This window comes from Cupriavidus sp. 05N40, assembly GCF_056397305.1.
Map to the genome: position 1 here is coordinate 1 of NZ_JBFTND010000032.1, position 41,569 is coordinate 41,569.

Sequence of the window (41,569 nt, forward strand, 5' to 3'; positions counted from 1 at the left end):
GTCCAGTGCATCGTGTAGTCGGCCTGCAACGGCTGGCCCCTGGGCGGCAACTGGTCCGGCGTCCAGAAGGCGACCATGTTGTCGTTGGTTTCGTCCGGCGAGGGGATTTCCACGAGTTCGACCTTGCCCTTGCCCCAATTGCCCTGCGGTTCGATCCAGGCGCTCGGGCGCAGGTCATAGCGGTCCTTCAGGTCCTCATACGCGGAAAACTCGCGCCCGCGCTGGAGCAGCCCGAAGCCCCTTGGATTGGTCACCTGGAAGGTGCTGATGGCGAGGTTGCGCGGGTTGTTCAGCGGCCGCCACAGCCATTCGCCATTGCCCGCGTGGATGGCGAGACCGTTGGAGTCGTGCAGGGCCGGCCGGAAGTTGTGCGGATCGCGTTGCTGGTTCGGCCCGAACAGGAACATGCTGGTCAATGGCGCCACGCCGAGCTTGGCAACGGCTCCGCGCAGGAAGATACGCGCCTGCACCTTGAGGATCGTGTCCTCGCCCGGGATGAGGTCAAAGCGGTAGGCACCGGTGGCGCGTTGCGAGTCAAGCAGGGCGTAGAACACCAGGTGCTTGTCCTGCGGGTCGGGCCGTGCGATCCAGAACTCGCGGAAGGCCGGAAACTCTTCCGCCACCGGCATCCCGGTGTCGATGGCCAGGCCACGGCTGGACAGGCCGTACACCTGGTTCTTGCCGAGCACCCGGAAATAGCTCGCGCCCAGCACGCTCATGATCTCGTCGAGCTTGCCGGGGCGGTTGATCGGATACAGCACCCGGACTCGTTGATGCGAACCGGGCTGCTGAACTGCATGCCCTGGTGGTAGAAGCCCAGGCGGAACGGCGTGCCCTGGTCCTTCCACTCCATCGCGTCGGCTCGGGGCTGGATCTTGATGTAGTCGGCAAACTGCATCTGGCTGAACACGGGCGGCAGGTTGCTGACCGGCGCGGCATATGGCGTGTTGGCCAGCGTCCTGGCGCGCAGCGTCACGTCATCCAGGGAGAACGCGCAAGCCTGGGCGCCATACAGCAGCGCCCAGGCGGCCATGAGCGCGCCCAAGGCGGCTTGTTTCCTGGTACGTAACGACACGGCGATGGCGGCAAGAACCACGAAAATCTCCAGAAAATGCAACTTAAGTCATGCTGCCGCGGCACGTGCGGCGAAAGCCGCTGGCGTGGGGGCGGTAAACTGCGGGCACAGTGCAGAAAGATAACGTATTTCGCTTTGCACACCTCCGGAACCGGGGGAAGGCCCCAATCGCGGAGTGGCTGCCTGTCGCGCCGCATGGTCCCGTGGACACTTGGATAACTATTGATGAGAATGCTTTCTTCGCTGGTCCTGCTGGCCAGCCTGGCCTGTTCGTCGGCGCTTGCCGGTCCCGCATCGGATTCCCGCGGCGACAAGGACGCATTGATCGCCGATCTCATGAGCCGGATGACGCTCGAGGAAAAGATTGGCCAGATGCGCCTCATCAGCATCGGCGACGACATGCCGCAGCCCCAGTTGCTCAAGGAGATCGCGGCGGGACGGGTTGGCGGCACCTTCAATTCGGTACGGCGCCAGGACAACCGGCCGATGCAGGACGCGGCGGTCAAGCACAGCCGCCTGAAGATTCCCATCTTCTTTGCGTACGACGTGGTGCACGGGCACCGCACCATATTCCCGATCAGCCTGGGCCTCGCGTCGAGCTGGGATATGGAGGTAGTCGAGCAGGCCGCCCGTATCTCGGCCATCGAAGCCAGCGCGGACAGCCTCGACATGACCTTTGCGCCGATGCTCGATATTTCGCGGGATCCGCGCTGGGGGCGCACCTCAGAAGGATTCGGCGAAGATCCCTATCTCGTCTCGCTGTGCGCCCGGGCCAGCGTCAAGGGGTTGCAGGGAACCTCGCCGGCCAACGCCGACAGCGTGATGGCCGTCATCAAGCACTTCGCGCTATACGGGGCCGTGGAAGGCGGGCGCGACTACAACACGGTCGACATGAGCCCGCTGCGCATGTTCCAGGACTATCTGCCGCCGTACCGGGCCGGCATCGACGCCGGCGCCGGCGGAGTCATGATTGCGCTGAACTCGATCAACGGCGTGCCGGCCACCTCCAACAGGTGGCTGCTGCGGGACCTGTTGCGCAAGAACTGGGGGTTCAAGGGCATCACGGTGAGCGACCACGGGGCAATCGACGAACTGCCGCTGCATGGCGTGGCAAAGGACGGGCGCGAGGCCGCCAGGCTCGCCATCCAGGCCGGCGTCGATATGAGCATGCACGACTCGGCCTACCTGGGGTACCTGCCCGGGCTGGTGAAATCGGGCGAAGTCGCCATGCGCGACGTCGACGATGCGGTGCGCGAGGTGCTAGGCGCCAAGTACGACATGGGCCTGTTCCAGGACCCTTACCGGCGCATCGGTGTCGCGCAACAGGACCCGCCGGACGTCGACGCGGAGAGCCGCCTGCACCGGGCGGCGGCACGCGCCGCCGGGCGCAAGTCGCTGGTGCTGCTCGAGAACCGCGGTGGCACGCTGCCCCTGAAGAAGACCGCCACGGTTGCGGTCGTCGGGCCGCTGGCGGACGCGCCCATCGACATCATGGGGAGCTGGTCGGCGGCAGGCAAGTCCCAGCAATCGGTCACGCTGCTGCAAGGCATGCGCGATGCCGTTGGCGACAAGGGCCGCGTGGTCTATGCCCGCGGCGCGAACGTGACCGACGACGCCGAGGTGGTCGGGTACCTGAACTTCATGAACTGGGACAAGCCGGAGATCGTGCAGGACAAGCGTTCGCCGGGCGACATGATTGCCGAGGCCGTGGCGGCAGCGCGAAGCGCCGATGTGATCGTGGTGGCGGTGGGCGAGTCGCGCGGCATGTCGCACGAGGCGTCGAGCCGCACGAGCCTGTCGTTGCCGGGAAGCCAGGAAATCCTGCTCAAGGCGCTCAGGACGACCGGCAAGCCGCTGGTGGTGGTGCTGATGAACGGCCGCCCGCTGGATCTCAACTGGGAAAAGGCGAATGCCGACGCGCTGCTCGAAACCTGGTACGCCGGCACCGAGGGCGGCCACGCCATCGCCGACGTGCTGTTCGGCGACTACAATCCGGCGGGCAAGCTGCCCATTTCCTTCCCGCGCTCGCTCGGGCAGATTCCGACCTACTACAACCATCCGCGCATCGGGCGCCCGTTCGTGCAAGGCAAGCCAAGGAACTACACCTCCCAATATTTCGAGGAGCCGTCCGGCCCGCTGTACCCGTTCGGCTACGGCCTGAGTTATACGGAATTCAGCATGTCCGACGTCWCGCTGTCGAGCCGGACCATGCCACGCAATGGCCGGATCGAGGCCAGCGTGACCGTGAAGAACACCGGGCAGCGCGACGGCGAGGCAGTTGTCCAGCTTTATGTCCAGGATGTCGCGGCCTCCGTGGTCAGGCCGGTGAAGGAGTTGAAGGACTTCCGCAAGCTTGCGCTAAAGGCGGGTGAGGAGCGCGTGGTGCAATTCACCATCGATGAAGAGAAGCTGAAGTTCTTCAACGCGGCACTCGAGTATGTCGTCGAGCCGGGTGATTTCAATGTCCAGATCGGGCTCGACTCGCAAGCGGTGCGGGAACAGCGCTTCGCGCTCCAGTAGCATGCTGGTCCGCCTTGGCGGATCGCCTTCGGGCCTGCGGGACGCCGGTTCCCGCAGGGCAGGGCTTGAGGGATGTCCGCTCTGGCGTGTGGATTCAACCGGTTGAATCCGCACGGCGAAGCGGACGCTCGCGGCGCTTGCCTCAGGAAGGCGATGCCGGTGCGACCGTGGCCCCCTGGATTCCGTGGTGCCGCAACGCGGAAGCCACMATTCCCGAAGCTTTCATCTCTTCGATAAAATCCGCCAGGAAGGTGGCGGCTCGTTCACCGCGCGCCTTCGGAACACCCATGGCCTGGCGGATCACCATGAATCGCTCGCCCAGGAGACGCAACCCGGACAGCCCGGCAATGTCTGCCTCGAGCTGTTGCTTGACGCCGGCGGCCACGTCGAGGTTTTGTTCAAGGAAGGTCTTGACCACGGTGGGCGATGTTGGCGAGCGCACAATCTGCGCGTGCTGCAGTTCACGTGTCAGGTACAGGTCGTACGCACTGCCTTTGCCCACCACCACTTGCGTGCCGGCGCGGTCGACATCGGCATTGGTCCGCACCTCGGAATCATCGCGCACGAGGTAATAGCCCTCGATCAGGACATAGGGAGCAGTGAACGCAATGGCGGCGCCGCGCTTCGGATCGATGGCAAAGAAGCCCACGTCGGCCTGTTGATTCGACACGATATCGACAGACTTCCCCGCGGCGTCGACGACGACAAGCTCCAGCGGCACGCCAAGGCGCTCTGCGAGCGCATGCGCCAGGTCCACCGATACCCCGCCGGCACTCCCGTCGCCAGCACGGTGCGCGAGGATCGGATTGCCGAGATTGATCGAAGCACGCAATACCCCGGTGGGCGCGAAGGCGTCGAGCAGTTGCTTGTCTGCAGTCATGTTGTTCCAGTCGTGAAACTAAGGTTCGAGAATTTCGCTGATCCGGGCCAGCGCGGCAAGGGTGTGGTCAAGGTGTTCGCGCATGGCCTGGGACGCCTCCACGTTGCGTTCCCGCTCCAGCAACTCCAGCAGGTGCAAATGCTGCCTTGCATGCTCCTCATACCGTTCTCGATCACGCATCGAGCGGTAGGACAGGAGCCGGCGCACGCGATTGACGCGCCGGATCGCGTCAATGAAGAACGGGTTGCCCGAGGCCTCGACAAGCGATTCGTGAAAGCGGACGCCACGCTCATGCAGCTGGTCAGCCGTGTCCGTCTCGATGCCGCCGTTGAGCAGGTGGAGTTCTGCCGTGCGCAGCCTTTCGATGGTGCGCGCATCGAGTCGATAGCCAGGTTCGAGCAAGGCGGCCGGTTCGAGCGCCAGCCGCATCCGGTACGACTGGAGCAGCGAGTCAGGCGTGGTCAGCATCGTGGAGAACTCCCAGCCGTAGCCCGGCTTGCGTTCTCCCCAGCCCTCCTGTGCGATGCGTTTGAATACCGTGTTGAGCTGCGTGCTGGTCAGCCCGTAGCGCGTCCTGATGGCTTGCTCCGAGACTTCCGTGGGCAGTGAGCCTTTCAGCAGGTCTTCCGCAATCTGGAAATAGGCGGCACCGACGACGTCGGGCTCCGCCAGGCCCAGTTGCGAAGCAAGCTCCGTAGCCGGCGTGCTTACCGGCTGTGCGAGAAAGAATCCCCGGTTCTTCTCGCGCGTGAGAATGCCTTTCTCGTGCAGCAGCGCAAGCGCTTCGTTGACGGGAGAGCGCGAGACGCGCAGCTTGTCGGCCAGCATTTGTGCCGGAAGGTGAGCGCCGGCAGGCAGCCGCTCCGCCTGGATCAGTTCGACGATCTGCGTCGCGATGGATCTGTCGTGATTCATGATGTCCGAGCCGCCGGGGGAGGGGCAATCATGCCGTGGCAATGGCACCCCCCTGTTGTTCCAGCGTCTTGTGCAAGATCGATGGGATGACGCCACCGCGCCGCAGCAGATCGACTTCAAGCCGGGTTTCCACGGCAGCGGTGGCTTCGAATTCATCCACCATCCCGTCCCGGCGCACAATGCTGACCGGCACCTTGCAGCGTGGCGAGAGGTCTTGCGCAGGCGCGCCGATATGGACCTTGTCCCCAGGCTGGATTGCCAGTGCTTGCGGATCGACGCCCGAAGGCATGCGCAACGGCAGGATGCCCATGCCGATCAGGTTGGAGCGGTGGATTCTCTCGAAGCTTACCGCAATCACTGCCCGGATTCCCAAAAGGCGCTGGCCCTTGGCGGCCCAGTCGCGCGATGAGCCGGTGCCGTAACGTTCCCCGGCAATCAGCACCACCGACTCGCCATCCTGACGGTAACGCTGCGCCACCTCGAAGATCGGCAGGACGTCGCCGCTGGGCACGTGCACGGTATGCGCGGTCGGCGCATCCGGTCGCAGCAGGTTGACCAGCGTCTTGTTGTAGAACGCCGCGCGCATCATGACTTCCCAGTTGCCCCGGCGCGATGCGAAGACGTTCAGGTCGTTCCGGTCATCGCCACGGCTGACCAGAAAGTCGGCCACGAAGCTGTCTTTCGGGATCGCGCTGGCCGGGGAGATATGGTCCGTGGTGATGTCGTCACCGAGCACCAGCAGCGGCCATGCGTCGTAGTCACCGAGCTGGGAGCCCTGGTCGAGCGCGGCAAACGGAGGGCGCCGCAATGCCGTCGATCGTGCGTCCCACGGGTAGCGCGGCGCATCGGCCGATGGCAAGGCTGCCCATGCCGGATTACGCGACGCCATGGCGAACGCGCGCCCGTAGTCGGCAGGGTCGGTACCGTTTGCCAGCAGGGCCGCCACCTCCTCCCGCGTGGGCCACAGGTCCTTGAGGAATACGGAGGTGCCATCGGCTGCGATTTGTACCGGGTCCCGGCTCAGGTCGCGCTCGGCGTCGCCAGCCAGCGCGAACGCCACCACGAGCGGTGGCGACATGATGAAGCCCAGGTTCAGGTCGGGATGAATGCGGCCCGGGAAATTGCGGTTGCCCGACAGCATGGCCACCGGCCACGCCGATCCATTTGCGAGCACGTCGCGGATCCCGGGCGTCAGCGGGCCCGAATTTCCAATGCAGGTGGTGCAGCCGAAGCCGACGATGTCGAAACCCACGGCCGACAGATCGTCGGTCAGGCCGCTGCGTTCCAGGTAGGCAGCCGCGGCGGGCGATCCGGGGGCCAGCGAGGTCTTGATCCAGGGCGCCACCGACAGACCCAGCTTGCGCGCCTTGCGCGCCACCAGGCCGGCGGCCATCAGCAAGGCCGGATCTGAGGTGTTGGTGCAACTCGTGATGGCAGCGATGGCCACCGGGTAGCGGGGCATGTCGGCCTGCCGCTTGCCTTCGAACGGAAACCGCGCCAATGCCGCGGCGGTATCGGTATAGGAGAGCAGGTCCTGCGGCCGCCGGGGGCCGGCAATATGCATGCCGATGCTGGCCAGGTCCACTTCGATCACGCGCGTGTAGCGCGGCGTGGCGTGCGGGTCGAACCACAGTCCGGTGCGTCGCGCGTACTCGCCGGCCAGCGTCACGCTTTGCGCGGGGCGCCCCGTGGCGCGCAGGTAGGCCAGCGTCTGGTCGTCGATCGGGAAGAAGCCGGTGGTGGCCCCGTACTCTGGCGCCATGTTGGCCACCACGGACCGGTCTCCGGCCGTCAGCGTGGCGACACCGGGACCGAAGAACTCGACGAATTCGCCCGACACGCCGATCGCGCGCAGGCGCTGCGTGACCGTCAGCGCAAGGTCGGTGGACAGGACGCCGGGTGCCAGGGCATTGGTGAGTCGCACGCCAATGACATCGGGAATTCGTTGCATGACAGGCATGCCGAACATCACCGTCTGGGCTTCGAGTCCGCCCACCCCCCAGCCCAGTACGCCGATGCCGTTGATCATCGGGGTATGGCTGTCCGTACCGATCAGGGTGTCGGGCACCGCCCAGAGGTTTCCTTCGCGCTGCTGCGTGGCGACCACCGTGGCGAGTTGCTCAAGGTTGATCGTATGCATGATGCCCGTGCCCGGCGGGTGAATGCGCACACCGCGAAGGGCCTTCGATGCCCAGCGCAGGAAGCTGTAGCGCTCGGCATTGCGCTGACTCTCGATCTGCAGGTTCACACCTGCCGCGTCCGGTCGGGCGAACGCCTCGACGGCCAGCGAATGATCGACGGACGAGTCCACCGGCAGCACCGGATTGAGCGCGTTCGGATCCGCACCGGCTTCGGCAAGGGCGTCCCGCATCGCGGCGATGTCGACCAGGGCTGGGGTGCTCGTGGTGTCGTGCATCAAGACCCGGCCCGGCTGGAAGGCGATTTCCGCCTCGCTGGTGCCTGTGTCCAGCCACGCGACGATGGCGGAAATGGCATCTGCGCGCTCTTCGCCATCCATGTTGCGCGCCACGTTCTCCAGCAACAGGCGCAAGACCACGGGTAGCMGTGCCAGCGAGTCGCCCAGCATCGCCGGCAAATCCATGTGGCGATAAGTGAYGCCACCAGCGCAAAACTGGCCTTCGACGGGGAGGTAGGTGTTTTCCATGACTGAATATTGCACATGTTTACGTAAAAATGCAATCAAGCGGAAACCCCAATGACCCGCGGACTACAGGAGACAAGCCCTTGAAATCCCTCCCGCTCCGAGCTGTTCCTGCGCTGAATGCCCAGCGCCGCCGCCTGCTTGGCGGGGCGGTCGGCATGTCGGCTGTTTCAGCCCTTGGCCTGTATGCCAGCGCCGCGGATGCCGCCGCGGATGCCGCCGCGCCGGGGAGCCAGACCACATCCAAAGGAAACAACATGTACGCATACGTAGGATCGAGAACCACCCGTGAGCGCGACGCGCGAGGGGAGGGCATCAGCGTCTTCCGCATCGATTCGCTGACGGGGGCGCTGCAACTGACGCAGCTCGTCAAGGATCTCGTCAATCCGTCGTTCCTGGCCCTGAGCGGTAATGGCGAGCGTCTTTACGCGGTTCATGGCGACCTCAGCGACATCAGCGCCTTCGCGGTGGAAAAGGCCACCGGCAAGCTCGAATTCATCAATCGCCAGAGCACCCACGGCAAGAATCCGGTTCACCTCGCGATCGATCCGACAGGCAAGCACGTGGTGGTGTCGAACCATATCGGCGCAAGCCTCGCCGTCCTGCCGCTGCAAGCCGACGGCTCGCTCGGTGAAATGACGCAACTGGTGAAGCTCGACGGCCCGGTCGGCCCGCATCGCGTTGAGCAGAAGCAGGCCAAGCCGCACTTCAATCCGTTCGACCCGAGCGGCCAGTTTGTCGTGGTGCCCGACAAGGGGCTGGACCGTACCTTCACCTTTCGCTTTGCCGACGGCAAGCTCTCGCCGGCCGCGCCGGGTTTTGTCGAATCCCGCGAAACAGCGGGACCGCGCCACATCGCATTCCACCCCAATGGCCGCTTCGGCTATATCGTCAACGAGCTTGACTCGACTGTCACCACATACGCCTATGACGGAAACACCGGCGCATTGAAGCCGCTGCAAATCGCGTCCACCTTGCCCGATACGTTCACGGGCAACAGCCGTGCGTCGGAGATCGAAGTCGATGCGACGGGCCGCTTCGTCTATGCGTCCAACCGCGGCTACGACAGCATCGCCATCTTCCACATCGACCAGGCCACGGGTCATCTCCGCTTTGTCGATGCAGTAGCGTCGCAAGGCCGCACGCCGCGTTTCTTCGCATCGGCACCGGGCGGCCGCTACATGTACGTGCTGAACGAAGACAGCGACTCGATCGTCGCCATGCACATCGACAAGACCAGTGGCCGGCTCAAGCCAACAGGGTTCAGTGTGCAATCCGGCAGCCCCGTCTGCATGATCTTCTCCGCGTAACCGGCATGTCCCGGCCGCACAGCATTCCAGCAACGTCACCAACGCCGGGCAGTTCGAACGCCGGCGCACTCACCATGCCGAATTCCATCACCCTGGACGACGCGGCCATTGTCAGGAAGATTACCTGGCGGATCATCCCGTTCGTCTTCGTTCTCTACATCATTTCGTATCTGGACCGCGCGAACATCGGATATGCCGCGCTGCAGATGAACAGGGAGCTGGCACTGAGCAGCGAAGCGTTTGGCTTTGTGTCGGGCATCTTCTTCATCGGATACTTTCTCTTCGAGGTACCCAGCAATGTGATGCTCAACAAGTTCGGAGCGCGGCGATGGATTGCACGAATCCTGGTGACGTGGGGCGCGGTGGCGGTAGCCACTGCGTTCGTGCAGACCGCGCAACAACTCTACGTCCTGCGTTTCCTGCTCGGCGTTGCCGAAGCGGGCTTCTTTCCCGGCATCATCGTCTACCTGACGCACTGGTTCCGCGCGAAGGAGCTGGCAACGACGGTCGCCTTGTTCACGGCGGCGATTCCGGTGTCCTACATCATCGGCGCGCCGCTAAGCACGTGGATCATGGACAACGTGCACTGGATGCAGTGGAGCGGATGGCGCTGGATGCTGTTGCTGGAGGGCGCGCCGGCAGTCCTCGGTGGCGTGCTCTGCTACCTGTACCTGACCGATCGGCCGGCCGACGCCAGATGGCTGACCGACGCCGAGAAGCAATGGCTCAACGATGAACTCGAACGCGACAGGCAGGCGCGTCCGCAGGCGGTTCACCTGAGCACGATGAAGGTGATGCGCAACCCCAGGGTGCTGTACCTGGCCTTCATCTACTTTGTCTACCAGTGCGGCAGCCTGGGCGTCGGCTACTGGATGCCGCAGATCATCAAGAGCTTCTCGGCGAACCTGACGCATACACAGATCGGCGTCATCGCGATGGTGCCCTACCTGTTCGCCACCATCGTCATGATTTTCTGGTCGCGCAGTTCCGATCGCAGGAACGAACGGCGGCTGCACTCGGCGTTGCCGCTGGCGGTTGCCGCGGCATCGCTGGTCGGGGCAGGGGTGCTGACGGATCCTTACATGGCCATCGCGCTGATCGGCGTGAGCCTGGCCGGCCTCTACGCGTTCAAGTCGCCCTTCTGGGCGCTGCCTACGTTGTTCCTGACACGCTCCACGGCAGCCGTGTCGATCGCGGTGATCAACTCGATCGGCAACCTCGGGGGATTCGCAGGCCCGTTCGCCATCGGCTATATCAAGGGCCAAAGTCACAGCGCCGCCACGGGCCTGCTGTTCCTCGCCAGCCTGCTGGTGGTTGCCTTCCTGATGGCCTTCTTCATCCGGATCGCGGAGGCCCGCTCCACGGAGGATGTTCCCGCGGCGTCTGCCCAGACGCCGTAGTCCCGCCGCCGGCGGTATGCGAATGGCGTGAAGGATCGGGTACGGCCAGCCGCCATCCGGCCGCGCGCCATAAGCGTTGGTTGTGGCGGTGCTTGAGAGCGAGGCGGCGTCGACGAATCAGGCAGGTTCGATCTCGCTACCAGCTGAAGCACGATGCTGCGCACGCGGCCGCGCCATGCAACGATGCGCGGCCGTGGCAAGAACGAATGCCACCGCAATCAACGCGGCCGCGACGAGACTCAGGTACCGCGCGCCTATCGATCGGAGCACTACACCGCCAAGCACGCCCGAGCAGGCAAGTCCGATATAAGTGGCCGTATTGTTCAGGGCAAGCAGCAGCGGCGCCACATGCGGCGACAGTTGCACGAGACGGTGCTGTTGCGGAACGATAAGCCCCCACCCGCATACCCCCCAGACGATCAGCGCAACGATAGCGCCAAGCGCATGCGCAGAGGTCCACGGCAGCACACAGAAATTGATGATGGCGATCCATAGCATCGCATTGATGATGTTGCGGCTCTGGAATCGGTCCACGAGACGGCCGGACATCAGGTTCCCGACCGTCGCGGCGACGCCCCACAACAGGAACATCCCCGCGAGAATGCGTTCATCGCCGTGCGTCACGGCCTCCAGCACCACGCCCGCATACGTGTAGACCATCAGGAACCCGCCGAACGCGAATAAGGAAGTCAGCAAGGTAAGCGCGATGCGCATGTCGCGCACGGGCGCAAGCCGCTCTCGCAACCTGACGGACGCGGGCAGGGGAACGGAGGGCAGCATCGTCCAGACGCCGATCATCGCCACAATCCCGAGCGCCGTGACGAACCAGAGGGTTGTCCTCCAGCTGCCGAATCCGCCGATAAAAGTCCCTATTGGCGAACCGAGCGCCGTGGCTCCCGTGAGGCCCGCCGTTACCGTGGCCAGCGCGCGGCCGCGTTTTTCAGGTGTGGCAATTGCCGAGGCAACGCCCAATGCAGTTGGAGAAAACAGCGCGGCGCCAAATCCTGCCAGGGCCCGGCTCACCAGGACCCAGTGCAAGTCGGTGGCGAGCGCACTGATCGCGTTGCCGACGACAAAAATCCCAAGCGCCGAAACGAGCAGAAGCTTGCGCGGCAAGTCGCCCGCCACGGCTGCCATCACTGGCGCAGCCACCGCATAGGTCAGCGCGTAGAACGTAACCATGAGGCCAGCCAGGCTGACGGATGTATGCAGCGAGGCCGCCACACCTGGAAGGATACCGGCGACGACAAAGTTGTCGGTACCCATTGCGAACATGCCAAGCGCCAGTATCAGTAGTCGACGATCCATACGAAGGTTCTTTGCGAAACGCGGTTGGGGGACGGCCTGCGAGGCGGCGTGTCGCCGCGGAGTTGGTACGCAGTCCCGGCCTCCGGCCCGGCCGGCTTTTTGACTGCCAGTCGATCATAATCGTCGTTGACCGCGTCTCAAATGTCATATATACGTCCAATTCAGGACGTGAAACAGGGTGCCCCATGCACACGATCGGCTTTGTCGTATTCCCGAACTTCTATCTGATGGGCTTGGCGGCAGTCACCGCGTTCGAGCTGGCAAACGTCGTACTCGAAGAGCGGGCGTACGACGTGACAGTTCTGTCGGAGGGGGGAGGACTGGTGTCGTCGTCGGCAGGCATCCGCGTCGAGTCGCAGCCCTTCGGCGATGCCGCATTCGACACAGTCATGTTCGGCTCTGGCGTCGAGATTGACATCGTTTCCGCGGCATTGACTGCATTCGTCAGGCGCTCGCTGAAGACGTCGAGGCGGATCGCGGCGCCGTGCACAGGCGCCTTCATCCTGGCGCAAGCGGGCGTCCTGGATGGCCGGCGCGCGACCACCCATTGGCGGTTCGCACACGATCTGCAGTGCCGCTTTCCGAAGATCGCTGTCGAGGAGGACCAGATTTTCATCGTGGACGGACCGATCTGGACGTCCGCGGGCATGACGGCGACGATCGACATGGCGCTCGCCATGATTGAAAAGGACCATGGCCAGGACGTCTCGCGCACGGTAGCGCGCAAGCTTGTCATCTATCACCGGCGCGCGGGCGGCCAGTCGCAGTTTTCGACATTGCTTGACCTCGACCCGAAGTCCGACAGGATCCAGAAGGCCATCGACTACGCGAACGCCAATTTGCGTAACGCATTGACGGTCGACGAACTTGCCGATGTCGCCGGGCTAAGCCCGCGCCAGTTCAGCCGGGCATTCAGCGCGGAGACCGGTCAATCGCCCGCCAAGGCCGTCGAGCATCTGCGCGTGGAAGCCGCGAGGCTTTTGCTGGAAAAGGGGCGTCTTTCGCTGGACGTGATCGCGCACGAAGTGGGTCTATCCGACCGGGAGCGCATGAGGCGCGCATTCGTGCGCACCATCGGGCAGCCGCCCCAGGCTGTCCGTCGCTTGAGCAGGGACATTCGTGGATCGGTTCTGCACGCCGACCAGGGAGATGCGTACTGAGCGCAACGACGTGCGAATCGCTGCCAGGCCGGCAAAAGACGCTGGCACAGCGGAGAGGACCACCGTCATCGTGCCGCAGGCGGGAGGTCGTGCTTGCAGTGGCGCGGGCGCATGCCGGGATCGGCACGCGTTCCTACGCCGGCTAGCGGTCAATCGACACTTGCAATGCATGAGCTGGAAAGAGCAGGGAGGCAAACCTCCCTGTCCATCAGCCTAACGTCGCACCCTGGGTCGCGCTGGGAACTTCGCTACCCGGCATGGCATCGGGCAGCTCGTGTTGCGGCCCACCCACTTCAGGCTGGACACGCTTTGCCGAGTGGGATACATGGTCCTCGGATTTTCCGGAGACATACTCGCGCCAGACGAGAGGAAGGATGCCGCCGTGACGCCAGTATTCAACTTCCTCGCCGGTATCGAGCCGGATCGTCAATGGCACGTTGATCGTCGTCCCATTGCTGCGATGGATGATCGCCTCTATGCGGCCGGAGATATCGAGGCGGTCCGCCAGCGCGAGGATATCGATCGTCTCGCTCCCGTCGAGCGCGAGCGATTCCGCCGTGGTGCCTGCCTCGAACTGCAAGGGGAGCACGCCCATGCCGACCAGGTTGGTGCGGTGAATCCGCTCGAAGCTTTCGGCGATCACCGCCTTCACGCCGAGCAATGCAACGCCCTTGGCCGCCCAGTCACGCGATGAGCCGCAACCATAGTTCTTGCCGGCAATGATCGCGAGCGGGACATCTCGCTTCAGGTATTCGGTGGCCGCCTCGTAGACGCGCATCTGCGTGCCGTCCGGCATCAGCCTCGTGACGCCGCCTTCCACGCCCGGCACGATGTGGTTGCGCAAGCGGATATTGGCAAACGTCGCACGCACCGCGAGGTCGTGGTTCCCACGGCGTGTCGTGTAGTTATTGAAGTCGCGCTTCTCGATGCCCTTTGCAAGGAGGAAGTCGGCAGCCGGTGTGCCGATGCTGATCGCGCCAGACGGCGAGATATGGTCGGTAGTCACCGAATCACCAAGGATGACCAGGGGCCGCATGCCCTTGATATCCTGAAGGGGCGCTGCGTCTCGCGACAGGTTGTCGAAGTACGGTGGCCTGCGGACATAGGGCGAGAGTTCATGCCACCGTGCGTCTAGGGAATACCATTATTTGACTGGGTATCAAAAATCCCGTAACTTTAATTGTGTGCATATCAATTTCAGTCGTCGGTGGATTCGGAACCGCTGAGTGACGGATAGCGTTGGGCGGCACATCGTGGGCCAACGCTCGGCCACGATCCAAGATCAATTACGGAGGAGAAATGAAACGGAGCCTGGCCATCGCCGGTGCGCTGCTAGCGACCGGTGCGACCGCGCACGCCCAATCGTCTGTCACGCTGTACGGCGTGGCGGATGCGGGCATCGAATATCTGAACCACGTGCCGAATGCTGCAAAACAGAGTTCGAGCCTCGTGCGCATGACGTCGGGCAACATTGCCGGTAGCCGCTGGGGGATGCGTGGTGTCGAGGACCTTGGTGGCGGTCTGAAGGGGATCTTCCTGCTGGAAGGCGGGATGGTGCTCGATTCCGGGGCGGCGGCACAGGGCGGGCGGCTGTTCGGGCGCCGGGCGTATGTCGGGCTCGATACACCGTACGGGCAGGTCACGATGGGGCGGCATCACAACCTGACATTCGACCTGGTCATCGGCTTCGATCCGATGTTCTTCGCGCCCAAGTATTCGTCGTACTCGCACGATACGTGGCTGGCAGGCCGTACCGATAACGCGGTGAAGTACACCGGCAAGTTCGGCGCGCTGACGGCGTCGGCGCTGTACAGCTTCGGCGTGGACTCCACGATTGCGAACGGTTCGGAAGTGCCGGGCAACAGCAGGGTTGGCCGCGAGATGAGCGCGGGGTTCTCGTACGACATGGGCAGATTCCGCCTGGCCGGCGTCTACGACCAGCTCAACGGTACATCCGCTGCCACCGCGGGGCGAACTGAGCGTCGCTATGTAGCCTCGGCCGCAGGCGACTTCGGTCCGGTGTCAGCGTACTTTGGCTATCGGCGTCTGGTCAGCCAGATCCTGTCGTCAATGACGCGTACCGATCTGTTCTGGACGGGGGTGACCTACAACTTCGGCCAGGCATTCGCCTTGACCGGCGCGGTCTACAAGACCAACGACCGCACATCGGCGAAGGACCCGATGTCGATCGTTCTGTCGGCGGACTATCGTTTCTCGAAGCGCACCGATGCCTATCTGTCGACGTCATATACGCTGAACAAGGGCGGTTCCGCACTGGGCGCAAACGGGTATGACGGCTCGGTGATCGCGGGTGCCAACCAGTTTGGCGCCGTGATCGGTTTGCGGCACAACTTCTGAGCCTTGCGTCAACTGGCGCGCCGGCCAGGTCGCGCCTTGAGGCGTGCCGCATCCGTGGCACGCTCTTTTTTCATGAGTCCGGGCAGCCATTCCAAAATTATTTGACAGCATATCAAATAGATACTAGATTATTGAGACGGTAGCATTTACCAAGGAGACAGCGTGACTGAACAAGACAAGCCGCAGGTGACGGCAGGGATGCGAGGCGCATCGTGGGACGCCCGCCTGATGAACCGCTCATATCAGATGGTGCCCTACGCGCTAGGCACGGCCGACGGCCAACGCACGCTTGGCTTCCTGTTCAGCGTGACCGGCAAGGAGAAGACCGTCGTCTCGCTGATGCATCCGCGCGAGATGGCCATCACGCATTACCTCGTGCCGTTCGTTCTCGATGCGGGCTGCGCCTGCTGGGTGCAGGGGCCGCGTTCGATAGGCAACGACTTGCGCCTGGAACACGAGGTCGCGCTGTTCGATGTGGCCGCCGGCATGACGCACCTGCGCGAACTGGGCTACGAGAAACTCGTGATGCTCGGCAACTCTGGCGGCGCCGGGCTCTACACGTTCTACAACCAGCAGGCGCTGACCCCGCGTGAGACGCGCATCGCCCGCACGCCGGGCGGACGACCGACGAATCTGGGCGAACTGCACATGCCGGAGGTCGATGCCTTCATCCTGGTGTCGCCCCATCCGGGCCAGGGCAAGCTGCTGATGAGCAGCATCGATCCGTCCGTCATCGACGAGAGCGATCCGATGCAGACAGACCCCACGCTCGATCCGTTCGCGAAAGCCAATGGCTTCGATGTGGAAACGGGGAAGGGCAGTTATGCGCCCGCGTTCATCGAACGCTACCAGGCTGCGCAAACCGCCCGCGTGGCACGCATCGACGAGCGCGCAAAGGCGATGCTGCGCGCCAAGCACGAAGCACGAAAGAAGATCAAGGCAGGCAGCGCCACGGAGGCCGATCGCCGCCTGGCCGCCCATGCCCCGATCTTCCAGGTCTGGCGTACCGATGCCGACCTGCGGTCGTGGGACATCGCGCTGGACCCGTCGGACCGCAAGACCGGATCGCTATGGGGCAAGGACCCGTTTATATCGAACTGGGGCAGCGTGGGCTTCGGCCGCACCGTGACGCCGGAATCGTGGCTTTCCACATGGTCCGGCCTGTCGTCGAATGCCGCACTGGACAGGACGCTCGGTGCGCTGCATCAGCCGACACTGTTGCTCGAATACACGGGCGACCAGTGCACCTTTCCCGCCGACATCCGCGCGATCTACGACCAGATCCCGGCGCCGCACAAGCGCCACGTCCGCGTGCGCGGCAACCACCACGGCATGGCCCTCAGCCGTGAGGAGGAAGCGGGGCAGCGTATTGCAGGCCGACTCATCGTCGAGTGGCTCCGCGAAACGATGGTTTGAGCCAGATTGCAGGAACAAAGACAAATACAGAGGTAGACAGATATGCTGCAACCCACCCATTTGCGCCCGTCAGTGCTGCTCGACGGCGTGCGCTACCCCGACGAAAGCCGCCTGCGCCAGTACGTGGCGGAAGGCTATCTGACCGGCGAAACGCTGGTTGGCGCCTTCCGCCAGTCATTTCGCGACAATAAGGATCGCCTGGCCCTGGTCGGCCCCGAGGGGGAATTCACATATCAGGCGCTCGACGAGCAGACCGATCGGCTCGGTGCCGCGTTGCTGGCACTCGGACTCAGGCCGCTTGACCGCGCCATCTTCCAGTGCGGCAACAGCAACGAATTGYTGCTGGCCTTCTTCGGCTGCCTGAAGGCCGGCATTATTCCGTTGTGCTCGCTGCAGGCGTTCCGCAAGCTCGAAATCGGCTATCTGGGCAAGCTGTGCGAAGCGCGGCTGCACTTTGTGCAGGGCGATGATCCCAAGTTCGATGATGTGGCCTTTGCCGAGGAAATGCAGGCCGAGGTGCCGAGCCTCAAGATCATCCTGCAGGCCCGGGGGGTACGCCGTGGCCGCGCTGTGTTGCTGGCCGACCTGATCCGCGACATGCCGCTGGCGCGCGCCCGGGAAGTACTGGCCGATGTGAAGCACGAGCCGTTCCAGGCCGCCGTGTTCCAGTTGTCAGGCGGCACCACCGGCGTGCCCAAGATCATCCCGCGCTTCCAGAACGAGTACCTGTACAACATGCGCGCGGTGGCAACGTGCAACGGCTACACCCGCGAAGACGTGCTGTTCTTCCCAACGCCGTACATGCACAACCTCAATATGGGTTGCTTCTTCGGCCCGTTCCTGCTGAGCGGCGCGAAGGTGACGGTGGCGCCCGATATCTCGGATGACACACTGCAGGCGCTGGTCCGCGACTACGAACCGACCTGGTTTGGCGTGGCCGGGCCGATCCTGAACCGCATCGCGCCGGCACTGCTGCGCGGCACGGCCGCCGACAAGGCGCGGCGCAACTTCATCGCGCCCAAGAACGCCGCCAATCTGACGCGTCTGACGGGCTCGCCTACGCACCATATCTTCGGCATGACCGAAGGCGTGATCATGTTCACGCGGCCGGATGATCCGCAGGAGATCCGCGACCAGTCGATCGGCCACCCGGTGTCCGCCGCCGACGAGGTGCGGATCGTGCACCCGGGCACCGAAGACGTCGTCGCCGACGGCGAGCCAGGCGAAGCGCTGTTTCGCGGCCCCTATACGATCGGTGGCTACTACAAGTCCGAACAGGAAGACGTCGCGCGCTTTACCGCCGACGGCTTCTACCGCTCGGGCGACCTGATGTCGTCAAGCGTGGTCGACGGCAAGCGCTATTACTTCTTCCGTGGCCGCATCAAGGATGTGGTGGATCGTGGCGGCGAGAAGATCAACGCTGAAGAGCTCGAGAACGTCATCAACCAGCATCCCGCGATCCTGGCTTGCGCCGTGGTAGGCATGCCCGACAAGGTCTACGGCGAGCGCGTCTGTGCCTTTGTGCAGCTCAAGCCCGCCGCCGCCGCGGCTGGCTTGACGCTGCCGGCGCTGACCGGATACCTGCAGGACGCCGGGCTGGCCAAGTTCAAGTGGCCGGAGCGCCTGGAAATCATCCCGGAGTTTCCACTCACCGCCTCGGGCAAGCTCAGCAAGGTGCTGCTGCGCGACCACATCGTGCAAGTCCTGCAGGCCGAGGCCGCAACAAGCATTGTTCAGCAAGCCAAGTGACGAAGGAAAGTGACATGACCCAATCCACGCAAGCCGCCCAAGCCAACGTGCCCGCTGTCGCGCTGCACGGCGTCCATCACACCGCCAGGCCTACCTGGAAACTGGCCGAGACGGTGCATTTCTACCGCGACCTGCTTGGCCTGCCGCTGGTCCACGCCATCTCGGCCAAGGGCTGGGGCCCGGACAATCATGCCGATTTCCTGCATTTCTTCTTCGATAGCGGCAACGGCAGCACCATCGCCTTCTTCTATTACATCGGCACCGAACGCCCGGACTGGCTGACGGTTCGCGAGCACTATCAGGATCGTGCCACGCACACGGCATGGCGGGTCCGCGATGAGGCCGAACTGCTGCAATGGCGCCAGCGTGTGGAAGCCGTGGGCATTGCGCTGCGCTACCAGATCCGCCACGAGGTCATCGAGTCCATCTACTTCAACGACCCGAACGGCTATCCGATCGAGATCACCTGGCAGGTGCGTGCGTTCAGCGATGCCGACATGCACGATGCCGCGCTGACCATGGATTCGGCCATCGAACTGGAATGCGCACGCGACAAAGGCGCGGCGTTCGCATCGATCGATCCGGTGTGGCAGCGCAAGGCGGAGCGCATCGAGGCGGTGGCGGACAAGGACAAGGCATCGATCTATGTACTCGACGTGCCCGAGTTTGCGCCGCTGATCGACGTGGCGCGCAAGACCGATGGATACCTGGCCACGGCGCTGGGCAACGGCTATGTGCGCATCGACGGCAATCCGACGCTGCAGTTCCGCCGCAAGGAGCTGGGCTTCAAGCCCGCGGTCTGGTACGGCGCGCTGACCGGCGGGCTGGCGGGCCAGATTCGCCAGTTCGACATGGATGCGCTGGTGATTGCTCCGCGAGGCGCGCAATGAAAGTGACCATCATCGGCGGCGGCCCGTCCGGCCTGTTCCTCGCAATTCTGCTCAAGGAGAGAGTGTCGAATGTTGACATCGACGTGTACGAGCAGAACCCCGAAGACGCCACGTTCGGCTTTGGCGTGGTGCTGGCCGATACGGGGTTGTCGAACCTGCGCTCGGCGTCGCCGATTGTCGTGGATCGGCTAGCCAGGATCATGCGGTTCAATGATCAGCATTCGATCGTGTGCCGCGAGCACCCGATCGTCATGAAGAAACCGGGCGCCGGCGGTGGCGCCATTCCCCGGATCAGCCTGCTGTCCGTCCTGCAGCAGCGTGCGCATGAGCTTGGCGTGCGCGTAACGTACAACAAGCGTATTGCCGATTTCGACGCCATCGATGCCGACCTGGTCGTTGGTGCCGACGGCATCAACTCGCAACTGCGCGCGGCCAATGAAGCCGGCTTCGGCACCACGCGTCGCACCCTGACGAACCACTTCGCCTGGTACGGCGTCGAGAAGCCGTTCCCGAGCCCCGCACTGGTGTTCCGCAAGTTCGAGGCCGGCTACTTCGTCGCGCACTACTACCCATACTCGGATTCGATGAGCACGTTCGTGGCCGAGTGCGACCACCAGACCTGGCTGGACTTCGGCATGGAGGCGATGAGCGCGCAAGCCCGGCAGGCACTGTTCGAGAAGGTGTTCGCGCCGGAACTGGCCGGCTACGGCTTGGTGTCGAACAATTCGGTCTGGCGCCAGTTCCCTGTCATCCTCAATGCGAACTGGCATGTCGGCAAGCAGGTGCTGATCGGCGATGCGCTGACGAGCGCGCACTTTTCAATCGGGTCGGGTACGCGCATCGCCATGGAAGATGCGATGGCGCTGGCCGATGCGATCATGGCCCATTCCGATGACGTCCCCGCCGCTTTGCAGCAGTATGAGGCCGTGCGCAAGCCGGAGAAGGCCAAGCTGATCAGCGCGTCCGAGGCGTCGTACAACTGGTACGAGCGCATCCGTGAATGGATGGATCTGCCGACGCCGCACGAGTTCGTGTTCCGCTTCATGACCCGCACGGGCCGCGTGGATGCTGAGCGGCTGCGCGCCCAGTTTCCGGTCCTGATGGCGGAACTCGCCGCCGGCGGTGTGACAGGCAGCACCATCGTGGGACAGCCATGATCAACGCCACGGAGTACGTGCTGAGCGAGAGCCCATTCGTCGTCAGGCGCAAGGTGCGGTGGGGCGACTGCGATCCGGCTGGTGTGGTCTACACGGGCCGGTTCACGGATTACCTGCTGGGCGCGGTAGGGCTCTACACCGCGTACATGGCCGGCGGTGACGGCAGGCTGGGCGAGGTCCACGGCGTGGGCACGCCATGCAAGGCAATCCGTTTCGAGTTCATCGGCACGCTCTGGCCCGATGACGAGATCGACATCGCCTGCACCGTGGAAGCCATTCGCACGAGATCCTTTGATATCCGCTGCGTGGCGCGCCGCCCCGATGGCGCAGCGGTGTTCGATGCCATGTTCTCGCCGATCTGCGTGCGCCTGGACCGGCGCGAAGGCACGCCGATCCCCGATTCCCTGCGCGCGGATCTGAACCGCTTTTATTCTCCCGCCCCCTGAACGTTCCTGGAATTGCCAATGATGAAGTTTCGAATCGGACAAATTGTGCCGAGCTCCAACATCACGATGGAGCGCGAGGTGCCCGCCATCTTCGCCGCCCGCATGCAGGCGCTGCCGGAGCGGTTCAGCTTCCACGCCAGCCGGGTGCGCATGCACCGCGTGGTGGCCGAGGAGTTGGAGAGGATGAACCGCGACATGGGTCGCTGCGCACTGGAGTTGGCCGATGCGCGCGTCGATGTCATGAGCACGGCGTGCCTGGTGGCCACCATGTGCATGGGCATGGGCTATCACCGGCAGGTGATCGAGGAACTGGGCGGGGCGATTGCCGATGCGCCGTATCGCCCGCAGATCATGACATCGGCCGGTGCGCTGGTCGATGAACTGAAGGATTTTGGCGCGCGCCGCATCGCGCTGATGGCGCCTTACAGCGATGCGCTGACCAGGACGGTAGTCGAATACATCGAGCACGAAGGCATCGAGGTCAGGGATGTGATCAATTTTTCGATCCTCGACAACCTGGAAGTCGGCGAGCGTGATCCGCTGCAGTTGCTGGAAGACGTCAAGCGGCTGGACGTGAAGGGCGTGGATACCGTGGTGCTGTCGGCCTGCGTGCAAATGCCGTCGCTGGCGGCCATCGAGCCCGCGCAACAGGCACTGGGCATTCCCGTGACATCCACTGCCATCTGTACGGCGCGGCAGATGATGCGCAAGCTGGGCATCGCGGCTACGGCGCCGGGCGCGGGCGCCTACCTGGGCAGCCAGACCGGCCTGCGCTGATCGCAACATTCCGACAAAGAGGTAGCCGTCCGTATAAGGCGGCACCGCCAACAAGGAGACTACTCCATGCAACCCGTCCCCAACGCGCCGCCTCGCGTGTCTGTCTGGATCTACGTGGGCGTGATTCTTGGCGCCGCGCTCGGCATGATGGCTGGCTATGCACCGCTGTTCAATGCCACTGCCGGTGTCTTCGTCAGGCCACTTGCCGCGGAGTTCGGCTGGGGGCGGTCTCAGGCATCGCTTTCCTACGCGGCTTCGATGTTTGGGCTGGCGATCGTCAGTCCGATTGTTGGCGCGCTGATGGACCGCTTTGGCATCCGTCGCGTGATCGCATGTTCGGCAATCGTGTTCGGTCTGGCAACGGCGGCGATGGCGCTCCAGAACGGCAGCATGCTGATCTGGGTAGCATTGTCCATTGTGGTGGGCGTCTCGGGCGCCGCTACCTCGGTGCTGGGCTACCTGGCCGTGTTGCCACAATGGTTCGACCGGCGACTAGGCCTGGCCTTGGGCATCGCCATGTGCGGGCTCGGCGTGGGCACGGTCATCCTGCCGATCATCGCGCAGTATCTGGTGACGACAGTTGGCTGGCGTATGGCTTATGTAGGCCTTGCGGCTGGCTCGATCGTGTTGTCGCTGCTGGCGTGCGGATTGCTGCGCGAGCGGCTCCGGGCCGGGCACAAGGTGGGGCGGGTGGCAACGCCCGCGCCGGAGGGTGTGCCACTGGCGGCGGCGCTACGCAGCTATCGGCTGTGGGCAATCTGGTGCGTATTCATCTTGAGTTCGGCGGCAACGCTGTCCCTCGGGCCGCATCTGCCATCGTTGTTCGCGGATCGGGGGTTCGATGCGGCAATGGCGGCGCGCAGTGGGTCGACGGTCGGCATCGGCCTGCTGGCGGGGCGCCTGCTGACTGGCCTGTTGATCGATCGCATTCACGCGCCGCTGGTGGCCAGTGTGTTCTTCGTGGGCGGTGCCATCGGCGTATTCCTGCTGCGCGGCTCGAACGACTACAACACACTGCTGATTGCCACGATGCTGATCGGGCTGACGATCGGCGCGGAAGGCGATCTGATCTCCTATCTTGTCCGCTCGTACTTTGGCCTGACATCGTTCGGCTCGCTGTTCGGGATTGCGTTCTCTGGCTACGGGCTTGGCGCCGTGATCGGCCCGATCGGCCTGGGCGCGTGGTTCGACGCACGCGGGAACTACGATCTGCCGTTGCTGATACTGCCCTGCATATTGCTGGTGGCTGCCGCGCTGGTGCTGTCTCTGGGGCGCTACAGGATGGGCAGCCGACATGGAGCCGTGGCGGCTGCCGCATCGGCCTAGGGCGGGGCAATAGCTGGCAGGACGGGCGAACGCGGATAGAATTGGCATACTACCAATTCCGAAGCGGTCCGCTTCGTCCCTCGATCATGCCTGCCGCACGTAAATCGCCAGCAGTCAAGGCTGCCGCACCGCAACCATCCAGTCCGGCACCTCGCCGTCGCGGGCGTCCGCCCAAGACGGAGTCGCCGATCGGTACCGAGCCGATGCTCAGCCGCGTGACGATCCTGCAGCACGCGATCAAATTGACCAAGACGATGCCTCTGGACCAGATTTCCATGGTCCAGCTCGCGAAGGATTTCGGCGTGGCGCCCGGGCTGATCCACTACTACCTGGGCGGGCGGGACCACCTGGTTTCCGGCGTACTGAACGATTACTACCGCCAGCGGATCCAGCGCGTGGCGCCCTTGACCGGCGACTGGCGGGCGGACGTCGAGCACATCGCGCGGCTCAGCTTCCAGGTGGCAGTGGAGAATCCCGGCGTCAGCAACTATGTGGCGTCGCATAACCGGTATCGCCTGTTCCAGGACGTGCAACCGGGCGAGACCGACTACGGCCTGGAATTCTTCAATCGCATGACATCGGCCATCATGCAGGGCGGCTTCACGGCGGAGCAGGTCGCGCTTGGGTATCATTTCCTGGCGCAATACCTTGTCTCGGCCAGCATGGCCGAAGCCTCGCGGCAATTGCCGGCCTACCACCAGGCATTTATCCAGAACAAGCTCGAATCGGTATCGGCCGAGCAATATCCAGGGGCGCGCTTTGTCAGCAAGGCGTTCTCCCATCTCTCCTCGGACACGGCCTTTGAAGAGGGCCTGCGCATTACGCTCGACGGCATCGAAGCCTGGCCGCGCGACGCAAAACCCGCGAAAAAGAAGAGCGCGCGCGCCGCATAGGCGGGGCCATTCTCGTCACTTCGACCCACGCGCGCTCGTAGTGGTTTCTCCTTATTTGATATGCAGTCAATAAAACTACAATCCTGATTTGACTGTGTATCAAATAAGTGCCGGCGCCGGTGGGGTTGCCGGTACGCCAGACGTTGGAGACATCATGAAGCGCCCCTTTATTACACTGGCCATGCTTGCCGGTTCCATCATTGCGCTGCCTGTCGGCGCGAATGCGTATCCGGACAAGATGGTCCGCATTCTCGTCCCTTCCATTGCGGGCAGCGCGCCGGACATCATCGCGCGGCAAATGGCCGAGCGCCTGGCCGCGTCATGGAAGCAGCAGGTGATCGTGGAGAACAAGCCGGGCGGCAACGGCATCGTTGCCATGAGCGCGCTCAAGCAGGCGCCCGCCGACGGTTACACGCTGGTGCTCTTTCATGCGGCGGCCGCCGTGACCACGCCCGTGATGTACAAGGAAGCGAAATTCGATATCCGGCGCGATACCGAAGTGGCGGCAACGCTGGCCTATACGCCGATGATGTTCGTGGCCGGCCCGGGCACGCACTACAAGACGCTGTCCGATGTGCTCAAGGAGGGCAAGGCCCGTCCGGACGATGTGGTGATCGGCAGCCCCACGCGCGGCTCGGTGCCGCACCTGACGGCCGAGATGATGGGGCAGCTGCAGAAGACGAAGTTCCGGCAGGTCAGCTTCAGCGGCACCACGCAGGCCATCCAGGCCGTTGTGAAAGGCGACATCCCGGTCTATGTCGATGGCATCGCGCCACTGGTGCCGCTCGTGCGCGGGGGACGGCTCAAGGCGCTTGCGGTGACATCGGATGCAAGCCTGCCCGGCCTCGACGGCATTCCCCTGGCCAAGGACGTGGCGCCGGGACTGGTCGCCAAGGGCTGGTTCACGGTATTCGCGCCGAAGGGCACGCCGCTGCCTGTGCTCGATCGGATCAATGCTGCCGTGAACCAGAGCCTGACCCAGCAGCCTTTCATCGACCGACTGAAAGACCTCGGCACCTATCCGATGCCGATGTCGCGCGCGGACGGCGCACGGTTCATCGAATCAGAAAAACTCCGCTGGGAAAAAGTCATTGCCGAAGCGGGTGTCAAGCCTGAGTGATCGGGCCTTCTGACTGATTTGTCCCGGAGCCCCCCGATCTGGCCGGGTGATCGGGGGCCACGACGCAACACACTTAAGACCGCGTGGCCACCTTATGCAAGGCAAACTCCTGAGCAATCGCTAATTCTTGAGGAGGCGCCATAGCGTGGAGCGACCAATACCCAGGCGTTTTGCGGCCAGGGTACGGTTTCCTCCACACGCATTGAGAACCTCCTTCACATTGGCGATGGTCATGCCAGAGAGCGTGGTGTCGGGGGGCTCCGGCATGGCGACCAGTGAATCGTAGTGGTACGCATCACGGTCGAGAAGCGCGGCCAGTTGGCTTCCCGGGACTGCCGCGCCGGCTTCGAGACAAGCCATGGCAACACGCTCGGCGAAGTTCTCAAGCTCGCGGACATTACCTGGCCAGGCGTGTTGTCTGGCGACGACCAGGGCGGCAGGCAGGACAGCGTCAAGCAAGTCTGCAAGTTGCACCCGCCGCATCGCGGCACTTACCAGCGCCGTAGTGAGGGAGTCGCGGTCCTCGGGGCGCTCGCACAGTGGTGGCACCTGGACGCGCAGCACGCTAAGGCGATAGAAGAGATCTTTCCGAAAGGCGCCTTCGCGCACGCGCTCCCACAGGTCCCGATGCGTGGCGGCAACGATCCGGACATTGACCTGCATCGTGTCGGTACCGCCGACTCGCGTCACTTCCCGCTCCTGCAAGACGCGCAGCAGCCGCGTTTGCAATAGCGATGGCATCTCCGCCACCTCGTCGAGGAAGACCGTTCCCTCGTTGGCGGCTTCGAACAGGCCTGCTTTGCCGTTTCGCCGCGCGCCGGTGAAGGCGCCTTCCTCGTAGCCAAAGAGTTCCGTCTCCAGCAGCGTCTCAGGCAATGCGCCGCAATTGACCGCCAGGAACGGGTGCCGCCGTCGGCGGCTGGCGTTATGCAGGCCTTGGGCAAGCAGTTCCTTGCCGACGCCGGTTGGCCCTGTGATGAGGACCGTAGCATCGCTGCGCTCGGCCGCAACTCGGCAACGGGTGATGGTGGCGGCCATGGCTGGCGAGGCGCCTACGATGTCCTCAAGTTTGTACCTGGCTGTTTGCGAGTGCGTGTACCGATGCGTTCGAAGCCGGTTAAAGGCCTTCTCGACGCGTGTCGGCTGGCGCAGGGTCAGTACCGCCCCAACGCGCGCATTCCCTTCGTACAGCGGCGCCCGGTCAACGATTACCGTGCGTCCGTCGATCTCCTCGACGGCGCCGCTGTCATGCTCGCCATCTGACAGGGCGCGTCCTGGGCGCAAGGCAGGGAATGGTAGCGAGAGCGTTTTCCCGGTAGATGGGATGAGGGGACTGCCAAGTAATTTCTCCGCTGCGGGATTGGCCGCGATCAGCCGGCCGGCAGCATCCAGCGCGACAACGCCATCGCCAAGGTGGTAAAGGACGCTGTTCAGCAGCGAATACCGCGAGCGCTCGACTGCCTTCGCGTTCGCCAGGGCGATCGCGTCTTCCAGTGCAAGCCGCACCGAGTCGACCGAATAGAGGAACACCCCCGCCATGCCCGCCGCGGCTGCCGCCTGCATCACTACGCCCGCGCCCACGACCACGCGCGTGTCCAGGCGCCGCAGCTCGTCGATCACGTTGCGGACGTCCGGGGCGGACTCGTACGACCGAAATGCAATTGGCAATGCAAACACTTCCGCAAACTTCGCCATGTCATCACCGGCATCGCGGTGGAGCACCACGGCGATGCGTTCGGAGATTGCCCTGGCCCGGACGATGGCGGCCATCACATCATGGCCGCCGACGCGTACGGAGACCACCGGAATCGACAAGTGGCTGCGCAGGAATTCCGCATTTGCTCCGGCTGAGACCACGACGTCGCACGGCGCCGCTTCCTGCCGACGCTGAATCTCGGCGAGCGCCTCTTCAAAATGGGCGTCGACCACGCTCACTTGCGCGCGCGCGTGAAGCGCCGCACCCACGTCGCGGATGTGCTCCGCGAGTTGGTAGGCGCTTACGCCAATGATCACGGGGCGGCGTGGCTTTGGGGGTTCTTCCATGAGGAGCGTCGGGTGGCGTAACTGGTGGTGCCAGTTTAGCGTTTCATTCGTTCGTTTCAAAGTGAAACGATAGCGTTCCAATGTGAATCTGTTCTTTTGTTGTCCTGGTGACCCGGAGACTAAATTTTCCGTTAATAATCAATCGCTTACGCTACGCCTGGTTTCGCTCCGGCATGTGGCATGGTCATTGCGCTTATGGAGTCACCTACGAACCAGCAGGAAAACCTATGAATCGCAGAGACTTCAACCGCATTGCCTTGACCTTGCTCGGCGCCGCCCCACTAGCGGTGGCGCGCGCCGGCGAGCGCTATCCCGTGAAGCCGATTTCCCTTGTCGTCGCCTACAGCGCCGGCGGAAGCGCGGATTTGCGGGCACGCCAGGTGGGCCGCTTCATGAGCACTGCCCTGGCGCAACCGGTCGTGGTGGAAAACCGGCCCGGCGGCGCGGGAAACATCGGTACGCAATACGTGGCACGGGCGAGGCCCGATGGCTACGTGCTTGGCATCGGCAACCTTGGCCCGTTGAGTGTCAATCCTTCGCTGTTTGCCAACCTCTCGTTCGATCCGGCCAGGGACCTGACAATGATCGCGCTGATTGAGCGCGGCCCGCTGCTGTTGCTGGTGAGGCCGGATTCGCCGTACAGAACGGTGGCCGACTTGATACGGTCCGCCAAGGCCAGCGCCACCGGCCTGTCTTATGGTTCCAGCGGAGCGGGCGGCGCGCATCATCTTTCCGGCGAATTGCTGAAATCCATGACTGGCACCAACCTGGTACATATCCCCTATAAGGGCGGCGCCGGCGCGATGGTCGACCTGTTGGGCGGCCGCCTTGATTTCCTGTTCGAGCCGATGTACTCGGCGCTGCCGGCAACGCGTATGGGCAAGGTGCGCTCTCTAGCGATTACCAGCAAGGGGCGTTCGCCATTGCTGCCGGACGTCCCAGCCTTGAATGAGGCAGGCGTCCCCGGATTTCAGGTGGAGAACTGGCAGGGGCTGGTTGGCCCCGCCGGCTTGCCGACGTCCATGGTCCAGATTCTCAACAAGACCGTCAATCAAGCGCTCGAGGACCGCGAGATTCGACCCCTCCTGTTATCCCAGGGCAATGAGCCAGGCGGGGGGACACCAGAGGCATTTGCAGCCTACGTCAAGGCCGAGAGAAGCCGCTGGCAACAACTGATCCGCTCCAGCGGCATCGAACCGAGCTGACTTACCTGGACATCGCTTTTCTATACATACAACCAACTTCCGAGAACAAAATGAAAGCCATCATGATCGAGAGCTATGGCGGCCCCGAAGTCCTGCAACGCCGGGAAATACCGGCACCGGAGCCCGGCCCCGGCGACATCGTTGTGAAAGTCGCCTACGYCGGCATCAACTTCATGGACGTGCATACGCGCCAGGGCAAATATGCGATGTCGACGACCTACCCAGTGCGGCTCCCATGCACCTTGGGTATGGAAGGAGCCGGCGAGGTGGTCCATGTAGGTAGCGAAGTAAGCCGCTTCGCGCCCGGCGACCGGGTGGCTTGGTGCATCGCATGGGGCAGCTATGCCGAGTACGCTCGGGTGCCGGCGGGGCTCGCGGTCCGGTTGCCCGACGACATCGCCTACGATCAGGCGGCGGCCAGTCTCTTCCAGGGCAGCACCGCCCACTATCTGCTCAACGAGGTGGCCAGGCTGCATGCCGGGCAGGCCTGCCTGGTGCACGCCGCCTCGGGCAACATCGGACAGTTGCTCGTACAGATGGGCAAGGCCGCCGGCGTTACTGTCTTTGCGACGGGCAGCTCGCCGGAAAAGTGTGCCGTGGCGCGTCGCCTCGGCGCCGATCACGCCATGCTCTACGACCACGGCCGATTCGCCGACGCAATACGCGAAGCCACGCGGGGCCATGGTGTTGATGTGGTATTCGACTCGGTCGGGAAAGCGACACTGCGCGACAGCTTCCGCGCCACGCGCAAGCGCGGGCTGGTGATCAACTACGGCAACGTTTCCGGATCGGTGGACGATCTGGACCCCATGGAACTGGGGGAAAGCGGCTCTTTGTTCCTGACCCGGCCTCGATTGGCAGACCATATGTCCGATCCCGAGACGGTACAGCGACGCGCGGATGACATCTTCGCGGCGCTCGCCTCGAAGCAGCTCCATATGCCCATCGCGAAGCGCTATGGCTTTGCCGATGTGGAGCAGGCACATGCGATGATCGAGCAACGGCAGCAGATCGGGAAGTCCGTATTATCGATTGCCGCTTAGAAGCGGCACGGGGAGGGGGGCTCAATGAGCGCCCCCGAAGGACACCAGACTTCGATACACCAGCCGAACGATTCCACGAATCCGTTGCGTTGACCGGTTGAATCCGCGGGTCGATCCGGCCATCCGCGGGTGCGCTGCCGGCTGGCCAGGACCGGCCGGCAAGCGACGCGCGCCTGCTGAGGCCGCTCGGCTCTTGCCACGCAAGTCTTCAACAGTTGGCGGACAGTCCTGCCGCTGCCGCATCTCGCTTCACTGCCACGCACTTGATTTCGACAAGCAGGCCGGGATGCGCAAGCTCTGAGACACCGATGGCGGTCCATGCGCACGTCCCGCGTGGAAACACCTGATTCTTCACCTCGCGGAAGAGCGGCATGTGCTGACGCATCTGCACATGGTACGTCGTCATATCGACAACGTCCTCGAAAGTACAACCGGCCGCTTCCAGCAGTACGCGCAGGTTTTCCCAGCAAGCGAGGAATTGCGCTTCAGGATCGGCAATCACTTCAAGGTCTGCAGTACGCCCGACCTGTCCGGCGCAGTAAACGGTAGAGCCGACCTTGAGCGCGGGCGCGTAGCCAGCGCGCTCGATGATTGGTTGCAGTGTCGGCGGTACGAGAACGTCACGGTCTGTCATCTGGTATTTCTGTCTGGAGAGTGGAGTAACTCGTGGGATCGGCCAGTGCCGCGAAATGGGTTGTCTGGGCTGCTTCCCCGGTGCGATCGACGAAGCCCGGTCTTTGACCGGGCTGCACGCCGCCTTTGTCTGAGCCGCAGATTCCAACGGCGTCCGGATCGTCGAGATGCCCGGGGGGTACTCTCTGGCAATAACTCGGTACCGTCAGTCCAGTTGAATGTTGGCGCGCTTGATCACCTCGGTCCAACGCTTGTTGTCCTCGGCGATCACCTTGTTCAGGTCTTCGCCGGTGCCATAGAACGGCCGCGCCCCCTGGGCTGTGAGCTGGCTGACCATTGCCGGTTCGGTGGCGACGGACCTGACGGTGTCTTGCAGCTTCCTGATGACCTCCGCGCTGGTTCCGGCGGGCGCCATCAGCGCTGACCACGACTCCGTTTCCGCGTCCTTGATGCCAAGTTCACCGAAGGTCGGCACATCGGGGATTGCCGCATTTCTTTGCCGGCTGGCCACGCCGAGCAGCCGGATYTTSCCSGMCTTCRCATACGGYTGCAGGCCYGGAAGATTCGCAAAGAGAATCTGAATCTGGCCCCCAAGGAGATCGGCCGTTGCCGGCCCGGCACCCTTGTATGGCACGTGCGTGAACCTGACGCCCGTGCGCAGCATGAAAAGCTCACCGATCATGTGGTTGACGGACCCTTGGCCTGCCGACCCCATATTGAGTTTTCCAGGATTGGCCTTCGCATACTGGATTAGCTCGGCCATGCTCTTCGCTGGCGTGTTCGCCGAGACGGCCAGCACGTTTGGTACCGTAGCGAAGAGCGCGATCGGCGCAAGGTCCTTCGACGGGGAAAACGTCAGGTTCTTCGATAGCAGCGGCTGGATGACCTGATTGCCCATCGTTGCATACAGAAGCGTGTACCCGTCGGCGCGCGCCTTGGCGACGAACGCCGCGCCGATGGCGCCGCCAGCGCCTGGCTTGTTATCGACGATGGCCGGTTGCCCCAGCACCTGGGACATGCGGGTCGCCAGCAGCCGCGCGGTGAGGTTCACGGTCCCGCCAGGAGCGAAGGGCACGACGAGGTCGATCGGCTTGTCGGGATACCCCTGCGCGCCGGCGACAGAGCAGCACCCCATGGCAGCAACCAGCACTGCGGTGAACTTGAACATGGTTGTCTCCTCTCGAACGTCAGATCGCCTGCGCCCGGGCCAGCGGCGCGTGGTCAGGCGTGACAAGCGCCCGGGTACGCTGCTCCAGCAATGCGGATGCCTCGCGAATCCGTTTGTCGGTGGCCTCCAGGGTGTCGGCGCGCATGCCGAGCGCGAGTCGCTGTGCATCGAGCCGCTCGAGCACGCCTTGTGGCGCGGGCGCACCGTACGACTGGCGTCCATTGACATTGCAGATCGGRTCCAGGCATTTTGCAACGTCCTCCGCCGAAAGCGCTGCCGGTCGTCCGACCTGCTGTTCTGCCGCGGCATCGATCATCGCTGGCGTGATCGCGGTGGCCGGCAGGCCATCGTCGAGTGCGCGCCGCACCACGGCGCCGATGATGTGATGGGCATCGCGGAACGAAAGATCGGCCTTCCTGACAAGCAGGTCGGCGAGATCGGTCACCGTGGAGAAATCGGCCGCCGCACGCGACGCCATGCGCTCACGATCGGGCTGCACGTCCTGCACAAGCAGCTTCATCAGTTCAAGACATTTCTGCGCTTCTTCGCAGCTCTCCCAGCAGGTTCGCGTGCTTTCGCGGCTGCTGTCGCCGGAATGCGTGAAGTGCGAGGACTTCACCGTCGTCAGCGCGGCCGAGGTGAGCCCGATCAGATGCGCGGTCTTGCCGCGCAGGTACTCGAGCACGACCGGATTCTTCTTTTGCGGCATGATGCTTGACGTCCCCGCGATGCTATCCGGAAACACCAGGAAGCCGAATTCGGGCGTCGACCAGATATAGAAATCCTGCACCATCCGGCTGCACGTAATCATCATGATCGAGAGCGTTGCGCTCAGCTCCAGGGCAAAGTCTCGTGACGCTACGCTGTCCAGCGCGTTGCCGAGCGGCCGGCTGAAGCCAAGCAAGGTGCTGGTCAGGGTGCGATCGATCGGGAACGACGTACCGGCGAGTGCACACGCCCCCATCGGGCAGCCGTCTAGGGTTTCCAGCACATGCAACAACCGGTCGATGTCCCGGGACCATGCCTCGACCAGCGCCGAGAAGTAATAGCCATACGTGATCGGCTGGGCGGCCTGCATGTGGGTATAGCCTGGCATGACATGGCTGGCGTACCGGGCCGCCTGGTTCAGCGCGGCATCGCAYAGCTCTATAAGCGCAGCGCAAATCCGGATCACAAAGCCGCGCGCGCGAATCCTGTCATTGGTCGCGCCAATATCGTTGCGGCTCCGTGCCGTATGCAGGCGGCCACCGAGATTCTGGCCGACAAGCCGGATCAGGTGCGCTTCGTAATTGAAATAGGCGTCTTCTCTCGCCGCATCGAGCTCAACGGCCTCGGGACCATCCTGCTGCATTTTCAATAATGCATTGGCAAGTGCTGCCGTCGTGGTTTTGTCGAGAATGTCCTGCTGGTCCAGCATGGCCAGGTGAGCGAGGTTGATCTGTGTAAGTACATCGAAATTCTTGGTGAAGAATTCTCGCGTGGTGCGGGGCTGGAAAATGTACTGGATAACCTCCTTCGCGGGAGGTTGTTTGAGGCGGCGGCTGACTTTGGATTCCATTTTCACACTCTCTTGAAATAAACCTGTATCGAGTTTGGTTTCCAGGGACCTATACGTCAAATCAGCGTTTCGTAGCTTCCTATACAATTCCGATATGGGTTGCGGGGCTGGCACCCCGGCGCGGCGCAGCACGGCGCGTGTCACAATCCGGTCCTTTCTGGAGCCCGGACAATGAACTTCAAGCAGATCGAAGCGTTTCGTGCCGTGATGATGTCGCGTTCCATGACCACGGCGGCGGGGCTCTTGCATACGTCGCAACCCAATATCAGTCGCTGGATTGCATTGTTGGAGCGCAAGGTGGGCTTTGAACTGTTCCAGCGCATCGGCACCAAGCTCATTCCCACCGCCGAGGCGGAGGCATTTTATGCGGACGTCGAGCGTGCCTTTATTGGCCTGGAGTCTCTTGACGAAAGCGCGAATTCCATACGGCGCAGGGGTACCGGATTGCTCCGCGTCGGCGCCGTGGGCTCCATTGCTGAAAGCGTGCTGCCGGACGCCATTGCTGTTTTCCGGCGGGATTTTCCCGATATCCCGGTTCTGCTCAATATGGGGCGATCGGACGTGGTGGCAAAATGGACCGCGACGGGGTTTTGCGATATTGGATTCTGCTCTGTCCCTACCGAATTACCCAGTCTGCACTATGAAGAAATCAATGCTGCGCAAGGAATATGCATCGTTCCCGGTTCACATCGGCTGGCGACAAGAGCCGTTCTGGATCCCGCCGATTTCGAAGGGGAGCACTTTATTTCGCTGCCGACGGAAAGCGCGAACCGGCGCGAGATCGACCGGCATTTCCCGACGGGATCCAGGGTGCTCGCCATCGAAACGCCCTACGCCACAACCATCTGCAAAATGGTCAGCAAGGGACTCGGCGTGTCGATCGTAAGTCCGATCGTGAGCCGTGCGCTGGGTCTCGCCGACGCGTGCGAGGTTCCATTCTCGGGCGAGGTGATGTTCCGCAGCTTCGCAGTCACGTCCGACCATTTCCCGCTCAACTTCCTGGCAGGCCGGATTGTGGAATGCGTACGCAATACCTTTGATGCGTTCAATTCGCAAAACCGTGCGTAGAGGCGCGCCTTGCGGCATGGAGATGCTGCAGTGTCATGCGCAAGGACAGGAAGCGGCCGCCAACTCGACCGAAGGCTGACCTTGGCTTGCGCTGCCTATTCCTTCGGCTGGAAGTAGATGTTGATGTCGGGAGGCGCCACGCCGTTTTCGTCGCGAGGCAGGGGATCGGATCGCTCCACCGCGCGCAGCACCGCGTTGTCCCAGCCGACATTCCCGCTGGACTTGGCGAGGCGTACCGACAGCAGCGAGCCGTCTGCGGCCAGATGCACCGCGACCACCGCGGTCGGGTTGCCGGCCACCTCTTCGGTGTAGATGATGTTCGGCAAGATGCGGCGCCGCACCCGGTCCGCATAGCCTGGCGAGGCGGTGCCACCCCTGCCGGCGCCGTTGCCGGCGCGGCCGCCCACACCGTCAGTAGCGGGGGCGGGGGCGCTGTTGGCCATTGCCTGCAGGCGTGCCAGTTCGCTCAGCCGCTGCTGCTTTGCGGCCGCCTGGCGCTCGGCCTCGCGCGCCTTGTGGTCGCGCTGCTCAGCCTGCCTGGCTGCTTCGGCCGCCGCGGCTGCCTGGCGGCGCTTGCGCGCCTGCAAGGCGATGTCGGCGTTTTCCTCCGGCTTCACCACCGGCTGGGGTGGCTCCCGCTTCGGCTGGATCACGGGCTGGGTCGAGACGTCGGGTTCCGCGTCCCACAACTCGGCTTCCACGCCGGCCGGGGTCCGGCTTTGCCAGTGGACCGCGTAGTAGAGCAGTGTGCCCAGCAGCACGTGCATGAACAGAGCCAGCAGGAAACATTTCAGTGTTCCCCGCTCCTGTGGCATTTGATAGGGATAGGCGATGGACTCCATGACGCGCGGCGGGAAACAGGCGGCCGGTCTTCGGTGCGGTCGATTTAAGACGGAAGGGCGACAATCGGAAGCGCAATGCCCCAGGCGCTTGCCTCCAACCGCCCATCACCCGGTTTGAGTATAGGTGCCGAAGGCCTCACGTCAATTGACGAGCGGCCGCTGCAACCCGCCACCGGTTTCGGGGAAAGACGCAGGCATGCCGGCCGCCATCCAGGTTTTCAGTAAAACTGCTCGCCGATCACCCGCCGGACGGTCTGCAAACCACTCCGCAGACTGTCCAGCCCGACCGAGCCGACCGCCAGGCGGAGGGCGTGCGGCACATGCTGCGACGTGGCAAAGGGCTCGGCCGTCGACACGGAGACCCCGTCGCGCATCAGCGCCGCCGCGACCCGGTCGGCGCGGATCTCTTCCGGCAAAGGAAGCCAGGCGAAGTAAGACGCAGGGTGGCGCACGCACGCCATCCCGGCGAGGGCGTCGCCGACCACCGCCTGTCGCTGCACGGCGTCGCGCCGTTTCTCTGCTTCAAGGCGCGCGACCGTACCGTCGTCCAGCCAGGCGCAGGCGATCGCCGTCGTCACACCGGGTGTGCTCCAGGTCGTGGCTCGGATCGCCCGTTCAAGTTTCGGCACCCATGCGTGCGGTGCGACGACGAACCCCACGCGCAGCCCGGTCGCCACGCTCTTGGAAAAGCCGGAGACATAGACCGTCGTCTCCGGCGCGAGCGCAGCCAGCGGTGGCGGCGGGTCGTCGGCCAGAAAGGCGTAGGCACCGTCCTCGATGATGAGCAAGCCGTGCCGCCGCGCGATCGCGGCCAGGCGGCGGCGCCGACTCTCGCTCGTCACCCAGCCCAGTGGGTTGTGCAAGGTTGGCATTGTGTAGACGGCCCGGACCCGGCGGCGCGAGCACAGGTGCTCCAGCGCGTCCAGGTCCGGCCCCTGTCCGGCTGCCGGCACGGGCGCCAGCTCCAGCCGTTGTGCCTCGGCGAGAACCTTGAATCCCGGATAGGTCAATGCATCGACCGCGACCACGTCGCCCGGCTGAAGCAGCGCCATGACAGTCACCGCCAGGCCGTGCTGTGCGCCGTCCACGAGCAGCACCGTGGACGCGTCGGCCGTCAGCCCGCGCGCTGCGAGGTGCCGGGCGACGCACGCGCGTTCGTGTATCCGGCCACCATGGGGTGCATAGCGCAGCATGGCCTCCAGGTCACCGCCAGCGGCAAGCTGGCGCAAGGCGCTGCGCAGCAGATCCGCCTGCCCGGGTAGCGACGGATAATTGAAGTTCAGGTCCACCAGACCCGCCGCCACGGCTTGCTGATCGATGGCCCGGCCGGGGGGGAGGGCGATCTCGCGAACGAAAGTGCCGCGCCCGACCTCGCCGCTAACGAGCCCCATCGCCTCGAGTTCGGCATACACGCGCGACGCCGTCACCAGCGCCAGGCCGTGGCGCTCGGCCAGGCGCCGATGCGTGGGCAGGCGGGTGCCGGGCCGCAGCCGTCCCGTGCGGATCTCGGCGGCGAGTCCATCGACCAGTTGCTTGTATCGGGATCCAGCCATCGCGCAATGTATCCATGACAATTTTTTGATTGTATTCCTTGTCTCGCCTACGATGGGCGCGTCTCCTTCCACGATCTCGCCACCTTGGACCGCCATGCACATCGCAATCCTTACCTTCGACGGCTTTAATGAACTGGATTCCTTTATCGCTCTGGGCATCCTCAACGGAATCAAGAAGCGTGACTGGCGCGTGACCCTCTGCTGCCCGAAGCCGGAAGTCACGTCCATGAACGGCGTTACCGTTCGTGCCCAATCCTTGCTCGACGACGCTCCGCTTGCCGATGCCGTCGTCATCGGCAGCGGGATGCAGACACGCGAGGTCGTCGGCAATTCGGAGCTGATGGGGCGCCTGGCGCTTGATCCTGGTCGCCAGCTGATTGCGGCCCAGTGCTCCGGCACGTTGATTCTGGCCAGGCTCGGCCTCCTGGGGAGCGTGCCGGCGTGCACGGACCTGACCACCAAGCCGTGGGTGCAAGAAGCCGGCGTGGAAGTTCTGAACCAGCCCTTCTACGCGCACGGTAACGTCGCTACCGCGGGTGGCTGCCTTGCCTCGTCATACCTGGCTGCCTGGATCATCGCCCGCGCCGAAGGGCCAGAGGCCGCTGCGGCGGCGCTTCACTACGTCGCCCCCGTGGGCGAAAAGGAAGCCTACGTTGCCAACGCGCTCAAGAACATCGCGCCGTACCTGCCACAGTGACGCATCGCATGGAAAAGCTCGTGCCCTGGAGCGGGCCAGGACACCGCAGAGGGCAGGGGCGCCGCAGCGCGCCCCGCACTGCCTACTCCACCTTCCCGATCTTCCGCACGGCCGTGGCGATCTTGCCGGCATCCTTGTCCCAATACGCCTGGAACTGGGGCGAATCCATATAAAGGACCGGCGAACCGGCGTTCTGGATGACCGAATTGACCTTGGGATCGGCGGCCGCGATACGCGCGGCGTCGCGCAGGCGCTTGATGACCGGATCGGGGGTGCCGGCGGGCACGAACAGGCCCGACCACTGCGCGAACTCGACGTTGTGGCCCAGTTCCATCAGGCTGGGTACATCGGGGAGCGCGGCGAGCCGGTTGTTGCCCCACTGGGCCAGTGCGCGCAGCTTGCCGCCCTTGATGAACTGGAGGACCGAGGAGGGGCCGGTCGAGACGGCATCCACCTGGCCGCCCATCAGGGCAACCACCGCCGGGCCGGCACCCGTGTAAGGTACGTGGAGCATGCTAAGGCCAGCCTGGTCGGCCAGCATGGCCATCGGCACATGCATGGTGCCGTAGTTGCCGGACGAGCCGTAGCTATAGCGGCCGGGATGCGACTTCACGTCGGTGATGAAGTCCTTCGCGGTCTGCCATGGGCTGTCCGCGCGTACCACCAGCACGGTGGGATCGGCCGTGAAGCGCGCAATGGGTTTGAGCTGATCGAGCTGAAACAGCGGCTTGCGCCCGATGACCTTGTCCGCCTCCGGAATCATGGAGATGGACGACAGTGCCATCAGGACCGTGTAGCCATCCGGGGCTGCCTTGGCGACGTAGCCCATGCCGATGCCGCCGCCGGCGCCGCCCCGGTTGTCCACCACCACCGGTTGGTGAAGTTCGCGCGAGAGCGCTTCCGCGACCGGCCGAGCCACCGCGTCCGCCACGCCGCCGGGCGCGAAGGGTACCACCATGGTGATTGGCCGCGCGGGCCATGAATCCTGAGCCGAAACCGCTGACGCGGCCAGGACCAGCGTCGCTCCTGAGATGCAGAGCCATTTGTTGTTCATCTTGTCTCCTGCCGTCCCCGGCGTGGGCAGCCCGCGTCGTCTGGATTGCGCAGGTCTGCCAGGCTTTGTTTTTTGTCACCCGACGCGCACTGCGCTGCCGGGGCTGCCCTCAGACAACGCGATTGGTCAGGGTGCCGATGCCCTCGATGCTCACTTCCATCACGTCGCCTGCTTGCAGGAACCTGGGCGGCTTGAAGCCCAGGCCGACGCCCGCCGGCGTACCGGTCGCGATCACATCGCCGGGGTGCAGTTCCATGGCCGCGGACAGCGTTTGGATCAGCGTCGGGATGTCGAAGATCAGGTCGGCGGTATTGGCGTCCTGGCGCAGTTCGCCGTTCACGCGGCACTGGATCTTCAGATTGGCGCCATCGACGGCATCCGCCGTGACGATCCACGGTCCCATCGGGCAGAAGGTGTCGATGGACTTGCCGAGGAACCACTGGCGGTGCTGTTGCTGCAGGTCACGTGCGGTCACATCGTTGACGATGGTGTAGCCAAAGACGTGCTGCCAGGCATTCGCCTTCGAGATCGCCTTGCCGCGCTTGCCGATGACGATGGCAAGTTCCGCCTCGTAGTCCAGCTGCGAGGTGATCTGGCGATGGGCATCGACGGCCTCGCCGTCGGCGATGATGGCAGTTGGTGCCTTGGTGAAAATCACAGGAAAGGGCGGGGCATGTTCCCCATCCTTGGACGACGAGTCGAAGCCTGACTGCTGGAACTCCCTGGCGTGCTCGTGGTAATTCTTGCCGACGCAAAAGACATTGCGCCGGGGACTCAGCGGAGCGAGCAGCTTCGTTCCATCGAGTGTTTTCCAGGCGGCATCCGCGGGCGGACTGGCCAGCCTGGCGCCGTCGACAAACTTGCCGATCAGCGATTCCATGTCGCCCTCATGGGCGACGCCATCGCTGAAGGTCTGGCAGTAGCTCTTGCCATCGGTGGAGATCGCGACGACGCGCGGGCCGGTGGCAGTCTGGATGCGGGCTAGCTTCATAAATTGGGCCTAATTGGGTTGTTTTTGAGTCCATAACAACCCAATTAAACGCCAAGGTTTTCCGGCAGTCAATGCAGTTTTGATAAAACTCAGGCCGCTGCAATGCCCCGGCCGCCAACCCAAATTGGCCCAATTTAGTCCAGTGCGATAGAATGCTGGCCAGTTACAGGGTGGAAACAGGGATGACGCAACTTGTCGAGGAAGACGGTATCCAGGGCGCGCTGGCTCTCAAGAACCAGATTCTGGAGAACCTCCGGAGCGGACGGTGGATCGCCGGGCAGAAACTGCCGACCGAACGAAGGCTTAGCGAGACGTTCCAGATCGGGCGCTCCACCGTACGTCGCGTGATCGCACAGTTGAAGGAGAAGGGTCTCTTGCGCCAGAGCGTAGGTAGCGGAACCTATGTGGCCGACGATATCCAGGAGACGATCGGCGTCGAGCGTGCCGCAACCACGACCAACGTCAGCCCGGCAGACCTGATGGAGGCGCGCCTGGTCTTCGAGCCCGCCCTGGTGGAGTTAATCGTGCGCAACGCCACCGCGGTGGACTTCGCCGAGATGGAGCGGTGCTGCGACGAAGCTGAGGCCGCCACCAGCCTGGAACTGTTCGAGTATTGGGACGGCGCGCTGCACCGGCAGATTGCCGCCGCCGCGCACAACAACTTCGTGCTGGACGTATTCGAATCGATGAATCGCGTCAGGGCAACGGGCGAGTGGGGTGCGATGAAGCGCAAGAGTGTCACGCCCGAGCGGCGGGCGGCCTACCAGATCGAGCATCGCACCATCGTCAGGGCGCTCAAGGACAGGGATATCGAGCAAGCACGCGAAGCGACATTGGCACACCTCGCGCATGTGAGGAAGAACCTTCTGGGTTACTAGTACAACATCCCGTAAATAGATTTAATAATTATCAGGCTGTAGGTACGGCTCCAGGAGCGTGACGACCACCTGGGCCATCTCGTCGAGCGAGCCTGCGCCTGGCAACGGCTCCCAACGCCCACTATGGTTGCGAAAGGCGGCGCCATAACGATTGCGGCCGAGTTCGGTCAGCCGAGCCACCACGGTCGGCTCCTCGTCGTCCAGACGTTTGATCAACAGGTGACGCCCGTAGGCTTGTGTGATGATCTGCTCGTGGCCGAGCAGGCTGCGCAGTTGCTGCTGCAATTTGGCAGCGTAATGTTTGGTGGGTAAGGCTGGCATGTTGATTCTCGATTACGATGCGCCGGTTTGCAGCGGATAGCCCCGGAAGCTCCATTTGAACGGGCGTGCCGCCTGATTGTGCGCGCGGATAAACTGCTCGGTGCGCTCGCGCAGGTGCGCGATGCTAGTGTGACTCGCATGGCGCAGTACCCGGCGCGTGTAGCGGGCAAACCAGAGTTCGATCTGATTGACCCAACTCGCGTGCAACGGCGTGAAGTGGAAGTGAAACCGCTCATCGTGCCGCGCGTTAAACGCCTGCCAGACGGCCTGGGCGCAATGTGTGTTCAGGTTGTCCCAGACGACGTGCACCTGTTTGCCCGGGTACGCGCTTGCCACGCGCTCCATGAAAGCGACCAAATCGTCCTGGGTGCGCCGGTCGCGGCATTCTGCCAGCACCTGTCCGGTATGCACGTCTAGCGCGGCAATCAACGCCTGGGTGCCGTGACGAATATATTCAAACTCACGCCGACGCAGCCGCCCCGGTGCGGGTGCGCGTCCTGGGTGCTTACGCTCGATGGCCTGAATGCCGGTCTTCTCGTCGATACTGAGCACCACCGCGTTTCGCGGCGCCTTCCGGTACAGCTTGCAAATGCCGTTGACCTTCTCGCGAAAGGCGGGGTCTGGGCTATGTAGCCATTGCTGGACCCGGTGCGGACGCACGTCGCCGGCCTGCAAAATGCGCTGCACCTGGCTGCGGCTGATCTGCTCGACAACGCCACGCTCCACCGCGCGCGCCACAATCTCATCGAGCGTGGGCGTGACCCGCCCCTCAGGCTCTTGCGTCTCACACGCCAGCGCGATCAACTGTAGTCGCGCCTCGTGCGTGATGCGCGGCGGACGGCCGCTGCGCTCGCCCTCGCGAATGCCTTGGGCACCTTGCTGGGCAATACGCTTGCGCCACAGGCAGACCGTTTGCACCGAGACATCCAGTTCCCGCGCAATGGCTGTATTGGCGTGGCCCTCGTGGGCCCACAACGCGATTCGCGCGCGCATCACATCTCGCTGCGGCGCCGTCTTGCGCTCGATCAGCGATAACAGTTCCTGTCTTTCTTTCTTCGCCAACTTCACTGGCGTTGCATGGCGGCCTCGACTCATCCCGCCATGATATCCGAGGCGATTATTTATTCAAGCTATTTACGGGATGTTGTACTAG

General features: G+C 63.7%; 34 protein-coding genes and 1 pseudogene. 19 read left to right on the forward strand and 16 right to left on the reverse strand.

Going from position 1 to position 41,569, the window contains the following annotated elements; genetic code table 11:
* Nucleotides 1-1,033, reverse strand: a pseudogene (locus AC1DO7_RS09760) (glucan biosynthesis protein G); the annotation flags it as partial.
* A 273-nt stretch (nucleotides 1,034-1,306) separates the two neighbouring features.
* Between AC1DO7_RS09760 and bglX the strand changes: the two are divergent.
* Nucleotides 1,307-3,595, forward strand: a complete 2,289-nt coding sequence (gene bglX / locus AC1DO7_RS09765; RefSeq protein WP_477116053.1) for a beta-glucosidase BglX — start codon at nucleotides 1,307-1,309, stop codon at nucleotides 3,593-3,595.
* Nucleotides 3,596-3,737: 142 nt separating this feature from the next.
* On the opposite strand, the gene AC1DO7_RS09770 is transcribed toward bglX, so the two are convergent.
* From AC1DO7_RS09770 to acnA, 3 genes are read right to left on the reverse strand one after another with little or no spacing between them, the layout of a single operon-like run.
* Entirely contained in the window at nucleotides 3,738-4,475 is a 738-nt protein-coding gene (locus AC1DO7_RS09770) for an ABC transporter substrate-binding protein (protein WP_477116049.1), read from the reverse strand.
* Nucleotides 4,476-4,493: 18 nt separating this feature from the next.
* On the reverse strand, nucleotides 4,494-5,390 hold the full coding sequence (locus tag AC1DO7_RS09775; protein ID WP_441621028.1) for a GntR family transcriptional regulator: 897 nt from the start codon (nucleotides 5,388-5,390) through the stop codon (nucleotides 4,494-4,496).
* A gap of 28 nt (nucleotides 5,391-5,418) precedes the next feature.
* Nucleotides 5,419-8,055: an aconitate hydratase AcnA gene (acnA, locus tag AC1DO7_RS09780; RefSeq protein WP_477116050.1), complete on the reverse strand. Its 2,637-nt coding sequence runs from the start codon at nucleotides 8,053-8,055 to the stop codon at nucleotides 5,419-5,421.
* Nucleotides 8,056-8,210: 155 nt separating this feature from the next.
* Here acnA and AC1DO7_RS09785 point away from each other — a divergent pair, with 155 nt between their 5' ends.
* Nucleotides 8,211-9,362 (forward strand): lactonase family protein, encoded by a 1,152-nt coding sequence (locus tag AC1DO7_RS09785; protein WP_441621089.1) that lies wholly within the window; start codon nucleotides 8,211-8,213, stop codon nucleotides 9,360-9,362.
* Between the two features lie 74 nt (nucleotides 9,363-9,436).
* On the forward strand, nucleotides 9,437-10,762 hold the full coding sequence (locus tag AC1DO7_RS09790) for an MFS transporter (RefSeq protein ID WP_441621031.1): 1,326 nt from the start codon (nucleotides 9,437-9,439) through the stop codon (nucleotides 10,760-10,762).
* A 117-nt stretch (nucleotides 10,763-10,879) separates the two neighbouring features.
* On the opposite strand, the gene AC1DO7_RS09795 is transcribed toward AC1DO7_RS09790, so the two are convergent.
* The gene (locus AC1DO7_RS09795; protein WP_441621033.1) at nucleotides 10,880-12,070 is read right to left on the reverse strand and encodes an MFS transporter; all 1,191 of its coding nucleotides are present in this window, start codon (nucleotides 12,068-12,070) and stop codon (nucleotides 10,880-10,882) included.
* Nucleotides 12,071-12,255: 185 nt separating this feature from the next.
* Here AC1DO7_RS09795 and AC1DO7_RS09800 point away from each other — a divergent pair, with 185 nt between their 5' ends.
* Nucleotides 12,256-13,230 (forward strand): GlxA family transcriptional regulator, encoded by a 975-nt coding sequence (locus AC1DO7_RS09800; RefSeq protein WP_441621035.1) that lies wholly within the window; start codon nucleotides 12,256-12,258, stop codon nucleotides 13,228-13,230.
* Between the two features lie 208 nt (nucleotides 13,231-13,438).
* On the opposite strand, the gene AC1DO7_RS09805 is transcribed toward AC1DO7_RS09800, so the two are convergent.
* The gene (locus AC1DO7_RS09805; RefSeq protein WP_441643482.1) at nucleotides 13,439-14,266 is read right to left on the reverse strand and encodes a hypothetical protein; all 828 of its coding nucleotides are present in this window, start codon (nucleotides 14,264-14,266) and stop codon (nucleotides 13,439-13,441) included.
* Nucleotides 14,267-14,529: 263 nt separating this feature from the next.
* Between AC1DO7_RS09805 and AC1DO7_RS09810 the strand changes: the two genes are divergently transcribed.
* From AC1DO7_RS09810 to AC1DO7_RS09855, 10 genes are all read left to right on the forward strand, one after another.
* A complete protein-coding gene (locus AC1DO7_RS09810) occupies nucleotides 14,530-15,588 on the forward strand; it encodes a porin (protein WP_441621039.1) in 1,059 nt (352 codons plus the stop codon).
* A gap of 228 nt (nucleotides 15,589-15,816) precedes the next feature.
* Nucleotides 15,817-17,004, forward strand: a complete 1,188-nt coding sequence (locus AC1DO7_RS09815; protein ID WP_441621091.1) for an alpha/beta hydrolase — start codon at nucleotides 15,817-15,819, stop codon at nucleotides 17,002-17,004.
* A 42-nt stretch (nucleotides 17,005-17,046) separates the two neighbouring features.
* Entirely contained in the window at nucleotides 17,047-18,753 is a 1,707-nt protein-coding gene (locus tag AC1DO7_RS09820; protein WP_441621041.1) for an AMP-binding protein, read from the forward strand.
* A 14-nt stretch (nucleotides 18,754-18,767) separates the two neighbouring features.
* A complete protein-coding gene (locus AC1DO7_RS09825; protein WP_441621043.1) occupies nucleotides 18,768-19,643 on the forward strand; it encodes a VOC family protein in 876 nt (291 codons plus the stop codon).
* Nucleotides 19,640-20,800 carry an FAD-dependent monooxygenase gene (locus AC1DO7_RS09830; RefSeq protein ID WP_441621045.1) on the forward strand — a complete coding sequence of 387 codons (1,161 nt, stop codon included), beginning with the start codon at nucleotides 19,640-19,642 and terminating at the stop codon, nucleotides 20,798-20,800. The genes AC1DO7_RS09825 and AC1DO7_RS09830 overlap by 4 nt, the downstream gene beginning before the upstream one ends.
* On the forward strand, nucleotides 20,797-21,246 hold the full coding sequence (locus AC1DO7_RS09835; RefSeq protein WP_441621047.1) for an acyl-CoA thioesterase: 450 nt from the start codon (nucleotides 20,797-20,799) through the stop codon (nucleotides 21,244-21,246). The genes AC1DO7_RS09830 and AC1DO7_RS09835 overlap by 4 nt, the downstream gene beginning before the upstream one ends.
* 18 nt (nucleotides 21,247-21,264) lie before the next feature.
* Nucleotides 21,265-22,023, forward strand: coding sequence for a maleate cis-trans isomerase family protein (locus AC1DO7_RS09840; protein WP_441621049.1), 759 nt, complete (start codon nucleotides 21,265-21,267; stop codon nucleotides 22,021-22,023).
* Nucleotides 22,024-22,089: 66 nt separating this feature from the next.
* Complete coding sequence (locus AC1DO7_RS09845) at nucleotides 22,090-23,349, forward strand: MFS transporter (protein ID WP_441621051.1); 1,260 nt, start codon at nucleotides 22,090-22,092, stop codon at nucleotides 23,347-23,349.
* Between the two features lie 275 nt (nucleotides 23,350-23,624).
* Nucleotides 23,625-24,242, forward strand: coding sequence for a TetR/AcrR family transcriptional regulator (locus AC1DO7_RS09850; protein ID WP_441643484.1), 618 nt, complete (start codon nucleotides 23,625-23,627; stop codon nucleotides 24,240-24,242).
* A 154-nt stretch (nucleotides 24,243-24,396) separates the two neighbouring features.
* Nucleotides 24,397-25,362 carry a Bug family tripartite tricarboxylate transporter substrate binding protein gene (locus AC1DO7_RS09855; protein WP_441621055.1) on the forward strand — a complete coding sequence of 322 codons (966 nt, stop codon included), beginning with the start codon at nucleotides 24,397-24,399 and terminating at the stop codon, nucleotides 25,360-25,362.
* 120 nt (nucleotides 25,363-25,482) lie between these two features.
* On the opposite strand, the gene prpR is transcribed toward AC1DO7_RS09855, so the two are convergent.
* Nucleotides 25,483-27,486 (reverse strand): propionate catabolism operon regulatory protein PrpR, encoded by a 2,004-nt coding sequence (gene prpR, locus AC1DO7_RS09860; RefSeq protein WP_441649942.1) that lies wholly within the window; start codon nucleotides 27,484-27,486, stop codon nucleotides 25,483-25,485.
* A 146-nt stretch (nucleotides 27,487-27,632) separates the two neighbouring features.
* On the opposite strand from prpR, the gene AC1DO7_RS09865 reads away from it, so the two are divergent.
* Complete coding sequence (locus AC1DO7_RS09865) at nucleotides 27,633-28,610, forward strand: Bug family tripartite tricarboxylate transporter substrate binding protein (protein WP_441621059.1); 978 nt, start codon at nucleotides 27,633-27,635, stop codon at nucleotides 28,608-28,610.
* A 50-nt stretch (nucleotides 28,611-28,660) separates the two neighbouring features.
* A complete protein-coding gene (locus tag AC1DO7_RS09870; protein WP_477116051.1) occupies nucleotides 28,661-29,653 on the forward strand; it encodes a quinone oxidoreductase family protein in 993 nt (330 codons plus the stop codon).
* Nucleotides 29,654-29,861: 208 nt separating this feature from the next.
* Here AC1DO7_RS09870 and AC1DO7_RS09875 read toward each other — a convergent pair whose 3' ends face one another.
* From AC1DO7_RS09875 to argH, 3 genes are all read right to left on the reverse strand, one after another.
* Nucleotides 29,862-30,287, reverse strand: coding sequence for a RidA family protein (locus tag AC1DO7_RS09875; protein ID WP_441621063.1), 426 nt, complete (start codon nucleotides 30,285-30,287; stop codon nucleotides 29,862-29,864).
* A gap of 204 nt (nucleotides 30,288-30,491) precedes the next feature.
* Complete coding sequence (locus AC1DO7_RS09880) at nucleotides 30,492-31,454, reverse strand: Bug family tripartite tricarboxylate transporter substrate binding protein (RefSeq protein WP_477116052.1); 963 nt, start codon at nucleotides 31,452-31,454, stop codon at nucleotides 30,492-30,494.
* A gap of 19 nt (nucleotides 31,455-31,473) precedes the next feature.
* Nucleotides 31,474-33,012 carry an argininosuccinate lyase gene (gene argH / locus AC1DO7_RS09885; RefSeq protein WP_441621066.1) on the reverse strand — a complete coding sequence of 513 codons (1,539 nt, stop codon included), beginning with the start codon at nucleotides 33,010-33,012 and terminating at the stop codon, nucleotides 31,474-31,476.
* A gap of 171 nt (nucleotides 33,013-33,183) precedes the next feature.
* On the opposite strand from argH, the gene AC1DO7_RS09890 reads away from it, so the two are divergent.
* A complete protein-coding gene (locus tag AC1DO7_RS09890; protein WP_441621068.1) occupies nucleotides 33,184-34,080 on the forward strand; it encodes a LysR substrate-binding domain-containing protein in 897 nt (298 codons plus the stop codon).
* A gap of 95 nt (nucleotides 34,081-34,175) precedes the next feature.
* Here the strand turns inward: AC1DO7_RS09890 and tolA are convergent, their stop codons facing one another.
* Both tolA and AC1DO7_RS09900 read right to left on the reverse strand, forming a co-directional pair.
* A complete protein-coding gene (gene tolA / locus AC1DO7_RS09895; RefSeq protein ID WP_441621070.1) occupies nucleotides 34,176-34,922 on the reverse strand; it encodes a cell envelope integrity protein TolA in 747 nt (248 codons plus the stop codon).
* 218 nt (nucleotides 34,923-35,140) lie between these two features.
* A complete protein-coding gene (locus AC1DO7_RS09900) occupies nucleotides 35,141-36,475 on the reverse strand; it encodes an aminotransferase-like domain-containing protein (protein WP_441621093.1) in 1,335 nt (444 codons plus the stop codon).
* 94 nt (nucleotides 36,476-36,569) lie between these two features.
* Between AC1DO7_RS09900 and AC1DO7_RS09905 the strand changes: the two genes are divergently transcribed.
* Nucleotides 36,570-37,172: a DJ-1/PfpI family protein gene (locus AC1DO7_RS09905; protein ID WP_441621072.1), complete on the forward strand. Its 603-nt coding sequence runs from the start codon at nucleotides 36,570-36,572 to the stop codon at nucleotides 37,170-37,172.
* 82 nt (nucleotides 37,173-37,254) lie between these two features.
* Here AC1DO7_RS09905 and AC1DO7_RS09910 read toward each other — a convergent pair whose 3' ends face one another.
* Nucleotides 37,255-38,226 carry a tripartite tricarboxylate transporter substrate binding protein gene (locus tag AC1DO7_RS09910; protein WP_441621074.1) on the reverse strand — a complete coding sequence of 324 codons (972 nt, stop codon included), beginning with the start codon at nucleotides 38,224-38,226 and terminating at the stop codon, nucleotides 37,255-37,257.
* 109 nt (nucleotides 38,227-38,335) lie between these two features.
* Complete coding sequence (locus AC1DO7_RS09915; protein ID WP_441621075.1) at nucleotides 38,336-39,217, reverse strand: fumarylacetoacetate hydrolase family protein; 882 nt, start codon at nucleotides 39,215-39,217, stop codon at nucleotides 38,336-38,338.
* Between the two features lie 182 nt (nucleotides 39,218-39,399).
* On the opposite strand from AC1DO7_RS09915, the gene AC1DO7_RS09920 reads away from it, so the two are divergent.
* Nucleotides 39,400-40,095, forward strand: a complete 696-nt coding sequence (locus AC1DO7_RS09920) for a FadR/GntR family transcriptional regulator (RefSeq protein WP_441621077.1) — start codon at nucleotides 39,400-39,402, stop codon at nucleotides 40,093-40,095.
* 21 nt (nucleotides 40,096-40,116) lie between these two features.
* Here AC1DO7_RS09920 and AC1DO7_RS09925 read toward each other — a convergent pair whose 3' ends face one another.
* Both AC1DO7_RS09925 and AC1DO7_RS09930 read right to left on the reverse strand, forming a co-directional pair.
* The gene (locus AC1DO7_RS09925) at nucleotides 40,117-40,416 is read right to left on the reverse strand and encodes a hypothetical protein (protein ID WP_441624506.1); all 300 of its coding nucleotides are present in this window, start codon (nucleotides 40,414-40,416) and stop codon (nucleotides 40,117-40,119) included.
* A 12-nt stretch (nucleotides 40,417-40,428) separates the two neighbouring features.
* Nucleotides 40,429-41,511, reverse strand: coding sequence for an IS630 family transposase (locus AC1DO7_RS09930; RefSeq protein ID WP_441624508.1), 1,083 nt, complete (start codon nucleotides 41,509-41,511; stop codon nucleotides 40,429-40,431).
* Nucleotides 41,512-41,569 lie beyond the last annotated feature (58 nt).

Coding starts and splice junctions, on each gene's coding strand:
- AC1DO7_RS09800 (WP_441621035.1), top strand. CDS start 12,256: ATGCACACGATCGGCTTTGTCGTATTCCCGAACTTCTATCTGATGGGC.
- AC1DO7_RS09815 (WP_441621091.1), top strand. CDS start 15,817: ATGAACCGCTCATATCAGATGGTGCCCTACGCGCTAGGCACGGCCGAC.
- AC1DO7_RS09925 (WP_441624506.1), bottom strand. CDS start 40,416: ATGCCAGCCTTACCCACCAAACATTACGCTGCCAAATTGCAGCAGCAA.
- AC1DO7_RS09910 (WP_441621074.1), bottom strand. CDS start 38,226: ATGAACAACAAATGGCTCTGCATCTCAGGAGCGACGCTGGTCCTGGCC.
- AC1DO7_RS09805 (WP_441643482.1), bottom strand. CDS start 14,266: ATGCGGCCCCTGGTCATCCTTGGTGATTCGGTGACTACCGACCATATC.
- AC1DO7_RS09875 (WP_441621063.1), bottom strand. CDS start 30,287: ATGACAGACCGTGACGTTCTCGTACCGCCGACACTGCAACCAATCATC.
- tolA (WP_441621070.1), bottom strand. CDS start 34,922: ATGGAGTCCATCGCCTATCCCTATCAAATGCCACAGGAGCGGGGAACA.
- AC1DO7_RS09775 (WP_441621028.1), bottom strand. CDS start 5,390: ATGAATCACGACAGATCCATCGCGACGCAGATCGTCGAACTGATCCAG.
- AC1DO7_RS09855 (WP_441621055.1), top strand. CDS start 24,397: ATGAAGCGCCCCTTTATTACACTGGCCATGCTTGCCGGTTCCATCATT.
- AC1DO7_RS09830 (WP_441621045.1), top strand. CDS start 19,640: ATGAAAGTGACCATCATCGGCGGCGGCCCGTCCGGCCTGTTCCTCGCA.
- AC1DO7_RS09920 (WP_441621077.1), top strand. CDS start 39,400: ATGACGCAACTTGTCGAGGAAGACGGTATCCAGGGCGCGCTGGCTCTC.
- AC1DO7_RS09840 (WP_441621049.1), top strand. CDS start 21,265: ATGATGAAGTTTCGAATCGGACAAATTGTGCCGAGCTCCAACATCACG.
- AC1DO7_RS09915 (WP_441621075.1), bottom strand. CDS start 39,217: ATGAAGCTAGCCCGCATCCAGACTGCCACCGGCCCGCGCGTCGTCGCG.
- AC1DO7_RS09850 (WP_441643484.1), top strand. CDS start 23,625: ATGGTCCAGCTCGCGAAGGATTTCGGCGTGGCGCCCGGGCTGATCCAC.
- AC1DO7_RS09785 (WP_441621089.1), top strand. CDS start 8,211: ATGTCGGCTGTTTCAGCCCTTGGCCTGTATGCCAGCGCCGCGGATGCC.
- AC1DO7_RS09890 (WP_441621068.1), top strand. CDS start 33,184: ATGAACTTCAAGCAGATCGAAGCGTTTCGTGCCGTGATGATGTCGCGT.
- AC1DO7_RS09835 (WP_441621047.1), top strand. CDS start 20,797: ATGATCAACGCCACGGAGTACGTGCTGAGCGAGAGCCCATTCGTCGTC.
- AC1DO7_RS09825 (WP_441621043.1), top strand. CDS start 18,768: ATGACCCAATCCACGCAAGCCGCCCAAGCCAACGTGCCCGCTGTCGCG.
- AC1DO7_RS09790 (WP_441621031.1), top strand. CDS start 9,437: ATGCCGAATTCCATCACCCTGGACGACGCGGCCATTGTCAGGAAGATT.
- AC1DO7_RS09930 (WP_441624508.1), bottom strand. CDS start 41,511: ATGAGTCGAGGCCGCCATGCAACGCCAGTGAAGTTGGCGAAGAAAGAA.
- AC1DO7_RS09810 (WP_441621039.1), top strand. CDS start 14,530: ATGAAACGGAGCCTGGCCATCGCCGGTGCGCTGCTAGCGACCGGTGCG.
- AC1DO7_RS09865 (WP_441621059.1), top strand. CDS start 27,633: ATGAATCGCAGAGACTTCAACCGCATTGCCTTGACCTTGCTCGGCGCC.
- AC1DO7_RS09900 (WP_441621093.1), bottom strand. CDS start 36,475: ATGGCTGGATCCCGATACAAGCAACTGGTCGATGGACTCGCCGCCGAG.
- AC1DO7_RS09905 (WP_441621072.1), top strand. CDS start 36,570: ATGCACATCGCAATCCTTACCTTCGACGGCTTTAATGAACTGGATTCC.
- AC1DO7_RS09795 (WP_441621033.1), bottom strand. CDS start 12,070: ATGGATCGTCGACTACTGATACTGGCGCTTGGCATGTTCGCAATGGGT.
- AC1DO7_RS09845 (WP_441621051.1), top strand. CDS start 22,090: ATGCAACCCGTCCCCAACGCGCCGCCTCGCGTGTCTGTCTGGATCTAC.